The organism is Paraglaciecola hydrolytica, assembly GCF_001565895.1.
In the GTDB taxonomy this organism is placed as follows: Bacteria; Pseudomonadota; Gammaproteobacteria; order Enterobacterales; family Alteromonadaceae; genus Paraglaciecola; species Paraglaciecola hydrolytica.
Map to the genome: position 1 here is coordinate 601,267 of NZ_LSNE01000003.1, position 43,907 is coordinate 645,173.

32 protein-coding genes, 2 tRNA genes and 3 rRNA genes are annotated in these 43,907 nt (G+C 43.6%); 10 read left to right on the top strand and 27 right to left on the bottom strand.

The window, feature by feature from the left end:
- The 12 genes from AX660_RS05190 to malQ form a co-directional block, all read right to left on the bottom strand.
- On the bottom strand, nucleotides 1-721 hold a 721-nt coding region (locus tag AX660_RS05190), incomplete at its 3' end, for an alanine/glycine:cation symporter family protein (RefSeq protein WP_131811771.1).
- Nucleotides 722-910: 189 nt separating this feature from the next.
- The gene (locus tag AX660_RS05195) at nucleotides 911-2,038 is read right to left on the bottom strand and encodes a M14 family metallopeptidase (protein WP_068373507.1); all 1,128 of its coding nucleotides are present in this window, start codon (nucleotides 2,036-2,038) and stop codon (nucleotides 911-913) included.
- A 355-nt stretch (nucleotides 2,039-2,393) separates the two neighbouring features.
- Complete coding sequence (locus tag AX660_RS05200) at nucleotides 2,394-3,368, bottom strand: IS110 family RNA-guided transposase (protein WP_068373511.1); 975 nt, start codon at nucleotides 3,366-3,368, stop codon at nucleotides 2,394-2,396.
- A gap of 531 nt (nucleotides 3,369-3,899) precedes the next feature.
- Nucleotides 3,900-4,361, bottom strand: coding sequence for a hypothetical protein (locus tag AX660_RS05205; protein ID WP_068373514.1), 462 nt, complete (start codon nucleotides 4,359-4,361; stop codon nucleotides 3,900-3,902).
- Nucleotides 4,362-4,454: 93 nt separating this feature from the next.
- Nucleotides 4,455-5,006 carry a hypothetical protein gene (locus AX660_RS05210; RefSeq protein ID WP_068373517.1) on the bottom strand — a complete coding sequence of 184 codons (552 nt, stop codon included), beginning with the start codon at nucleotides 5,004-5,006 and terminating at the stop codon, nucleotides 4,455-4,457.
- 96 nt (nucleotides 5,007-5,102) lie between these two features.
- Nucleotides 5,103-5,510, bottom strand: coding sequence for a hypothetical protein (locus tag AX660_RS05215; RefSeq protein WP_068373519.1), 408 nt, complete (start codon nucleotides 5,508-5,510; stop codon nucleotides 5,103-5,105).
- 78 nt (nucleotides 5,511-5,588) lie between these two features.
- Nucleotides 5,589-6,296 carry a phospholipase D-like domain-containing protein gene (locus AX660_RS05220; RefSeq protein WP_068373522.1) on the bottom strand — a complete coding sequence of 236 codons (708 nt, stop codon included), beginning with the start codon at nucleotides 6,294-6,296 and terminating at the stop codon, nucleotides 5,589-5,591.
- A gap of 550 nt (nucleotides 6,297-6,846) precedes the next feature.
- On the bottom strand, nucleotides 6,847-8,307 hold the full coding sequence (locus AX660_RS05225; RefSeq protein ID WP_068375225.1) for a glyceraldehyde-3-phosphate dehydrogenase: 1,461 nt from the start codon (nucleotides 8,305-8,307) through the stop codon (nucleotides 6,847-6,849).
- Between the two features lie 400 nt (nucleotides 8,308-8,707).
- On the bottom strand, nucleotides 8,708-9,091 hold the full coding sequence (gene msrB / locus AX660_RS05230; RefSeq protein WP_068373525.1) for a peptide-methionine (R)-S-oxide reductase MsrB: 384 nt from the start codon (nucleotides 9,089-9,091) through the stop codon (nucleotides 8,708-8,710).
- A gap of 128 nt (nucleotides 9,092-9,219) precedes the next feature.
- A complete protein-coding gene (glgX, locus tag AX660_RS05235; protein ID WP_068373529.1) occupies nucleotides 9,220-11,301 on the bottom strand; it encodes a glycogen debranching protein GlgX in 2,082 nt (693 codons plus the stop codon).
- Between the two features lie 5 nt (nucleotides 11,302-11,306).
- The gene (gene glgB / locus AX660_RS05240; RefSeq protein ID WP_068373532.1) at nucleotides 11,307-13,499 is read right to left on the bottom strand and encodes a 1,4-alpha-glucan branching protein GlgB; all 2,193 of its coding nucleotides are present in this window, start codon (nucleotides 13,497-13,499) and stop codon (nucleotides 11,307-11,309) included.
- Between the two features lie 70 nt (nucleotides 13,500-13,569).
- On the bottom strand, nucleotides 13,570-15,765 hold the full coding sequence (gene malQ, locus AX660_RS05245; RefSeq protein WP_068373535.1) for a 4-alpha-glucanotransferase: 2,196 nt from the start codon (nucleotides 15,763-15,765) through the stop codon (nucleotides 13,570-13,572).
- A 203-nt stretch (nucleotides 15,766-15,968) separates the two neighbouring features.
- Here malQ and gap point away from each other — a divergent pair, with 203 nt between their 5' ends.
- Nucleotides 15,969-16,964 carry a type I glyceraldehyde-3-phosphate dehydrogenase gene (gap, locus tag AX660_RS05250; RefSeq protein WP_068373538.1) on the top strand — a complete coding sequence of 332 codons (996 nt, stop codon included), beginning with the start codon at nucleotides 15,969-15,971 and terminating at the stop codon, nucleotides 16,962-16,964.
- Nucleotides 16,965-17,056: 92 nt separating this feature from the next.
- Nucleotides 17,057-17,914, top strand: coding sequence for a D-hexose-6-phosphate mutarotase (locus AX660_RS05255; RefSeq protein ID WP_068373542.1), 858 nt, complete (start codon nucleotides 17,057-17,059; stop codon nucleotides 17,912-17,914).
- A 10-nt stretch (nucleotides 17,915-17,924) separates the two neighbouring features.
- On the opposite strand, the gene AX660_RS05260 is transcribed toward AX660_RS05255, so the two are convergent.
- The 4 genes from AX660_RS05260 to AX660_RS05275 all read right to left on the bottom strand — a co-directional run bounded on the left by AX660_RS05260 (nucleotide 17,925) and on the right by AX660_RS05275 (nucleotide 22,889).
- Complete coding sequence (locus tag AX660_RS05260) at nucleotides 17,925-19,376, bottom strand: diguanylate cyclase (RefSeq protein ID WP_162266406.1); 1,452 nt, start codon at nucleotides 19,374-19,376, stop codon at nucleotides 17,925-17,927.
- A 190-nt stretch (nucleotides 19,377-19,566) separates the two neighbouring features.
- On the bottom strand, nucleotides 19,567-20,802 hold the full coding sequence (gene kynU, locus AX660_RS05265; RefSeq protein WP_068375227.1) for a kynureninase: 1,236 nt from the start codon (nucleotides 20,800-20,802) through the stop codon (nucleotides 19,567-19,569).
- A complete protein-coding gene (locus AX660_RS05270; RefSeq protein WP_068373548.1) occupies nucleotides 20,802-21,662 on the bottom strand; it encodes an alpha/beta hydrolase in 861 nt (286 codons plus the stop codon). Before AX660_RS05270 ends, kynU begins: the two co-directional genes overlap by 1 nt.
- A gap of 24 nt (nucleotides 21,663-21,686) precedes the next feature.
- Nucleotides 21,687-22,889 (bottom strand): thiolase family protein, encoded by a 1,203-nt coding sequence (locus tag AX660_RS05275; protein WP_068373551.1) that lies wholly within the window; start codon nucleotides 22,887-22,889, stop codon nucleotides 21,687-21,689.
- Between the two features lie 219 nt (nucleotides 22,890-23,108).
- On the opposite strand from AX660_RS05275, the gene AX660_RS05280 reads away from it, so the two are divergent.
- The 6 genes from AX660_RS05280 to AX660_RS05305 are packed head-to-tail and all read left to right on the top strand — an operon-like array spanning nucleotide 23,109 to nucleotide 30,038.
- Nucleotides 23,109-23,504, top strand: a complete 396-nt coding sequence (locus tag AX660_RS05280; RefSeq protein WP_068373554.1) for a MerR family transcriptional regulator — start codon at nucleotides 23,109-23,111, stop codon at nucleotides 23,502-23,504.
- The gene (locus AX660_RS05285) at nucleotides 23,501-24,670 is read left to right on the top strand and encodes an isovaleryl-CoA dehydrogenase (protein WP_068373557.1); all 1,170 of its coding nucleotides are present in this window, start codon (nucleotides 23,501-23,503) and stop codon (nucleotides 24,668-24,670) included. Before AX660_RS05280 ends, AX660_RS05285 begins: the two co-directional genes overlap by 4 nt.
- 11 nt (nucleotides 24,671-24,681) lie before the next feature.
- Nucleotides 24,682-26,289, top strand: coding sequence for a carboxyl transferase domain-containing protein (locus tag AX660_RS05290; protein WP_068373560.1), 1,608 nt, complete (start codon nucleotides 24,682-24,684; stop codon nucleotides 26,287-26,289).
- A gap of 27 nt (nucleotides 26,290-26,316) precedes the next feature.
- Complete coding sequence (locus tag AX660_RS05295) at nucleotides 26,317-27,114, top strand: enoyl-CoA hydratase/isomerase family protein (RefSeq protein ID WP_068373563.1); 798 nt, start codon at nucleotides 26,317-26,319, stop codon at nucleotides 27,112-27,114.
- Between the two features lie 2 nt (nucleotides 27,115-27,116).
- Complete coding sequence (locus AX660_RS05300) at nucleotides 27,117-29,138, top strand: acetyl/propionyl/methylcrotonyl-CoA carboxylase subunit alpha (RefSeq protein ID WP_068373567.1); 2,022 nt, start codon at nucleotides 27,117-27,119, stop codon at nucleotides 29,136-29,138.
- Entirely contained in the window at nucleotides 29,139-30,038 is a 900-nt protein-coding gene (locus tag AX660_RS05305; protein WP_068373570.1) for a hydroxymethylglutaryl-CoA lyase, read from the top strand.
- Between the two features lie 12 nt (nucleotides 30,039-30,050).
- Here the strand turns inward: AX660_RS05305 and AX660_RS05310 are convergent, their stop codons facing one another.
- From AX660_RS05310 to AX660_RS05320, 3 genes are all read right to left on the bottom strand, one after another.
- Nucleotides 30,051-30,470: a hypothetical protein gene (locus AX660_RS05310; RefSeq protein ID WP_068373573.1), complete on the bottom strand. Its 420-nt coding sequence runs from the start codon at nucleotides 30,468-30,470 to the stop codon at nucleotides 30,051-30,053.
- 137 nt (nucleotides 30,471-30,607) lie between these two features.
- Nucleotides 30,608-31,141 (bottom strand): SRPBCC family protein, encoded by a 534-nt coding sequence (locus AX660_RS05315; RefSeq protein WP_068373577.1) that lies wholly within the window; start codon nucleotides 31,139-31,141, stop codon nucleotides 30,608-30,610.
- 70 nt (nucleotides 31,142-31,211) lie between these two features.
- Nucleotides 31,212-32,153: a helix-turn-helix domain-containing protein gene (locus AX660_RS05320; protein ID WP_068373580.1), complete on the bottom strand. Its 942-nt coding sequence runs from the start codon at nucleotides 32,151-32,153 to the stop codon at nucleotides 31,212-31,214.
- A gap of 226 nt (nucleotides 32,154-32,379) precedes the next feature.
- On the opposite strand from AX660_RS05320, the gene glgC reads away from it, so the two are divergent.
- Nucleotides 32,380-33,642: a glucose-1-phosphate adenylyltransferase gene (glgC, locus tag AX660_RS05325; RefSeq protein ID WP_068373583.1), complete on the top strand. Its 1,263-nt coding sequence runs from the start codon at nucleotides 32,380-32,382 to the stop codon at nucleotides 33,640-33,642.
- A 47-nt stretch (nucleotides 33,643-33,689) separates the two neighbouring features.
- Here the strand turns inward: glgC and AX660_RS05330 are convergent, their stop codons facing one another.
- Both AX660_RS05330 and AX660_RS05335 read right to left on the bottom strand, forming a co-directional pair.
- Nucleotides 33,690-34,490 carry an alpha/beta fold hydrolase gene (locus tag AX660_RS05330; RefSeq protein ID WP_201027416.1) on the bottom strand — a complete coding sequence of 267 codons (801 nt, stop codon included), beginning with the start codon at nucleotides 34,488-34,490 and terminating at the stop codon, nucleotides 33,690-33,692.
- A 29-nt stretch (nucleotides 34,491-34,519) separates the two neighbouring features.
- On the bottom strand, nucleotides 34,520-35,833 hold the full coding sequence (locus AX660_RS05335) for a spinster family MFS transporter (RefSeq protein WP_068373588.1): 1,314 nt from the start codon (nucleotides 35,831-35,833) through the stop codon (nucleotides 34,520-34,522).
- 239 nt (nucleotides 35,834-36,072) lie between these two features.
- On the opposite strand from AX660_RS05335, the gene AX660_RS05340 reads away from it, so the two are divergent.
- Nucleotides 36,073-36,882, top strand: a complete 810-nt coding sequence (locus AX660_RS05340) for an acyl-CoA thioesterase (protein WP_068373591.1) — start codon at nucleotides 36,073-36,075, stop codon at nucleotides 36,880-36,882.
- A 46-nt stretch (nucleotides 36,883-36,928) separates the two neighbouring features.
- On the opposite strand, the gene AX660_RS05345 is transcribed toward AX660_RS05340, so the two are convergent.
- The 6 genes from AX660_RS05345 to AX660_RS05375 all read right to left on the bottom strand — a co-directional run bounded on the left by AX660_RS05345 (nucleotide 36,929) and on the right by AX660_RS05375 (nucleotide 43,688).
- Nucleotides 36,929-37,774: an HDOD domain-containing protein gene (locus tag AX660_RS05345; RefSeq protein ID WP_068373594.1), complete on the bottom strand. Its 846-nt coding sequence runs from the start codon at nucleotides 37,772-37,774 to the stop codon at nucleotides 36,929-36,931.
- Between the two features lie 625 nt (nucleotides 37,775-38,399).
- Nucleotides 38,400-38,515: ribosomal RNA gene (gene rrf / locus AX660_RS05355) — 5S ribosomal RNA — on the bottom strand.
- A 157-nt stretch (nucleotides 38,516-38,672) separates the two neighbouring features.
- Nucleotides 38,673-41,547: ribosomal RNA gene (locus tag AX660_RS05360) — 23S ribosomal RNA — on the bottom strand.
- A gap of 349 nt (nucleotides 41,548-41,896) precedes the next feature.
- A tRNA-Ile gene (locus tag AX660_RS05365) sits at nucleotides 41,897-41,973 on the bottom strand.
- Between the two features lie 4 nt (nucleotides 41,974-41,977).
- Nucleotides 41,978-42,053, bottom strand: a tRNA-Ala gene (locus AX660_RS05370).
- 100 nt (nucleotides 42,054-42,153) lie between these two features.
- A 16S ribosomal RNA gene (locus AX660_RS05375) occupies nucleotides 42,154-43,688 on the bottom strand.
- Together the 16S, 23S and 5S rRNA genes with 2 tRNA genes alongside form the textbook arrangement of a ribosomal RNA operon.
- Nucleotides 43,689-43,907 lie beyond the last annotated feature (219 nt).

The window sequence follows — 43,907 nt, forward strand, 5'->3', positions numbered from 1 at the left end:
CAAAAGCAGGGCCTACGTTTTCTAAATTAGCAGCAATAACCGATACGGCACCCACTAAATAAATCAAAGCCATTAAAGGCACTATTTTAGCGGTAACGGCGGCGATACGAGTGATACCACCCAAAATAACCAGCGCAAGTAAAATGCCTAGTACCGCACCTACGATTAAAGGATCAAAACCAAAAGTCGCTTCGATACTGGTCGCGATACCATTACTTTGTGGCAAGTTGCCCGTACCAAAAGAACTGATCACCGTTGCAATAGCAAAAGCCACGGCTAACCATTTCATGTTCAAACGTTTATCCATGTAATACATGGGGCCACCAGCCATGGTGCCATCAGGGGTTTTATCACGGTATTTATGTGACAGGGTCACTTCAACAAACTTGGTTGTCATACCCAAAAATGCGGTTGCCCACATCCAAAACAACGCCGCAGGACCACCTAAAAAGATAGCAAAGGCCACACCACCGATATTACCCGTACCCACAGTACCCGATAAAGCGGTGGTTAAAGCGCGAAAATGGCTGGTATCACCTGGTGCATCGGCCTTGTCGTACTTGCCCATCACCACTTTCCAAGCATGTTTGAAATATCTAACTTGCGGAAATTTTAAGTAAATCGTGAAAAATAAACCGGTGCCAAGCAGTACATAAGGAAACCACCAAGCGCCCCCCAACATGCCGTCGAGTGAGTTTAAAAAGTTATGAAATGTCTCCACTGTTTTCCCCTTTAATTATTATTGTTTTTACCCTTAATCCTTGAAGCTACACGTTTGTTGGTTCCACTCATTCACCTCATTTGTCTTAGTCACTTAGTAAACTAAGCTCATGGGGTATCTTCATTTGCCACTGTGTGTAGTTCCAATCATAAGGGGTATATTGCTTTTATGTAACACTTAAGAGCGAACTTAACGCAGCATATCAATAACCGAGCGCATAGCAATTAATACATCTTCACCTAATTGTTTACTGCGCACCGGAGACCAACCATAAGCTGCATCAGGTAGCTCGATATTGTCTTTAAACGGCATTTCTAAGGTGAAAGCCATACAATCAAATTGCTGACCAACAGCATGTGTCGCTACTGTGGGATTGGCTGTACCCGGTTTGTCTTTAGGATAACCAAAAGTATCTTGAAACTCCGGCGTAGCCAGTTGCAAACTGGTTTTAAATGTCTCTTCGATGTTTTGCAAACGTGGGGAATAATTTGGATTACCCTCACAACCTGCCACAAAGTTATAAGGCAGCGCTTCATCGCCGTGAGCATCTAAAAATAAGTCAACACCGGTTTCACGCATTTTTTGCATGACATAAAAAACTTCCGGACTGGCTGCAAGGCTGGGTGTTGCCCATTCACGATTCAGGTTTACGCCAGCGGCATTAGTACGTAAATGCCCACGCACCGAACCGTCAGGGTTCATATTAGGTACGACATAAAATACCGCTTTATCTAACAACTGACGGGCTAAACCATCATTATCATCTAACAAACGCTCTAAAAACCCTTCAATAAACCACTCAGCCATGGTCTCACCGGGGTGTTGACGTGCTGTGACCCAGATAACCTTTTTGTCATCGTCAGGCTCACCCACCACCAACAAGGACATATCGCGGCCATCGAGAGTTTCACCTAAAAACACCTGCTGACAACGCACTGAAGTTTGTGCCCAAGCCAATAAATCTAAATGGCGCTCGTAGCTATAAGGTGCAAAATAAGCAAAATAAATATGCTCATGTTCTGGAGTATGCTGGATAACGAGATTGTCACCATCAAACTCGGTATCCACCCTAAACCACTCTTGGCGATCATAAGACGCTACCGCTTGATAATTCTTCCAACCATCAGGATAAGCTGAGTTTTTTAAGTCAGTAATGGTAAGGCTGTGGGAGACAAAAGCAGTGCTTTCGAGTTTAAAATGGAACCATTGATAAAAATCTGATTGGTGATCTTTTTGGATGCGAAGCTGGATATCGTTAGGCGCTAAGGCTTTGATTACAACGATATTACCACTATCAAAATTGCTGCTAATACGCATGGGATTTTCTCTAAAAAATTCGACCGCGGTAATTTACCACAGCTTGTCAAAAAAGGTTATAGCAGCAGGAGTTACAGGGCAAAAACAAAGGTTTTTTGACAATATTTTTATGCGATTGGTCAGAAAATAAACATTGATGTACAACCCGCTAGCTTTTGTAGGAGGGGCTTCAGCCCCGAACATTTTATAAAACGCAAAAAGACTATGCGCTGCGCGCTCTTAAGATTCTAAAACATCGCTGCGCGACAAAGCATGCGCTTCGCTTATTTATCGCTACGCGACCGCAATCCATTGCGTTTTTCTAACGGCATCCCTGCCGTCCGACTCACTTCTTCTCAACAGCCAGAAGAAGTGACTATGATGTCAAGTAGTGATTTTTCAACATTTTCTCGTCCCACATTGTGTTCTCTCTTAACATTGAATTTAAAATAACAATCATCTTCCTCACACAGGCTACTAAGGCTTTTTTCTTTGGTTTGCCTTGCGCTACTAATCGTTGATACATCTGACCAAATACAGGGTTACAGCGCACTGCAGACAGCATGGCGATGAACATTACCGACCGTATTTGATATCGTCCTCCTTTGACACTGCGTTCGCCGTGGTAAGCACCACTTTCTCGGTTGATAGGCGCGACACCGATAAGAGCCGCCGCCTGTTTATTTGTGATGTAGCCAAGCTCAGGCATGTTACTGAGTAAGTTAAAAGCCACCACATTACCGACACCTGGCATTGATTGAAGGATGGCGTTTTTCGCTTGGTACTCAGGCGATAATTCAATGGTTTCCTTCAGTGATTTGTCGACGTTGTCTATTTCAGTTGACAGTATTTTGAGAACCGTTTTAATGCTTTTATGAAGACTCTTAGGGAGGATTTTAAGCCTGTTTTTCTCCATAGTTTGCATGCAGATAAGCTGCCTACGTCTGGCGAGTAAGTCACTCATTAATTGCATTTCATCAGGACGCAGCTCAGTCACCGCAGGTTTTATTGCTTCACTGAAATGCGCAATGAGTTGGGCATCAAGTTTATCGGTTTTGGCTAAACGACCAATCGCCCCAGCGAACTTCTTTACATGAGCGGGGTTCACCACACAAATCGGTAAATTGGCCTTTTTACACGCTAACACAAAGGCACATTCAAGGCGGCCAGTTGCTTCAATCACGATGCGGGTGGGTTTATGTTTTTTAATATCTTTAACCGCTTGTTTAATACCGATGTCATCGTTCGACACAGAAAAACAAACATCTAAAGGACGAATAGAAATATCGAGTTGTGATTTACCTGTATCAACCCCGACATTGATTTCATTTTGATTATTTTTAGTATCCATAATAAGCTTACTCCGCCTTGCAAATACGGGCTCTGAGGCCCAGTTGACTATCCGAGTTTTATGCTTGGAGTCCTATGCAGTGCTCACACTTCTTTGCGGTCTCTCAAATGAGGAACCAGTAAGCAAACGAGCTACTGCATAAGAAGGCTTTGGTTGCCGCCAAAGCTTGGGCCTCACTTTACCTAAACTTGAATAAGGTGAAACGATATTATGGGAAGGGATTATCCATACAAGTAAGCAAGAAGGGCCGCTCTCCAACCAACTTTCTAATCCGCTTTAAGTCCCGGCTTTCAAGTCAAAACGGCGAGATGTAACTTCCTTGTAAGCCTCGCCTTGTCCAAACGTCCTGTTTGGACATTTGACAAGCCGACACTTCAATCGGGAAAGTTGGAGTCGAGAGTAAAACCACATTCTTCGAATTAACGCTTCGCATAAATAGCGGAGCAAGTTGGACGCTTTTTTGCGCCGTGTGTTTTGCAAAAAACCGGCCTGCTTGCGGAGTCAGGTTTAATGCGCTTGTTAGCAATATTTTTAATCCGATGAAAACGTTTTTATATGTTTAATGTTTTTTACTGAGTCATTAAACTCCTGTAGTGACAAGTCAATTTTATACATACCAAGTGTTTTAAGGTTATATCCTGCTTTTAGTTTTTTAGGGCTAGGAAACTCAAACTCCATCTTAAAAGCATCACCTTTTTCTGAGATATAAAAAAACTTTAAATCATCAAAGGAGTAATCAACATTATCAATAATTAAACTGTTTGAAGTTAAATCAAATATAAATAATTTGGGATGTTTAATTACCTTATAGATACGATCAGCTAGCCAAATAAATAGGAACGGTATACCTCCTATAAGAAAAATAGCTTTTCCCCATTGATTATTAGGAATGCTATCTCTAAAAAACCAAAACGGAATACAGATTAGAAGACATATCACAGGTTCAAATAAAGGACGAAAAATATAGTGTTTTTTGAACTGATAACGATTCAACAATGCCTCCTGCAATATTGCTAACGCTTTTGTAAGGGGCGCGTGTAGTTCACGCGTCCCAGCCCAACTCGTTGGGCGAACTTAACAAACTTGTTATGCGAAAAATTCTTTGCATTGGTTAAGAAGGTGCTTATTTAGAGCAAAGCCACTATTTTTAATACTAGCTGTAAAAAATTTGTCGCTACCTGTTGGTTTAATTAGAAATTCAAAAGTCTTTTTAGACAGGATATCTAACATTATATTTTCCACCTCATCACCTTGAATAAAATACACACTTTCCCATGCTGAATCATATCGATTTTTTAGTATTGTTCCATTTATCATAATATCCATGGATAACTTATGGTTTTCCCCAATATCAAGAGGGTGAGCATCTACATCCTGCTCATTAACATGAGTGGAAATTAAGAGAGAGTATTTTTTTTCTTTTAAACTCGAAGCCAGAACCTCTGCAGAAAGGCTTGATATATCATTCGAATAACCAAAAGAAACGAAAAAATAAATTGTCTTGTTCTCAGTTAAATCGGTCTTTCCGTCAGACCAGAAATAACACGAAGCATCGGTTGTACGAAAATCCCACTTGTCAGATGCAACCGACGAATAAGAAGGGAAAAGAGCTAATATAAAAACAAAAAAATTGCGCATAATTACCATAAACTCAATATCGCATAACGCTTTTGTAAGGGGCGCGTGTAGTTCACGCGTTCCAGCCCAACTTGTTGGGCGAACTTAACAAACTTGTTATACATACTCTGCTCTGATTGTAGAGTTGATTACTTTAAGATTCTTACAAAGTTTGAATGAATCATGATTTGACACTTTCAGCCAAAAATCTTTGATGTCCGCACGAGAGAAACACCAAAAATTACTACTTCCCAAAGCACGAAGCTCCTGATTAGGTGTGAAATATAAACTACAACTTAGGTGTTCCATAGCGCTGTCTGCATCACCACTAAGTTGCCTCGTCAAATCGATATTAAAAAACTCTCCATCACCAATATCGTAACAACCAAATTGAAATAAAAGCATATCCTCATCTGGTTTATTAAAATCTTTAAAGGGAACTGTTTCATATAATTCCATTTGCCTATTAAGCAGTTCGAAATTATTTTTTCCTTTCAATTCTTTTATCAAACTGTCTAAAACCATATAGCTCTCACGTATGTATAACGCCCCAATATGCCGACGAAACGAGCGCAGCGAGTTGAGGTCGGAATAATTGGCTTGTTAGATTTCATTTGCTTCAGCCCAAATGTTTTCATAGTCATCCAATTTTGCAGAAATAACATCTGGGGAAAGCGGTAAAAGATATGTTGGTTTAATTGCAGCGTCCTTTAAGGACTGCCCCACAACCCAGCAAACATCATTATCAATGAATATGACTCTATCATGCAGCTTGCTGCTTTTTTTTACCTTAATAATATCGCCGTATTGAGTGTTATATTTTTCAATTACGGGTTTTAGAACCTTTATTTGGTCCTTAACTTTACTCGAAAGTAAGAGCCTAACATTTACATCCGTTTTTCTAGCATCTAAATAATGATCAACAACAGTGTAATCAAGAAAAGGATCAATAATAAATATTGTTTGTTTTGCAGACGATATAACTCTATTCATTTCTTTGAAAAAATCATAAACATCACCGGCACTGAATACTTTATTTTGAGTTTGGGGAGCTTTTAACTCGAGATCTGCGATTGCTCTTTGAATAGTGCCTAATATTTTAGCTATATTACGGGGACGTAATAAATCAATGGACATTGAATCTGCGGCTGATTGAAATGACATAGCATCTACAGCATTCCACCTAGTAATAAGAGCATGTCCCTGCCCAAACCAAACTAGATGTTCCTTTGAAGAGGGATGATAGTCATCCAAGTTAGGAGCCCTTTCAATTAAGGCTCTAAGTTGTGCTAAAAGTACCGAATGCTCCATGACCTTCCTTGAAATCTAACAGTGTATTAGTCGGAATCATGTTAAATACGGATTTAACATGAACTGTATTTTCCACGACTAATAAATAATTTTTCTTATAATTTCATAATCTTGCTCAAAAACCTAATGGTAATTTTTCAGCTCAGAACTTTGTATTTAAACAGAGTCGGGTTATGTGCAAAAATACAGAATTAAATCGAAGAAAGTGGGTTTTTATTCCCCGTATAAACGTTCCCTGATTTGCGCCAGAATTGACTAAGTAAACTGGCAGGGAAAGCCAGTTTAGCTTTGTCTTGTCGGGAACAAGTCAAAGCGGCTTAGTGAATTCAAGCAAATCAGGATTAGAACGTTTAGTGGGCCGGCTTCTTTCTGGTTACTCTTTCTTAGCTGTTTGAAGAAAGAGTAACTCGAGCCTCGGGACGAGGCTTGAAAAAAGCCATGGATGGCGGTGCGCGAAGCGCATGCTTGGTGGCCGTAGGCCATAAACTAAGCGAAGCGAATGCTTGGTGGCCGCAGGCCATAAAGTAAGCGCAGCGCATGCCTTAAAAGCTTACAAACTCACCGATGCCTTTGGCAACGTTGGCGAATTCAACCCCGCCATGTTTTGCAAAACTTTCATCACCTGACAACTGTAACCAAACTCATTGTCGTACCACACGTACAAAGTTGCGCGTTGGCCGGCTACGATAGTCGCTTGTGAGTCAATCACCGCGGGTGCTCTGGTGCCAACTAAGTCGGTCGAAACAATCTCAGTTGAGGCTGTGTAGTTGATTTGATGTTGCAACTCGGAAAACAACGAAATATCACGTAAGTAGTTATTGATACTATCTTTGTCGGTGCTTTGACTCAGATGCAGATTTAAAATAGCCAAAGAGACATTGGGGGTCGGCACACGAATAGAGCTGCCGGTCAGTTTACCTTCTAATTGAGGATAAGCCTTAGCGACTGCGGTGGCTGCGCCGGTTTCGGTGATCACCATGTTTAAGGCCGCACTGCGCCCTCGTCTGTCACCTTTATGAAAGTTATCGATGAGGTTTTGATCATTAGTAAAAGAATGCACGGTTTCAACGTGGCCACTTTCAATACCGTAGTGCTCGTCAATGGCTTTTAATACTGGTGTGATGGCATTAGTGGTACAGCTTGCAGCTGAGATAATCTTATCTTCTGGCTTAATATCCTGATGATTAACCCCATAAACAATATTTTTAAGCTCGCCCTTACCAGGCGCGGTGAGTAGTACTTTTTTCACGCCTTTAGATTGCATGTGCTGGCCTAAACCCTCGGCATCACGCCAAATACCGGTATTATCAATTACTATGGCATCGCTAATCCCATATTGCTGATAGTCCACTTCATTGGGTGAATTAGCGTAAATCACCTGAATATACGAACCATTGGCTTTAATCGCATTTTTTTCGGTATCGACGGTAATACTGCCATTAAACGGGCCATGGACTGAATCACGGCGTAACAAACTGGCACGTTTTTCCAAATCGCCCGCTTTACCACCACGCACCACTATAGCTTTTAATCTGAGTTTGTTATTTTTGCCCTGACGCTCAATTAACAAGCGCGCAAGTATGCGACCTATACGGCCAAAGCCATACAACACCACATCCTGATGAATTTGTTGATCTTGCACCCCGATCACTTCATGTAGTTGTTGTTGCAAATAATCAGCTATCCCTACATCTGCATATTGCGCATCATAGTGATAGGCATAAGCCAGTTTACCCAAGTCAATGTGGGCTGGTGCTAGAGTCATTTGGCTCATTTGCTCCAGTAAAGGCCAACTTTCTCGAAGCCTAAGTTTGTTGCGTTCTTTGAGCCTAACCGAGCGATGCGCTTTGATGATCTCAATGGCACTAGCGCCCAATAATGGCCGTCCGTAGACTGAAACTTCGATGGCATGGTTGCGGTATAACTTACCTAATATGGGTTGCATCTGTTCGGCGTATTCCTGCCTTTCCTGCCAACTGCTTAACAGTTCCTGCTCTAATTGCTGATTCATGCGTAAATTGACTACCTGAGTGATTGAAGACAAACCAATAACTTGGACTTTGGCGCTATTCGCCAACTCCATTTTGAGTATAAAACCAGAGGCTGTACTCAAAATCGGCGCCATTCTAATGAAAGCCGATGTAATAGCCAAATTGACTAAAACTTACAAAAACCTTTAAAAATCAGAATATTACTCAGCTAAATTCGTAAGTTTTCTACAGTTTACAAATTTAATCGCGGGGCAAAGCGCTAAGTAGCAATGTGGAAGGAATAAACCTCGGTGCTTTACATCAAAAAGCACGCCGTCTTGAAATTTACTTTCAATAAAAATAATTAAAATATTTAATGTTTACTTAGAGAAAGAGTAAAGCAGCTTACTTTTTAAGCAGCTTTACTCAAATAAGGGTGGCTTATTTCGATTTGAATTTTACCGAAACCGAATTAACACAGTAACGTTTACCGCTGGGAGTTGGCCCATCATCAAACACGTGGCCCAAGTGGGCATCGCAGTGACGACAAACAATTTCGATGCGTTGCATACCCAAACTATTGTCGGTGTTGTATTCAACATTAGCATCGTCACTCTGCGCACTAAACGACGGCCAACCACAGCCTGAATCAAATTTATGCTCGGCATCAAATAGCTTTTCACCGCAGCAAGTACAAAGATAATCACCGGGGGTTTTGTTATCTAATAACTGTCCAGTAAAGGGACGTTCTGTGCCTTTTTGCCGGCAAACCCGAAATTCTTCGGCCGTTAATTTTTCACGCCATTGTGACTCAGTTAACTTCACTTGCTCACTCCGAATGTTATAACACAGGGCAAAATAACCAGCTTAATTGTGCCCTGTTACATCTTGCATAGACTTAGGTGCTTATCCATAGTGGACGTGACAGTTATATTACTCCGACCTTGCATTAGTCAAGTGATAGCCTTAAACAAACAGATACTTTTAAAAGCTTGCATGTAAACTTGATTCACCACGACCTGAGGTTGCAAAGCCAGTTTTTCGTAACGGGTATCAAGCATAATTTTCCAGCCGATTTCATTACCAAGCTCAGGTAAATTAAATCGAACATCATGATCCGTGGCATTAATCACCAATAACCAATGCTCAACGTCATGCCCAGCCTTAGGATCAGCGATGCCTTTAAACTCAACCGCAAAAGCCTGATTATTGTGATCCTGCCAGTCATCCACTAACTTTCGCTCACCATCAGGGCGATACCAATTTATTTTGTCTACGTTATGCCCCAGTGTGTAGTTATCATCCTTAAGATTAAGCTGGGTTAACAATACACTTTGTTTGCGCAAGTTAATGGTATAGGAGCAAAAATCCAGAAAATCCTGACGGCGTTCATTTAACTGCCATTTTAGCCAATTGATTTCGTTATCCTGACAGTAGGCGTTATTGTTGCCCTTTTGACTGCGGCTTAACTCATCACCACCCAGTACATGGGGAATGCCCTGAGATAACATCAAAGTGGCAAACATATTACGTTTTTGCCGATCTCTAAGGTTTTTAATCTGTACATCGCTAGTGGGGCCTTCAACTCCATAATTGGCCGATAGGTTATGCCCATGGCCATCACGATTTTGCTCAAGATTGGCTTCGTTGTGCCTTTCGGAATAACTCACTAAATCATGTAAGGTAAAACCATCGTGATAAGTGATCATATTCACTGAGGATAAAATCGAACGATATTCTTTAGGAAATAAATCCCTTGAGCCTAACAAACGTGTGGCCAAATCACTGGTATGGCCTTTATCTCCGCGCCAGAATGCCCGTAAGGTATCGCGGTATTTGTCGTTACATTCTTGCCAATTAGAGGGAAACTGCCCTAAACGATAACCACCATGACCAATATCCCAAGGCTCGGCAATTAACTTAGTATTGAGCAATACGGGATCTTGTCGAATGGTTCTGAAAAAGCCAGATAAACTGGAAAACTCATAAGGATCACGACCTAAACTGGCGGCCAAGTCAAAACGGAAACCATCAACGCCCATTTCCGTTACCCAATAACGTAAGGAGTCCATCACCAGTTTGAGCACATAGGGAAAGGCTGTATTCACACTGTTGCCACAACCTGAATTATTCACATACTTACAATAATCCACTGCGCCATATTCGTTGCGTTCAAACAGGTAAAATGAGGCATTGTCGAAACCTTTAAAAGACAAGGTTGGCCCGTCCATTCCCCCTTCGGCCGTGTGGTTAAATACCACATCTAGGATCACTTCCAAGCCCGCTGCATGCAAGGTATCAACCATCGTTTTAAATTCAGCAATGCCATCTTCAAGCACATAACGGGGATCAGGACAGAAGTAATTAATCGGGTTATAACCCCAATAATTAGTTAAACCTTTTTCAGTGATATAGCGCTCTGGCATATAAGCCATCACTGGCATCAATTGGATAGTGCTGATACCCAGTGTTTGTAAATGTTTAATGATAGCCGGATGGCATACTCCTAAAAACTTACCTTTGTGCTCGTCAGGAACATCAGGATGGAGCTGAGTTAGGCCTTTAACATGGGCTTCGTACAAGATAGTTTGAGCCAGTGGAATATTAGGTTTAGCCACTCTGCCACGACAATCAGTGGGTTTTAATACCACACATTTTGACAACATAAACTGGCTGTCACCTTCGTATTGTTTGGCGTTCCAGCTTAAGGGGCGGTTTAACGCTTTAGCATAGGGATCGATCAGCAGCTTTTGTGCATCAAACTGCCAGCCAATTTTTGCATTATTTTCCCCATGAGTACGAAAACCATAAAGCTGGCCCTCGGTAATCCCCTCAACATGCACATGCCATACCTTGCCGGTTTTGGCCGGCAGAGAAATAACCACGATCTGCTCTTCGGTTTCTTTGGTAAATAAACACACTTGCACATCAGTGGCATTAGGACAATGTACTGCAAAATTGCAGCCACTGTCCGTTAACGTTGCGCCAAGTGGATGATGTGCGCCATTGGAAACTTTAAACGCCTTTTCATCCATAGTGACTACCCTTTGTATATAATAAATAAGCTCGCCAACGGCGGTAAGTTCAAACTAATCGAGTAAGGCTGGTTATTCCACGGTTTATCCAATGCCTGCATTTTTTTGAGTACTTTAAAACCACTACCCCAGTACTTTTTGTCGTCAGTATTAAGTACAAGTTGGTAATTTCCTAAGTCTTGTACACCAAGCAAAAAGTTATCACGGGGCACAGGCGTAAAGTTAGTAATGCAGTAAACTTTTTGTTTTTGCTCTGAGGATTTACGCAGCAATGACAAAATACTCTGCTCGGCATTACCGTGATCTATCCACTCAAAACCACTGTGATGGTGATCGAGTTCATGCAGGGCCGGATAACTTGAATAAAGTTTATTCAGATCTTTGTAGAGCTGTTGGATCCCTTGGTGTTTTTCAAACTCCAATAAATGCCAGTTTATCGAACTGTCGTGATTCCACTCATTTGCCTGACCGATTTCATTTCCCATAAAATTGAGTTTTTTACCCGGATGGCCATACATAAAGGCCGCATAGGCACGTAAATTAGCGGCTTGTTGCCACTCATCACCGGGCATTTTGCGTAACAGCGAGCCTTTACCATGCACAACTTCATCATGAGAAATAGGTAAGACAAAACTCTCATCAAAGGCATAAACCATGCTGAAAGTGATTTCGTTATGGTGAAAACGGCGATAACTGGGATCTTTAGCAATATAATGCAGCGAATCATGCATCCAGCCCATATTCCACTTAAAGCCAAAACCCAAGCCACCTTCGTAGACAGGTCGCGATACTTTAGGGAAAGACGTGGACTCTTCGGCTATGGTCATGGCATGAGGGAATTTTTCATAAACCTCGCGGTTCATCCACTGCAGCAAACTGATAGCTTCATAGTTATGGTTGCCACCATCGACGTTGGGGATCCACTCCCCATCGTCGCGGGAATAATCTAAATAAAGCATGGATGCCACAGCGTCTACCCGCAGGCCATCAATATGGTATTTATCAACCCAAAACAAAGCGTTAGCCACTAAAAACTGACGTACCGTTTCTTTACCAAAGTCGTAAATACAGGAGTTCCAATCCGGGTGCCACCCTTTGCGGGGATCTTCGTATTCGTAGACGTGAGTACCATCAAAACGCGCTAGGCCATGGCCGTCTTCTGGAAAATGTGCCGGAACCCAATCGATGATCACGCCAATACCATGTTGATGGCATTGATCGACAAAGTATTTAAAATCATCTGGTGTACCAAAACGACTAGTGGGAGAAAAAAGTCCTACTGGCTGGTAGCCCCAAGAGCCATCAAAGGGAAATTCTGATACCGGCAATAACTCTAAATGGGTGTAGCCCATCTCTTTAACATAGGGAATAAGATCGGTAGTTAGATCACGATAACTTAAATAGGTTTTTCCTGAACTAGCATCAGGTCGTTTCCACGAACCAAGATGCACTTCGTAAATACTCATGGCCTGAGTGTATTTATTTTTACTGGCCTGTTTTAACCACTTGGCATCCTGCCATTGGTAAGCGTCATGATCGTACACCACTGAGGTATGCGAGGGATATTGCTCGGCGTAAAAACCAACCGGGTCAGCCTTGTGAGGTAAACTATTACCTGCTGCATCTTTGATTTGATACTTGTATTTAGCCCCTGCAGCGATGCCCGGCACTACTAATACCCAGTAACCAAAGTCGGTTTTTTGCATGGGTAAACAGCGACCATCCCAGAAATTAAAATCACCAATTAAAGATACCGCGCTGGCATTAGGCGCAAACACTGCAAAACGGGTCGCGGCGATAGGGCTTTTTAAACCAACTTCCAGCGACACCAACTGCGCCCCCAATTGTTTGTAAACATTGTGGGCAGCATGATCAACAAAATGCACAGCAAAGTAGGCTTGCTCTTTAAACTGATAAGGGTCAACTAATTCATAAGTGCTGGTTTTATTACTAACGGTAAAACGATAAACCTTAGGGGGCTGCTTAAGGCTAAAATCAGCACTAAAAAACGCACTGCCCTTTTTATTAACTAGCTCACCAATAAGCTGGCCACTTTGCATGTCGACCACAGACACTTTTAAAGCGCCTGGCAGCCAAGCTGCAATAGAAAAAACCGAGGTATCAGGATTAAAGGTTGGACCAAGATGATTAAAAGGAAAGGTACAAAGCGCGTGTTCTAATTGTTGTTCAAGCTGCATTTTTCCGCCTTAATGGGGGCGGTTCGCCACGCATGTTGATGCCTAGAACGAACCGCTATTTAATTTCACATTATTGAGAGGCGTTTTTTCTTGCCTCTGTTAGACCCAAAGCTAGCTCATTTAGCACCGGATCACTAAAAACATCCTGTAGATTTTGAGTCAGTTTACGTTGCCAGTTAGGATATTCCTTAAAAGTACCTGGAATATTAACGGGTTTATCCATCTGTAACCAATCTTCCAGTTGCAAACTTAATAATTCACTGGAACCACCAGCCATATGCAACTGCATGCCAAAATTAAGGGCTTTGCTCATGGCCACAAAATTAACATCATGACCTACTTCATCACCTACTGAATGATGCCCGTGCAAGGTATCCAATATAGCTTGTTTATTCTCATGACGGCTATCGTATAAGCTTGCTAAAATTTCTGCGGTTGGGTAGAGCCCCAATTCCTTACCTAACTCTAAATCATCACAGTGCCAATAACCGCTTAATGTTGGCATATCGTGAGTGGTTAAGGTTGACATAGATTGAGTTGGATAATGGCTCGGTGAATAAAAGCCACCATCTTTGGCCTGTTCAAAAAAGAACACTCGATAAGAATAAACGCCATTGTCTGCCAACTTGTCACGTATCTCATCTGGTACAGTACCCAAATCTTCGCCAATTACCAAACTTTGATTTTTGTGACTTTCTAAAGCCAAGATAGCGAGTAAATCATCCACTGGATAATAAACATAACCTCCTTGTTTCGCGCTGTCCCCCTTAACCACCCACCACAAACGTAATAAGGCCATGACGTGATCTATCCGTAAGGCACCCGTGGCGCGCATGTTGGCGCTGAACAAGTCGATAATAGGTTGGTATTGCTGGGTATAGAGTTTTTCTGGATCCATCGGGGGTAAACCCCAGTTTTGCCCAAGAGGCCCCAAAATATCGGGTGGCGCACCTACGCTAGCATTGGTGCAGTATAAGTCTTTGTTGCCCCAAATTTCAGCACTGCCTTCACTCACACCTACGGCTAAGTCGCGGTACAAACCGATACACATATTATTTGCCACAGCCACTTCATTAACTGCTGCTAATTGCAACGCGGCCTGCCATTGCAACCACAAAAAGAATTTAACCCGTTTGGCATTTTTCTTGGTAAAGGTTGCCACCGCTGGTTTGTGGAAATCAGATAGCTCGTGTGGAAACACCGGCCAGCCCCAAGCAGGTTTGCCTTGTGCAGCAAGACTTTCTTGTAAGGCATCATATACCGCTAGAGTTTGTAGACTTTCGCCCCCCTCTTCGATAAAGACTTTAAATGCTTTGTTTTGTTTAGTGTTTTTACTTAAATACTGAGTATTTTGATAGTCAAATATGCTGCTTAAAGCCTGCAGTTTCAAAAAAGTGACAGTGGCATAATCAACTAGTTCAGATTGGCGAGCCGCCTGTAATTCTTGTTGGAATCCTGGTGCATTGACAAGTTGTTGAGTTGTTTCTGTCTGATAGCCATGTAAATTAGTTACATCAATATAGATAAAATTTAACCAGCGACGTGACGACGGACCATAAGGACTACAAGCCTCAGGATTAGCTGGGTATAAAGCATGGATAGGATTTAATCCTACAAAATGTGCACCTTGTTTGGCGACTTTCTCAACCAAATAAGCTAAGTCCGAAAAATCACCTACGCCCCAGTTAGTCTCACTGCGCAAACAATAAAGCTGCACACTCAAGCCCCATACTTTATTACCACTGAGTAAAGTTTGGGGTTTGTAACAAGATAAAGGCGCCATAATCACCCGCATACTCGCCAGTTCATCACCGTCAATTTGCAATGCCAGTTGATGATACCCCAAGGGTAAATTCAAAGGTAATTCGAGCAAGTATTCCTGAAACTCAACGCCATCAATATCCGCCACATTGATTAACTGCCCATCGGTAGGCACTAGGCTATGAGAAAGTGACTCACCTTGTTCGATAGTCAGCACACAAGTAAAACTATCATTTACCAGCTCTATTGGCAGGCGCAGCGCCACTTGAAAGGTTTCGCCCTGACGCAATACTTGCACCGGATTGAGCGGAGTCAACCAAACTTTCTTGGCATCATCTTCAACCTGGCTCTGTAATTTATCCAGATCATCCACTTCATAACCCATAACACTCAGTAACTTATTTTTTGTGCTGGGGGCAATAGTCGCAGGTTTGCCCCATGCGTCAGTGTAGTGGGATTCAATTCCGCGATATTCAACTAGATGATCTATTAGCGATGGGGCCATTAACGTATTATTCCTGTAAATTTTACTCAATTTTCAACGATTTATTATCAGCTAAAAAGTGCAATAGTCGAAAATGAATACGTTTGCAGAAGCAAAACTGTAATTAAATAACAATTCTAAGTGAATATTTTGCCTTATCTGGTCAAATAGTCCATAATTTTGTAATTATCTTTCACCGACTAAAAGTGTAGAGGACTTTAAATATGACAATCAAAGTAGGCATTAATGGATTTGGCCGTATCGGCCGTTTTGTATTTCGCGCAGCATGCGAACGCACAGATATAGAAGTAGTTGGCATCAACGATTTATTAGATGCTGAATACATGGCTTATATGTTGAAATATGACTCAACTCATGGTCGTTTTAATGGCAGCGTTTCTGTTGCAAACGGTCAACTTGTCGTCAATGGTAAAACCATTCGTGTCAGCGCAGAGCGCGATCCAGCTAACTTAGCTTGGGATAAAATTGGCGCTGACGTAGTCGTTGAATCAACAGGTTTGTTTTTAGATGACGCCACAGCCCGTAAACACATTGAAGCCGGTGCCAAAAAAGTTGTTCTATCTGCTCCGTCTAAAGATGACACTCCAATGTTTGTTATGGGTGTAAACCACGCTAGTTATGCAGGTCAAGACATCGTTTCTAATGCCTCTTGTACCACTAACTGTTTGGCGCCTTTAGCTAAAGTATTACACGATAACTTTGGCATTGTTGATGGTTTAATGACCACAGTACATGCGATGACAGCAACCCAAAAAACCGTTGATGGTCCTTCTGCAAAAGACTGGCGCGGTGGTCGTGGTGCTTCACAAAATATTATTCCTTCTTCTACTGGCGCCGCTAAAGCAGTAGGTAAAGTAATTCCTGCGCTTAACGGTAAATTAACTGGTATGGCTTTCCGTGTACCAACGGCTGACGTTTCAGTAGTTGATTTAACAGTTAACCTAGCTAAACCAGCCACTTACGCACAAATCTGTGCGGTAATGAAAGCCGCTGCTGAGGGCGAGCTGAAAGGCATTATGGGTTACACCGAAGATGCCGTGGTATCACAAGATTTTATTGGTGATAAACGCACGTCTATCTTTGATGCGACCGCTGGCATTGCCTTAACAGATACGTTTGTGAAAGTGGTTTCTTGGTATGACAATGAAATTGGCTATTCAAACAAAGTTTTAGATTTAGTTGCTCATATCAGCAAATAACACTCAATTCACGGTTAAACCTTAAGTTTAATTGTGTTAAAAAGGCGATTGTTCTGTTTCAGACAATCGCCTTTTGACGTTTAAGGACATCCATGTTGCTTTCATCTTCTTGTTCCATTATCACCCGCGATAATATCCAACTGCTACGTATTGATAATGCTTTTGCAATAGCCGAAATTTCTCTGTTTGGCGGCCAGTTACTGAGTTTTATTCCCAGACAGGATCAACGAGAGCGGATCTGGTTAAGCCAAGCGGCGTCCTTAGATGGCAAACAAGCCATTCGCGGCGGTGTACCGGTTTGCTGGCCTTGGTTTGGTGATCACGCTATTAAACGTCAGCAACCAAACAACAATGACTTTCCAGCTCATGGTTATGTGCGCACTCAACAATGGCAAATTATCAACACGGTTGATAATGCATCTGGCAGCCAAGTGACATTAAAACCTCAATCTAGTTTAGGCGCCGGATTTGCTGGTAAGGCAGAACTAACACTAATTGTGGATGTCGGTAAACACTGTTCGCTGCAATTACTCACAACTAATACAGGTGATGAAAGCTTTACATATCGCTGCGCTTTGCATACCTATTTTGCTGTTAATAATGTCAATGACTGCGCAGTCTCGGGTTTAAGTGGGAAGTACTTAGACAAAACTCGTGGAATGCAAGAATTTAGTACTCCACAGTCCTATCGTTTTAGTGAAGAAACCGACAGGGTGCATTTAAGTCAGCCCGCGCTGGTAAAGATTGAAAATGGCAATGAGCCTATCGAAGTTCACTCTACAGGCCATGACAGCATAGTGGTGTGGAATCCTTGGCAGGCAAAATCCATAGCCATGAAAGATATGCAAGATGAAGGTTATTTAAGTATGTTGTGTGTTGAAACTGCTATCACCCAAGGTCAGGTAGTGGCTGTGGGTGAAACCCATGTATTACAACAGATTATTGTTTAAGGCTTGTTGCTTAAACGCTGTCAAGTTTCTCACTTTCCGTTTTTTCTGTTAATTCCACACAGGAGGCGTGAATACGGTCACGGCCGGTATTTTTGGCAGCATACAAAGCTTTGTCGGTGCGATCAAACCAATCGACAAAGCTTTCAGGTCCAAGATATTCAGCCACGCCAAAACTACAGGTCATGCGGCCAACTTCAGTAAACTCATGTTGGCGGATCTGATTTTTCAAACGTTTGGCTAAATAAATAGCCTCACCTAAGGTCGTTTTTGGACACAGCACAATAAATTCTTCTCCGCCCCAACGAGCCGCGACATCCATATTCCTAATGGTAGAGCAAATTAACGTTGCGAGTTCCACCAACACCGCATCACCTGCCGAATGGCCAAATTGATCATTCACTGCTTTAAAAAAGTCGATATCGATTAATAACAAACAGACTGGCAAGTTTTTGCGCTGACTGACTTGTTTTTCTTGGGCCGCCCTATCCTGCATAAAATGCCGGTTGTACATATTGGTTAAAGGATCCCTTACCGACATAAACTCTAGGCGTTGGTTGTTTTCTAATAACTCTTTTTGTAAGGTCTGAAGCTGCTGGTTTTTTAAGGTCAGTTTTTTATTGTAGCGACTCACAAGCAACTGACGCCACACGCCTAAAATTATGATGCAAAGAAAAACACTAGTGGCTATCCAGAAATAACGATAGTCAACTTCCTCAATCACCCTAACGTTATTCCACTGTTTATAAATATCCGCATGCACCCATTCAGGCAACTCACTTATGGCGACGTTCAATTTATTGAGTAACTCAATATCGTCGTTAGATACAGCCATACTAAGTTGATCTTGAGGCTCAGCTAATCCAGCAATACGCAAATTAGAAAATCCACTTTTTTGGATCAAGGCATTCACTGACAATAACGAGCCCACAAACAAGTCAATGTCTCCATCAGCGAGCAAACGTAAACCTGCCAATTCATTTTCAACCAATTTAAGATTGATATGGGGATAATAGTTATCTATGTATTCAGCTTGACGATATTGCGCAACAGCCCCTACGACTTGTGTACCAATATTTTCATAACCTTGAAAAAACGCTTGTTCAACATTAGACACCAACACATTGGGGCCGACAAAAAACGGCTGGGTAAAACGCAAATACCGTTCTCGCTCAGGGCTACGGTTTAACATACTGGCGACCTGGCATTCGCCACTTTTAAGTTTTTCAAGGCTTTCTGACCAGCTCTTGGTTTTAACTAATTGAAAATCAAGCTCCGCTAATACCCCAATATAAATGATGTAATCAGATGACATGCCAACATGTTGATTGTTGCGAATAGCCTCATAGGGCATCCAATCTGGATCGATGCAGTACGTCACAGTTGGATAAGCGAATTCTTCAGAAGTAGCAGTTGAGGCATTGGCAGCCAAGACGTGTGGCGAAAAAATGACTAACTGACACATAAAGAGTACTAAACAGATAGGAGTATATAGCTTTGTGCTAACAGAAATAGAACGCTTAATGATCATATCTCCTTATAACTTACCTATTAATAATTGCTTACAATTTACCACTATGAGATATCAATTTAGCTTAATTTTCAATCAGTTGATTCATTTTTTTGACTTTAGATTAGTTTTTTACCCCATTAAGTTACGTTACTTTATTTAACTGATTGTATTTTGTTTCATGATAGATCTCGTTATGCACAATATCTTGCAAATGCTCCACCGCATTCCAAATATCAACATAGGAAGTATACAAAGGGGTGAACCCCACTCGTAATACATCCGGCGCTCTAAAATCACAAATAATGTTTCGCGCGATTAAAGCCTGACAAATAGCAAACGCATGGACATGTGTATAAGACACCTGACTACCACGATCTTCGTTACGTAGTGGAGAGATAAGAGTGAGTTTATTTGTTAAGTGAGCTTGTGCAACTAAGCCGATATACAGCTGTGCCAACTTACACGATTTATCTCTCACCACACACATATCAACACCATCAAACACTTCTAGTGCAGCATCTAATACACTCATCGATACAATTGAAGGAGTACCACATAAAAAACGTAACATGCCTTGCCCAGGTTGATATTGTGGTGAAAAATCAAAGGGCTTGGCATGGCCCATCCAACCACTGAGTGGTTGTTTTGCTATGGCTTGATGACGCTCGGCGACATACACAAAAGCTGGCGCGCCTGGCCCACCATTCAAATATTTATAACCACAGCCAACGGCAAAATCCACTTCACACTTATCCAATTCAATAGGTAAAGCCCCTGCGCTATGGGCCAAATCCCAAATGACTAAAATACCTTGCTGGTGCGCCAACTGGGTTATGAGTTGCATATCATGCATATACCCCGTTCTGAAGTTAACTTGAGTTAATAACAATACAGCCACATCTGCAGTCAAAGCTTCAACTATGTTGTCCCCCCCTTGCAGCCGTAACTCACATTGCTGCTGGCCAAGCAGCTCTGCCAAACCCTGTACCATATACAGATCAGTTGGAAAGTTGTCCTGCTGGGACAATACCACCGTGCGACCCTTTTGCATGTTTAAAGCACTACATAACAATTTGAATAAGTTCACCGAGATAGAATCACAACAAATAACTTGTCCGGCAGCGGCTCCAATTAAAGATGCTATTTTTTCGCCTGTCTGCGCAGGCAGATCAATCCAATGGTGAGTGTTCCAGCTCTTAATTAAATCTTGCCCCCACTGCTGCTCGATCACTTCTCTTGTACGATTTTTTGCGCGTATTGGTAAGGCGCCTAAAGAATTGCCATCCAAATAAATACAATCTGCAGGCAGGGAAAATTGTTTTTTTCTGTCAGCCAGCGGGTCGTTTAAATCTAAGGCTTGTACGTCTTGAAATGTGATCATTGAGTGGCTGTATCTAATTGAAATGCTGTTTTTAATTCAAGCAGTAGGGTTTGAAATGCAGGGCTACCTGGATGAACCCAATCAAAATGCCCCGCCCCTTGTTGCATAACAAGCGGTACTTTTAAAGCCGTCGCTTGAGTGACTGGCACTATGTTGTCTGCATCGCCTTGCAACAAAACAGTGTGTTTATGCAGTGGCTGGGTGATGGGATTAGCTTGCAGATATTGTTCAGGTAACTCGCTCACACTTCCCCCCATAAACCCTTTGCTTGCTTGCTGACAATTATTTTGCCCACGAGAGTATTCTGCAAGGTCAGTAATCGCGGCTAAACCAATAACGCCTCGTAGCTCTGCTATTTTACCGCCTGCCAATAAGGCTAAATGTCCACCAGCAGAATGGCCAATTACTACCGTATTTTCAAAATAGAATGACTTAGGCGCATAAGACGTAAGGCGCTGAATGCCTGCTTCCACATCATTTAAACTACCCGGCCAACCACCACCCGCATCACCGGTGCGGCGGTATTCCAGCGACCAAACGGCATAACCCGCTTGTGCCAAAGCCGTGCTTAAAGCATAAGTGTGTTTGATATCATAAGCATTAAGCCAACAACCGCCATGTACTAATACCACCAGCTTTGATTCACGAGCAAAGGGTCCCTTGGCAAACCAGATACTCGCGGTTTGCAAAGGATCAGCGCCATAACTCACAGTGTCGTCAGGCATAGCGTATTCCAAGGCGGTGACAGCAGAATAGGCAACATTACTTTTAACCGCTACATACTCGACAGGCACTGCCGCCAATGGATTAATGCTCTGGCCAACCATAAGTAACATACCTAATATCAAACGTTGCATAACTTACCTAGGCTTCAATTTTGTTTAACACATTTCTACCGCAATCGCTGTCGCTTCGCCACCACCAATACAGATAGCCGCAATGCCTTTGGACAAATTTTGATACTTAAGGGCATGTAACAACGTTACCAAAATACGGGCACCCGATGCGCCAATTGGATGACCTAAGGCACAAGCGCCACCGTTGATATTGACCTTAGCAGGATCCAACTCCAGCTTATTAATGGCTAACATGGTAACCATGGCAAAGGCCTCGTTGATTTCAAAAAGATCCACTTCCTCTTTGTTCCAGCCCGTTTTAGTCAGTAGCTTTTGCATGGCGCCAACCGGAGCCACCGTAAAGTTTTCAGGCTCAATGGCGTGAGAGCTATGTGCAACTAAGCGCGCAAGAGGCTTTAAACCAAGCTCAGTTGCACGCTGCGCAGACATCACTAACAAGGCTGCTGCACCATCTGAAATAGAACTAGAATTAGCGGCCGTTACAGTACCATCTTTGGTAAAGGCTGGTTTTAGACTAGGAATTTTTTCGGGTTTGGCGCTTTTGGGGCCATCATCATCACTTACGAGTATGTCACCCTGGCGGGTACTAACGGTAAGCGTACAGATTTCCGCACTAAAAGCACCGCTTGCTGTCGCTTCATTGGCTTTGCTTAAACTACTTAAAGCAAAGTCATCCATTTGTTTACGATCAATACCTTCTGCATCAGCGGTGGCCTGAGCAAAACAGCCCATAGCTTTACCATCATAGGCATTTTCAAGGCCATCTAACATCATGTGATCTAGTACTTGGCCGTGCCCCATGCGATAACCAGCACGAGCTTTAGGTAAAAGATAAGGTGCATTACTCATGCTTTCCATACCACCAGCAAGTACACTTTGCACTGAGCCAGCGCTGATTAGATCATGGGCCAACATCACTGCTTTCATACCTGAACCGCAAACTTTGTTGATGGTAATCACACCACTACTCAGAGGTAAACCTGCGGCGATGGCAGCTTGGCGTGCTGGAGACTGGCCCAATCCCGCCGGTAGTACACAGCCCATGATGACCTCATCAACAGATTGGTTTACTGCAACCAACTGAGCATCGTCACTCGTTGCACTACTCAGAGTGGCTTTTAATACTTCCGCCCCCAAAGTCGTGGCGGAGAGTGCGGATAAAGACCCCATAAACCCACCCATAGGTGTGCGTTTAGCGGCTACGATGACAACTGAATTATTTGACATAATGTTTCCTCAACTTTCGGGATCGAATCTCGAATACCCATATTTTAATTACTCTAGACCTGCAGTGTATAGGAAATTGCACACTTTATAATGCCCCAGTTTGCACAAGTTAAACCCACAACTTGACCTAAACAGAGGCATACTTTACCTTTACTTTCACTTTACGTAAACGTAAAGTGAATTTACAATTTTATTACTTCTATACATGCTCGAGTAGAAATGACTAAACAAACTTTTAGCATTGGCGAACTGGCCAAAACCCTGGATATCACCCCTCGTTCGATTCGATTTTACGAAGAACAAGGTTTACTCAATCCCGATCGCCAAGGTCAAAATCGTATTTATGGCAAAAAAGATAAAGTACGTTTAAAGCTGATTTTACGCGGAAAACGACTAGGCTTTTCTTTAGCCGAAACAAAAACACTATTCGACTTATATGACAGCCATCAAAACTCACGAGTCCAACTTGAAGCCATGTTGTTAATGACCGAGCAAAAACGTCAGCACATGTTGCAACAGTTAGAAGACATTCAAATGTTAATGAATGAATTAGACGAAGTTGAAAGTCGCTGTAAAGAAGAATTAGCCGCCTTAACTCAAGGAAAATCAGCATGAACTTACCCTACCCTAGCTTAAATTTTGCGCTTGGTGAAGATATCGATATGTTGCGTGAGCACGTTTATCACTTTGCCAAAAATGAAATCGCGCCCCTTGCCGAACAAGCGGATAAAGACAATGCTTTTCCTAATACATTGTGGCCCAAGTTAGGTGAGATGGGTTTGTTAGGGGTGACGGTAGCTGAGCAATACGGTGGCTCGAATATGGGTTATTTAGCCCATGTGGTGGCGATGGAAGAAGTCAGCCGCGCCTCTGCCGGTGTAGGTTTGAGTTACGGTGCCCACTCCAATTTATGCGTAAATCAAATCCATAAAAATGGCACTGAGGCACAAAAACAAAAGTATTTACCTAAGCTTGTCAGTGGCGAACATATTGGCGCCCTAGCCATGAGTGAACCTAACGCGGGTTCTGATGTGGTCAGCATGAAACTTCACGCTGATAAACAGGGGGAGCATTATGTCCTTAACGGCAACAAAATGTGGATCACCAATGGCCCAGATGCCCATACCTTTGTGGTCTATGCCAAAACCGATGTGAGTGCCGGAGCCAAAGGCATGACGGCTTTTATTGTCGAGCGTGGTACTCCGGGTTTTAGTCAGGCGCAAAAACTCGACAAACTCGGCATGCGCTCATCCAACACTTGTGAATTAGTGTTTATTGACTGCAAAGTGCCAGCTGAAAATATTCTTGGCCAAGAAGGTGGCGGCGTTAAAGTATTAATGAGCGGGCTGGATTATGAGCGAGTGGTGTTATCCGGCGGACCATTAGGCATCATGCAAGCCTGTATGGATTTGGTAGTGCCATATATTCACGACCGCAAACAGTTTGGTCAATCGATTGGCGAATTCCAATTGGTGCAGGGTAAAGTTGCGGATATGTATACCCAGATGAACGCCGCTAGAGCTTATGTTTATGCGGTAGCCAGAGCCTGTGACCGTGGTGAAACTGCCCGTAAAGATGCGGCCGGTGCTATCCTCTATTCCGCCGAGTTGGCCACTAAAATGGCTCTGGATGCCATTCAGTTGTTAGGTGGCAATGGTTATATCAACGAGTTTCCAGCTGGACGTTTATTACGCGACGCCAAACTCTATGAAATTGGTGCCGGCACCTCAGAAATTCGCCGCATGTTGATCGGCCGTGAATTATTTAAAGAATCTGCTTAAGGTAAACTCAGATGCCAACATTAATTTCTAAAATAAATGTTAAAAGTCAGGACTTTGCCGACAATGCTGCACATATGCAAAGTCAGGTTGATGATCTTAAAAGTAAGATAGCTGAAATCAAGTTGGGTGGTGGCGAGAAAGCCAATCAACGTCATACCGCACGTGGCAAGCTCCTACCCCGAGAACGGATCAATCAATTACTTGATCCTGGCTCAGCCTTCTTAGAATTATCACAACTCGCCGCCTATGAAGTATACGAAGAAGCTGTTCCGGCGGCAGGCGTGATTGCGGGTATTGGCCGAGTATCCGGCGTTGAGTGCATCATAGTGGCCAATGATGCCACGGTAAAAGGTGGTACTTATTACCCACTAACGGTGAAAAAACACTTACGTGCACAAACCATCGCCGAGCAAAACAACTTGCCTTGTATCTATTTAGTGGACTCGGGCGGTGCTAACTTACCCAGACAAGATGAAGTGTTTCCAGATCGAGAGCACTTTGGTCGCATATTTTTTAATCAAGCCAATTTATCCGCACAAAACATTCCGCAAATCGCGGTAGTCATGGGCTCCTGTACTGCTGGCGGGGCTTATGTGCCTGCCATGGCAGACGAGTCCATTATTGTTAAAAATCAGGCGACGATCTTTTTAGGTGGTCCACCGTTGGTTAAAGCCGCCACCGGCGAAGTGGTCACCGCCGAAGAGCTTGGCGGAGGTGATGTACATTGCCGTACCTCAGGAGTGGTTGATCATCTTGCCAATAATGACCATCACGCCTTACAAATTGCTCGTGATGCCATCGCTCGACTCAATCGCCATAAAAAAATTGATATGGATATTCGTGAGCCGGTTGCGCCAGCCTATGCCAGTGAAGAAATTTACGGTTTGATCCCCAAAGATACCCGCAAATCTTATGATGTCAGAGAAGTGATAGCCCGCGTGGTGGATGCCTCAGAATTTGATGAATTTAAAGCCCTCTATGGCACTACGCTTATCTGCGGATTTGCGCGTATTTTTGGTTATCCCGTTGGCATAGTGGCCAATAATGGCATTTTGTTTTCAGAGTCGGCGCAAAAAGGCGCACACTTTATTGAGCTCTGCGCACAGCGCAAAATCCCCCTAGTGTTTTTACAAAACATCACTGGTTTTATGGTCGGTAAACAATACGAAGCCGGTGGCATCGCTAAACATGGCGCTAAAATGGTGACGGCTGTGGCTTGTGCCAAAGTGCCTAAATTTACGATTTTGATTGGTGGCAGTTTTGGTGCGGGTAATTACGGCATGTGTGGCCGAGCTTACGATCCGCGCTTTTTGTTTATGTGGCCCAATGCGCGAATTTCAGTGATGGGCGGCGAACAAGCCGCTGGTGTACTAGCGCAAGTTAAACGTGAACAAAAAGAACGTGCCAAAGAAGACTGGAGCAAAGAGGCTGAACAAGCGTTTAAACAACCCATTATTGATACCTACGAAACTCAAGGCCACCCGTATTTTGCTTCTGCCAGATTGTGGGATGACGGCGTAATCGACCCAGCCGATACCCGCGAAGTACTTGGTCTATGTATTTCCGCCAGTTTAAACAAACCTATCGAGGATACCCGTTTTGGCATCTTTAGAATGTAAAAAGCAGAATGTAGGGAGCAGAACGTAATGAATAACGATTATAAAGGTCTGTTACTCGCCATTGATGAGCAAGGTATTGCCACAGTGACCCTCAACCGTCCTGACATACATAACGCTTTTGACGCGGCTTTGATTAGCACCTTGACCACAGTATTTAAACGTCTGGATCAAGACGAAACAGTGCGTGGGGTGATATTAGCCGCCAATGGCAAAAGTTTTAGCGCGGGGGCTGATCTTAACTGGATGCAGGCCATGGCTAATTATAGTTTTGACGAAAACCTCGCCGACGCTAAATCACTGGCCGAGATGCTGGCGATTTTAAATAACTTAAGCAAACCCACTATTGCTCGCGTGCAAGGTGCCGCCTTTGGTGGCGCAGTTGGACTGATAGCCTGTTGTGATATGGCAGTTGGTAGCAGGTTAAGTAAGTTTTGTTTGAGCGAAGTCAAAATTGGTTTAGTGCCTGCCACCATTAGTCCCTATGTGATTGATGCCATAGGTGCAAGAGCAGCCCGACGTTACTTTGCTACAGCAGAGGTATTTTCAGCGCGCCGTGCGAGACGTTTAGGTTTATTAAGTGAAGCGGTTACCGAAGAAGAACTCGATAGCACTATCGCTGCCCTTATCGAGCATATTCTGCGTAACTCACCTAAAGCAGTTAGTGCAGCAAAAAAACTGATTTTTAAGGTGCAAAACCGGGTTATTGATGCTGATTTGATCCATCTGACCTGCGAAGAAATTGCCCACATTCGTGTCTCATCAGAAGGGCAAGAAGGCCTGCAAGCCTTTTTACAAAAACGCCCCGCTAACTGGATTAAGGGCTAACTATGATCACTAAATTACTGATTGCCAACCGCGGCGAAATCGCATGCCGAGTGATAAAAACCGCAAAACGCATGGGTATTCGTACTGTTGCGGTTTATTCTGATGCCGACCAAACTGCCTTACATGTCAGACTCGCCGACGAAGCGGTTTATTTGGGTGAATCACCTGCCAAACTCAGTTACTTAAATGCTGCAAAGATCATCACTATCGCCCTTAAAGTCGGTGCTGATGCTATTCATCCGGGTTATGGATTTTTATCTGAAAACGCCAGATTTGCCGGTTTATGTGCGCAAAATAACATTGTCTTTGTAGGGCCACCCATCGGCGCAATTGAAGCCATGGGCTCCAAGTCAGCCGCTAAACATATCATGCAGCAAGCCAATGTCCCTCTGGTACCTGGCTACCATGGCGATGAGCAGTCAGCTGAAATTTTACAAGCAGAGGCGGATAAGATGGGTTATCCGGTCTTGCTCAAAGCGGCAGCGGGCGGTGGTGGTAAAGGTATGCGCCAAGTATGGCAAGCCAGTGAGTTTACTGACGCACTGGATGCCGCCAAACGTGAAGCTATGTCGAGTTTTAACGATGAGCTAATGTTAGTTGAAAAATACCTCACACAGCCACGTCACGTGGAAATTCAGGTGTTTTGTGACAGTCATGGCAATGGGGTGTATTTGTTTGAACGGGATTGTTCAGTCCAACGTCGTCATCAAAAAGTCATTGAAGAAGCCCCTGCCCCAGGCTTAGATGGCAGTTTACGCCAGCAAATGGGCGAAGCAGCACTCACCGCGGCCAAAGCCATAAACTATGTTGGGGCGGGTACGGTAGAATTTTTATTAGATGTAGATGGCAGCTTTTATTTTATGGAGATGAATACCCGCTTGCAGGTCGAACATCCCGTAACGGAGATGATTACTGGGCAGGATTTAGTTGAATGGCAATTAAGAGTGGCTAATGGCGAGCCCTTGCCATTGACCCAACAACAATTGAGCATCAAAGGTCATGCATTTGAAGCGCGTATTTATGCTGAAGATCCTAACAATGAATTTTTACCCTCTACTGGCCGTATTCAACTACTGCAAATGCCGGAAGAATCGGAATATCTAAGAATAGATACCGGCATAGTCGAAGGTGACGACGTCTCGGTTTATTACGACCCTATGTTGGCAAAACTCATTGTATGGGATGAAAACCGCGACAAAGCCTTGAGCAGGATGACCCGCGCACTGAGCGAATTTCATGTTGAAGGGCTCAGTACTAACCTCGAATTTTTATATAATTTAGTAAGCTGCGACGCTTTTAAACAAGCTGACATCGATACAGGTTTTATTGAAAAACACCAGCAGCACTTATTTGTTGATATTCAACCTGAGCTCAGCCGTGTTGTGCCTATGGCCGCCTTGGTATTGATGTTGAAGCAAGATGAACTCGCCCCATCACAACAGAGTGATCCCTTTTCTCCTTGGCAACAAAATAGTGGTTGGCGTGCTAATGAGTTACATCAGCAAACTATTGATATCAACATCAATGGTCAAAACCATCAGGTTAAAGTTAAACGTATCGAACAAGGACGAACAACCCAGTTTGAAGTGCTGTACCAGCAACATAGTTTTATATGTACAGCGAGTTTTGACGGACAACAACTGCTCAGCACGATTAATGGGCACAAAACTCGGATAACAGTGGCAAACAATCACCAAGGATTTTCACTCTTTAGCCCACAAGGCGTAGTGCGTGTAAATGAGATCCGAGCTGACCTTGGCTTAAACGATGAATCAAACCAAGTCGCTAATTTTGCTGCACCGATGAATGGCACTGTGGTGGCAATTTTAGTTGATGCTAATGAAATGGTAGCCGCTGGACAGAGCTTAATCGTGATTGAAGCGATGAAAATGGAACATGCCATTAAAGCCAGTGAAGCTGGAAAAGTCACAGAGTTTTATTATGCAGTAGGTCAACTGGTTGATGGTGGCGCAGAGTTATTGGCATTTAGTCCTCAAACGCCAGCTAAAAAAGAGGCTAACTAAATGCTGCCGTCTCAGGTAAAAATAGTGGAAGTAGGCCCACGTGATGGTCTACAAAATGAGTCACAGATCATCGCTTTAAGTGCCAAGTTACAACTAATTGCTGAACTTGCCAATGCTGGCTTAAAACACATCGAAGCAGGTAGTTTTGTCTCACCAAAATGGGTGCCACAAATGGCCGATAGCCTCACTTTGTTTCAGCAATTAACTAAACAAAGTGGCGTAGTTTATTCTGCGTTAACACCCAATATGCAAGGACTGGAAGCCGCTTTAACTGCAAATGTTGATGAAGTCGCAATCTTTGGTGCGGCCTCAGAAACCTTTTCGCTGCGCAATATCAATTGCTCCATTGCAGAAAGTTTACAACGTTTTGAGCCGGTTATTGAAAAAGCCTCGGCCGCAGGATTAAAAGTCAGAGGCTATGTTTCCTGTGTGCTGGGTTGCCCTTATGAGGGCGAAATTAGCCCAGATAAAGTAGCGCAAGTAACACAACAGATGTTAACTATGGGTTGTTACGAAGTATCTCTCGGCGACACTGTGGGTGTAGGTACTCCTGTAAAAACCGCGCAGTTACTGGAAAAACTGATGAATCACATTTCTGTGGATAAGCTGGCTGTACACTTTCATGATACCTATGGCCAAGCTCTTGCCAATATCCTCATCGCTTTGCAGCATGGTATTAGTGTGATTGATAGTTCGGTGGCTGGCTTGGGCGGCTGCCCTTATGCCAAAGGTGCAGCGGGTAATGTTGCCACCGAAGATGTGATTTACATGCTCAATGGCATGGGTATTGAAACTGGAGTGGATTTAGCCAAACTCGTTAATGCAGGACAACATATCATGGCGCAACTAGGTCGAAGTTCGCAGTCAAAGGTAGCTCAGGCTATGAGTTCCACAAAATAGTAAGGAAGGGTGTTAGCTGTGCACCTTGGTTTGCTGACTGATTTGTTGCACTAACCACCACTTTGCTTGCTCATGTTCATTAAAAAAACGCACAGGTTCTCCGGCATTTTGATAAATCTGAGCTAAGTGAGTTTTGGCAAACTCAGGGGATTGAGATTCAACGACAATAACGGCGGTCGCCACTCGCCCTAACTTTTTTTGACTCTTGATAGTTTTAGATAAGATAGTGGCGGCTTCAGGTACATAAATTGGCTCACCATACAACGTGACTAATACCCCCCATGGCTTACCCAATAATTTTTGAAGAAGCGGAGCGACTGACTTGTCACCTTGAATCACCGACTCTTTGTTCCATGGGCCACGACCTTCAACTACTAATATACTGTCTGTAATATCGAGATTGACTGTCCCGTGGACTGAAAAGCGACTCATCACTTACCCCGTGCATAGTTATTTTCACTATTATCAGCTTAGTATTATAATCACTTTTTACTTAATATTTCATATAATTCAATACATTAATTGCATATGCATGAGTAATTTTTGATGCGCAAAATCTAAAAGCCTATTTACAACGACGCTTCACTTATCATTTTTAAATTATCTAAACCCATTTCAAAATCAGGTCCAAGCATATAATCCATCAAAAAGGCAAAATAATGATTGATAGGATTCATGCCCACATCACCATAATCCATCCACTGTACTTCTGTACCTCCTTCGACTTGCTTAAGCAAAAACTCGCCGGTTGAAGGATTTGGCATTTCGGGAAAGCTTAGGGAATAAATCAATCGGCGATTATCCTCAAGAGCAATAATGGTCATTTCACCATTGCCTTGAGTTGCACTAGTCCAACGCGAAGTCATACCAATCTGCCCGTCATCACCTGAATATTCGATACTCATATTAGGATCACGTTTAAACCACACACCCCAATCCTGCCATTTTTTTAAGTCAGCTAAATGAGGAAATATTTTAGCTGAAGGCGCACTGATAACAATTGAACGTTGTACCTTATAATCTGAGGGTAAAAGAAAACCAATCACTACTAAACCCAATAGGATTGCTGCCACTAATACCAATGCTTTTTTTAAGCTCGCCATGACTCTGTCCTCAAATAGTCAAAATCCACTCTTCGTTAACATCTCATTAACGCACAGCTTATTGATTTACTCAAGTTTGACGACTGAACTGCCGTTGATACTGGCTAGGGGCTATGCCCACATATTTATTAAAATTAAAACGTAAGGTAATCCCACTGTCGAAACCTACTTTTGCCGCCAGTTGTTCAATATTCAGTTGTTCAGTTTCTAACAACTGTTTAGCCAGATTAATCCTCTGTTGGTTCAACCATACTTTAGGGCTGGTGCCTAAAGCCTCTCTAAAACGTCGATCAAAACTACGTCGAGACATATTCGCCTTACGCGCCAATTCATCAACCTCTAACGCCATATGCAGATGGTTTATCGCCCAATCCAAAGTCGCAGCAAAAATCCCCCCTTGTTTAGCTATCGGTGTCTCAATATATTGGGCTTGCCCACCACTACGATGAGGAGATATTACTAAACGCCGAGCAACTTGATTGGCAATAACATGACCGAAATCTTGACGAATGACCTCTAAACCTAAATCCAGTGCCGCTGCACTGCCGGCCGAACAGCTTATATTGCCATCCTGAGTGTAAAGTACATCCTCGACAAAATTAACTTGGCTAAATCGTTGGCGAAACAACTCGGCATAACGCCAATGAGTGGTTGCGAGTTTACCTTGTAAGAGGCCAAGCTGTGCGAGTAAAAACGCGCCAGAACAAAAACTGATGATGCGTTTACCTTGTGCAGAAAAAGCGCTAATTTCACAGGCAAGTCTAGCGTTAACATGTTTAGTTTGTGTGCGCCAACCAGGTATAACCAATAGGTCATAATCGTTCAGACTGTGGACTTGGCGTGCAATAATTTGCAGGGCACCAGTAGCATGTAATGAACCGGACTCAAATGTAACTACCTCGCTCTGGTACCAGTTGTTATATTCTGGTCTAGATAAAGCAAATAATTCTAGTGCGCAAGAAAACTCAAACATCGCCAGTTGATCATAGGCAAGGATTGCCACTTTTAGCATGTGTTACTCCTGCTTGTTAATTACTTATTACAAATTGTAAAACAATTTACATTGATGGTCTGACAACTAACGTTATTTGAATCTGCCGACGAATTATACTGTCAATTAAAATTAATTTAGGCTAGTGTTTCGTTTACCGCGGTCACAAAATAACGTTAAGCAGTTAGAATTTTTTGTAGCTAAAAGAATCAGTTAATTGATGACATTTTAAAATGGAGTTCGTCATATGGTAGAAAAACCGTCTCGTTATATCAGTAACTTAACTCGTGATACTTATGCGCTTATTCTGGCCGGAGGTAGAGGCTCAAGATTATATGAACTCACTAACTGGCGCGCCAAACCCGCCTTATATTTTGGTGGTAAATTCCGCATTATCGATTTCCCTTTATCTAACTGTGTTAATTCCGGGATTCGCCGGATTGGGGTAGTCACCCAGTACAAATCTCACTCTTTGATCCGCCACCTGGTTAGAGGTTGGGGACATTTCAAAAAAGAATTAGGCGAATCAGTAGAGATATTGCCAGCGTCACAACGTTTTTCTGATAACTGGTACGAAGGCACAGCCGACGCAGTGTTTCAGAACATCGACATTATTCGAGATGAAGTACCAAAATACGTTATGGTGCTCTCTGGAGACCATATTTATCGTATGGATTACGGCAGTTTAATTGCCAAACATGCAGAGTCTGGCGCTAAAATGACAGTTAGCTGCATGCCAGTCCCCATTGAAGAAGCTGCCGGACAATTTGGTGTTATGTCGGTGGATGAAAATTATAAGATCATCGGTTTTGAAGAAAAACCAGCTCACCCTACACCGCTGCCTAATGATCCCACTAAGTGTTTAGCCTCTATGGGTAACTATGTATTTGATACCGACTTTTTATTTGAGCAATTAAAAAAGGACGCGGAAAAGTCTGGCTCCGAACGTGATTTTGGCAAAGACATCATTCCTTCGATTATCAAAGACCATCCGGTTTACGCATTCCCTTTTACCAACGATGGTGACTCGCAAGCTTATTGGCGTGACGTTGGAACTTTAGATTCATTCTGGCAAGCAAATATGGAACTTGTTGCCCCAGTTCCAGCATTAAATCTTTACGATAAAAAATGGCCTATTTGGACTTATCAGGAACAATTACCGCCAGCTAAATTTGTGTGGGAAGAGGACAACCGCCGCGGCACAGCGATTAATTCTGTAGTGTCGGGAGGCTGTATTATTTCGGGTGCTACAGTGCGACGTAGTATTTGTTTTTCAAACGTCAGAGTGCATTCTTATAGCGAAGTAGAAGACTCGGTATTATTGCCCGATGTGGAAGTCATGCGTAATTGCCGAATTCGCAAAGCAATTGTTGATCGTGGTTGTGTGGTGCCTGAAGGTACTGTGATTGGGCACAGTAAAGCCGATGATGTTGCACGGGGTTTTAGAGTAACCGATAAAGGCGTCGTACTGGTGACTCGCGAAATGCTCGGTCTACCTGTAGGCTACTAAAAGCCACGCTCCCATCCTAAAAAGGTTGCTTTTAGCAACCTTTTTTATTAATTAATACTCTCCCACTCACCAATTTTTTGTTTGATTAAATTCGCGACATCATTAGGTTTTTCAAGTGGAAACATATGGCCGCAATCCGCTACCATCAAATGTTCAATCTGGGTATTTTTAACAAAGTGATTTAAATTAGATGGCACACAAACTTGGCTATTTTCTGCTGTAATCAGACAACTAGGTACTTGCATACGGCCATAATATTGATGAATATTATCCGGCACATTGCGAAATATTTCGGTTTCAACTGCGGCATCAAAGCTTAATACCTGACGGCCATCCTTAATGGTTGTCGCGGCCTTTACATAATCAGCGATACATTCTGCTTGAAAGTTTTTGAATAAACCTTTTGTGTTAAAATACTCCACCAAATTGCTGTCTAAGGGCCAAGACTGACAGCGCACTGCCGATTTACCGGCAGGTGACACTTTATCAATTAATGGGCTGAATTTGGCCAGTTTAAATAACCAACTCGCGAGACCCGAAGCAATTGGTGGATCTAACATGATCACACCTTTAAACAACTGAGGTGCTTCACAAGCCGCCATGTAAGACACTAATGCGCCCATTGAATGACCTACCGCATAAATAGGCTTTTTTACGAAATGTTGCAGGTACTCTAATAATTCTTCCACCAAGTTCGCCAAATTTTTATTTACCGGAAAACGGGGATTATGACCAAATTGACTCAGTGCAAATATTTCAAATTCAGAAGGTAAAGCACTAAACAACTGCTGGTAGCTTGCAGCCGGGAAACCATTAGCATGGGCAAAATGCACAGCCACTTTTTTCATATCAGACAAACTATCATCCTTTAGATAATTCAGGCGTTTCGAGCTTCTGCCGCATCCCAGTCGCGAGGTATCTGCCGAGCAGTCCAGAAAAACGCCAGTATCGACAGTGCATAAGGCACTGCCAACCATGATAATGACAAACGAAGAGCTTGAATTTGGCCATACTCATCCGTTAATGCTTGGCTTAAAACCCCTATAAAAGTGGGGCCGCCTCCTAAAGCAATGATATTTAACACAAAGAAAAACAAAGCAGTAGACATGGCCCTTACTTTTATCGGTGCAAGTGTTTGAGCCAAGGCAAACGAAGGTCCTAAATAGGTACCACTAGTAACTAATAAAAGGGCTAACAATGCGATTGAAGTATTTAGTGAGCCGACATGCAACGAAATGTAATAAGCCGGAGCGCCTATCAACATAGCAAAACCAGGCACGAGTCCGTAAGCGCCTCGATTGGTTTTACCCCATTTATCTACCAGTACACCACCTAACCAGACTCCACCGGCATAGGCAGTACCATTAATAATACCGATAGTAATCAATAAGGAGGTTACATCCAAACCAGCGTGTGCGCGTACATAAAAATCGATCATCCATGTCGAAACCGCATAATTACCAAAAGAGCCAAAAGATATGGCTAAGCACATGCCCCACCAACTTTTAATACTCAGTAGCGTTTTAATTGACGCCCATGATTTAGCCTGTCCCGCTTGCGACTGCATATTGCCACTGCGCACGGGTTCGCGTACGGTAAATTTCAATAAAATAGCCAGCAACACACCAGGTAAACCAACAGCTATCATCACAATACGCCAGTCGGCACTACCACCTTTAAGAAAAAATGCTGAAGCAAAAAATGCCAGCATGATGCCAAAAGGAATGCCTAGAGAATATATTGACAGAGCACCCGCCCTTTTTTCTTTGGGAAATAAATCAGAAATAATCGAATGTGAAGGAGGGCTGCCGCCAGCCTCACCTATACCAACTCCTATGCGAGCGATGGCAAGTTGAGTGAAGTTAGTGGCCATTCCAGATAAAGCCGTAAAACCACTCCACAAGGTAAGCGAAATACCAATGATGTTGACCCGATTGTAACGATCGGCTAACCATGCAAGAGGAATACCCAACACGGTATATAGCAAGGCAAAATAAATCCCCTTGAGCCAACCCAACTGGGCATCATCCAAACCTAAATCCGCTTTAATAAACGGCGACAAAATACCGATAATTTGTCTATCAATGAAATTGAAGGCATACACCAATGTCAGTATAAACAATACATAATTTCGATAAGCGTTAGACTCGGTTTTTGCAGTGGTTGGTTCTACTACTCTGGGATGTTCCATCGTATTGCCTCTGAGTTATTACCGACACAGATAAGTACCGATTGATGCTTATGGTATGTCTTTAACTTGCTAAAAAACAAGCAACTTTGTTAATTTTTTGTAACTATAACAAGCAGTTATACCTGCTTATAATGCTAGTCAATAGCCGTTAATTAACTCGTCTTGTTCAAACCACCTTACTGGACAGACCTGTCAATTAACTGCTATAACAAGTCAAATTGATTGATAACGACACTCTAATGCACATAGATTTACTTTTTGATATGGTTAAAGAACAGCTTAGTACTGGGCAAAATAGCGCAACCTTGAGTGTGCCTGACACTTGGGCACAAGGACGAACGATCTACGGTGGCATTTCCGCTTCTTTAGTTTATAGCGCCATGCGTCAGTTGCTTACACCTGAAAAACAACTTAGAACACTTAATACCAGTTTTATCGGACCGATTGAGCCCGACGTACCTTTTGTTATTAATATTGAATTATTAAGAGAAGGAAAAAACACCTCACAACTACAAGGACAAATAGTGCAGCATGGCAAAGTGTGCTTAGCGACACTAGCCAGCTTTGGAATAAACAGAACGTCTAAAGTCAACATCGCTAATCAACAAAGCCACGCCATGGCATTGCCAACTAAAGCTAGTTTTATGCCCATGATCCCCAAGATCACGCCACGTTTTATGCGGCATATCGAAATAGCCAAAAATGTAGGAGGCTGGCCATTTACTGGCAGTAAAACAAGTGAGCTTCACGGCTGGATGCGATTAAAAAAATCCCCAAGAACCCTTACAGATGCCCATTTAGTTGCTTTAATTGATGTATGGCCTCCGACAGTATTGCAGACATTACGTTGGCCTGCGCCTGCCAGCACCATGAGCTGGAATTTGGAGTTTATTTATCCCCATCATGATTTTAAAGCAGATGACTGGTTTGCTTATCAAGCCTCAACACGCCATGCCTCAGATGGTTATGCCAATACCGAGGCGGATATTTGGGATGCTAGAGGACGATTAATCGCGATAAGCCGACAAAGTGTTACCGTATTCGATTAGTAGATGATAACGTTAGGGCTGCCTTTGTTTGCCCTAACCAAATAACTCAATACATTGAAAAAGACGACGGACTAAATAAAGCTAAAGCACTGATTAACTGTAAGTTTGTGAAATCTAATGCATTATCAATCTGTTCTAAATCTAAACCTAAAGATTCATAATGTTGGCTCTCAAGCCCCTCTTTGGCGGAATAAAACTCTTTAAAAACATTATTTACTGAAAGCAAGTAACTCAGTTGCAAGATCTGATCTTCACGACTTAAAGCCGTTGCTATATCCACATGAACTCGCTTAATTGGTTGATATATTTCTACTGGTAAGCCCCACAGCGTCATCAATTCAGCCGAAATATCTGCATAACTAAACTTAAGGTTGGCCAACTCCAACGTTAAGGGCTTAGTATCCGCATCAATCTTGGCACAAGCACGTGCAACGTCAGGATTAAGTTTAACCATCACTAACTCACCTAAATTGTGGAGCAACCCGCAAACAAAGAGTCGCTCCGGCTCTTTAATACCCAATTCTTCTGCAAAATATTTAGCAAGCAAGCCACAACTCACCCCTCGTTCCCAAAAGCGTTCTAAATCTATTACATCAGGCTCTATGCTTTTAAACGCATTGGCTACGCCATAAGCCAATACAAGATCATAAACAGACCTCGTACCAATGACTTGGATAGCTTTACTGACAGTAGTGATGGTATTAGGAAATTTATACAATGCACTGTTCGAAATCTTTAATACCTGAGCCATGATGGCAGGATCATAGTTAATAATTTCGGCAATTTCATACATCGAGGCAGTTTCATCATCGATTAACTGCTTAATTTTTACTACCGCTTCAGGTAGAACAAAAATATCATCGGCATTAATGGCATATTCTTTGGCATTCATCAATTATTGTGCTCGGTTTATAAACTCACCAAAGTGTAAACTAAGATTAATAAACACGCATAAAAAAACTTAGAAGAACTAAGAAAAACTAATTGAAACAAGTAAATAGCACTCTGAATAAACAGAAAATCTAATTATTTAATAAAACTCCTGTTTTAATTAACTCCATGTACGCACATTAGATTTATTTTATAACCGATCCCAAACTCACTATCAATATGTGCTCGCGGGATTGGTTGGTGATTCACCATTAAGATGGGATGGTATAATTGGGAGCCTGGCGGTCGACTGCAGGGATGCAGGAGGTAGGGCGAAGCAGGATGCCAGAGCCGAGTGCTACTCTCACATGGGGGTAAGCGAGGTTGTTTTAGGAACGCAGCCCGAGCGCACGACTCGCATGGATGCGAGGCTGGAGGCAGCTACAGGGAAGTATGACACCCAGATGATTTACGAGAATCTGTATTGTATAACACTTTATGGGTATGGTTCCCCTTTGGGATTTGCTCTGCGCGGCAGCGCTTAGAATGAAGTCACCTTAAACAAGTTCAATAAAGGCCTGTTGTTTTGCGACCATTAGAAACGAAAAAAGCCCCTCATAATCATGAAGGGCTTAATCTAATTGGGAGCCTGGCGGTGTGCTACTCTCACATGGGGAGACCCCACACTACCATCGCCGCTAATGCGTTTCACTTCTGAGTTCGGAATGGGATCAGGTGGTACCGCATCGCTATGGCCGCCAGGCATAAACTGGTTACAATTTCGAAAGCTGATGCACTTGCGTGCGGTAATCGAGGCTAAGAAGCACTTAGTCTTACTCTGTCTGTCTTAATACTTGTCTACATACTCGTCAATTTACGCTACACATCTTATGTGCAGCAGAAACTTATTTGGGCGTTGTATGGTTAAGTCTCACGGGCAATTAGTACAGGTTAGCTTAATGCCTTACGACACTTCCACACCCTGCCTATCAACGTCGTAGTCTTCAACAACCCTTTAGGACAATTAAATTGCCAGGGATGACTCATCTTGGGGCTCGCTTCCCGCTTAGATGCTTTCAGCGGTTATCGATTCCGAACGTAGCTACCGGGCAATGCCATTGGCATGACAACCCGAACACCAGCGGTTCGTCCACTCCGGTCCTCTCGTACTAGGAGCAGCTCCCCTCAATCATCCAACGCCCACACCAGATAGGGACCGAACTGTCTCACGACGTTCTAAACCCAGCTCGCGTACCACTTTAAATGGCGAACAGCCATACCCTTGGGACCGACTTCAGCCCCAGGATGTGATGAGCCGACATCGAGGTGCCAAACACCGCCGTCGATATGAACTCTTGGGCGGTATCAGCCTGTTATCCCCGGAGTACCTTTTATCCGTTGAGCGATGGCCCTTCCATTCAGAACCACCGGATCACTATGACCTACTTTCGTACCTGCTCGACGTGTCTGTCTCGCAGTTAAGCTGGCTTATGCCATTGCACTAACCTCCTGATGTCCGACCAGGATTAGCCAACCTTCGTGCTCCTCCGTTACGCTTTGGGAGGAGACCGCCCCAGTCAAACTACCCACCAGACACTGTCCACAATCCCGATAAGGGACCAATGTTAGAACATCAAACCTACAAGGGTGGTATTTCAAGGACGACTCCAACAAGACTGGCGTCTCATCTTCAATGTCTCCCACCTATCCTACACATGTAGGGTCAATGTTCAGTGCCAAGCTATAGTAAAGGTTCACGGGGTCTTTCCGTCTAGGTGCGGGTACACAGCATCTTCACTGCGATTTCAATTTCACTGAGTCTCGGGTGGAGACAGCGTGGCCATGATTACGCCATTCGTGCAGGTCGGAACTTACCCGACAAGGAATTTCGCTACCTTAGGACCGTTATAGTTACGGCCGCCGTTTACCGGGGCTTCGATCAAGAGCTTCGCTTGCGCTAACCCCATCAATTAACCTTCCGGCACCGGGCAGGCGTCACACCGTATACGTCATCTTTCGATTTAGCACAGTGCTGTGTTTTTAATAAACAGTTCCAGCCACCTTTTCACTGCGGCCGCCCATCGCTTAGGACGTAAAGTCCATCACAATAAGCGGCGTACCTTCTCCCGAAGTTACGGTACGATTTTGCCGAGTTCCTTCACCCGAGTTCTCTCAAGCGCCTTAGTATTCTCTACCTGACCACCTGTGTCGGTTTGGGGTACGGTTCATATATTCATAAGTTTAGAGGCTTTTCCTGGAAGCAGAGTATTTGCAACTTCGTCACCGTAGTGACTCGTCTCATGTCTCGGCCTTAGCAACCCGGATTTACCTAAGTCGCCAGCCTACGCATTTTCACCTGGACAACCAACGCCAGGCTTGCATAACTTTCTCCGTCCCCCCATCACTGAATATATAAGTACAGAAATATTAATCTGTTTCCCATCGACTACGCATTTCTGCCTCGCCTTAGGGGCCGACTTACCCTGCCCTGATTAGCATGGGACAGGAAACCTTGGTCTTCCGGCGTGGGGGTTTTTCACCCCCATTATCGTTACTCATGTCAGCATTCGCACTTGTGATATGTCCAGCAAACCTCTCGGTTCACCTTCAGCCACTTACACAACGCTCCCCTACCACTCATCCTAAGATGAATCCGCAGCTTCGGTGCATAGTTTAGCCCCGTTACATCTTCCGCGCAGGCCGACTCGACTAGTGAGCTATTACGCTTTCTTTAAAGGGTGGCTGCTTCTAAGCCAACCTCCTAGCTGTCTTAGCCTTCCCACATCGTTTCCCACTTAACTATGACTTTGGGACCTTAGCTGGCGGTCTGGGTTGTTTCCCTCTTCACGACGGACGTTAGCACCCGCCGTGTGTCTCCCGGATAGTACTCACAGGTATTCGGAGTTTGCAAAGGGTTGGTAAGTCGGGATGACCCCCTAGCCTTAACAGTGCTCTACCCCCTGTGGTATTCGTCCGAGGCGCTACCTAAATAGCTTTCGGGGAGAACCAGCTATCTCCCGGTTTGATTGGCCTTTCACCCCCAGCCACAAGTCATCCGCTAATTTTTCAACATTAGTCGGTTCGGTCCTCCAGTTGATGTTACTCAACCTTCAACCTGCCCATGGCTAGATCACCGGGTTTCGGGTCTATACCTAGCAACTCAACGCGCAGTTAACACTCGCTTTCGCTACGGCTCCCCTATTCGGTTAACCTTGCTACTAAATATAAGTCGCTGACCCATTATACAAAAGGTACGCAGTCACAGAACAAGTCTGCTCCTACTGCTTGTACGTATACGGTTTCAGGTTCTATTTCACTCCCCTCACTGGGGTTCTTTTCGCCTTTCCCTCACGGTACTGGTTCACTATCGGTCAGTTAGGAGTATTTAGCCTTGGAGGATGGTCCCCCCATCTTCAGTCAAGATAACACGTGTCCCGACCTACTTAATATGGCATCTATGGTTCTTCACATACGGGACTATCACCCTGTATCGTCAAGCTTTCCAGCTTGTTCTGCTAACCCATAAACACTCGGCTGTTCCCCGTTCGCTCGCCGCTACTAGGGGAATCTCAATTGATTTCTTTTCCTAAGGGTACTTAGATGTTTCAGTTCCCCTCGTTAGCTTCATTAACCTATGTATTCAGTTAATGATAATCCCTAAGGATTGGGTTCCCCCATTCGGATATCTGTGGATCAAAGCATTTTGTCGGCTCCCCACAGCTTTTCGCAGACTTACACGTCCTTCATCGCCTCTAACTGCCTAGGCATCCACCGTATACGCTTAGTCACTTAACCATACAACCCCAAATAACCTTCTTTTATTTGACGTACACACTCTCAACATAGACCTAAGCCTAAATTGCATTTGTGCTCTGCATGCGTGACAAGTACTAATCTTTGTCAGATAGAGTAAGTTCTTTCGAGCTTCTCTTATTTGTTTCGATTACTTTTTTATCAGCTTTCCAAATTGTTAAAGAACATTTAAGGTTTAAAAAACCTTAATCAATTCGCACTACTTAAATACGTATTGATTAAGGCTACTTAATCTTGTTACCGAGAGTCTTAATCTTTTCTAATCAAGGCATGTAGTGAGGACGTTTAGCCTGCTAAACGACGAACTACATAACGCAGAGTAGAAGAGATTTGGTAGGCTTGGGCAGACTTGAACTGCCGACCTCACCCTTATCAGGGGTGCGCTCTAACCACCTGAGCTACAAGCCTAAATTGGTGGAGCTAAGCAGGATCGAACTGCTGACCTCCTGCGTGCAAGGCAGGCGCTCTCCCAGCTGAGCTATAGCCCCTTCTTATGCCTGCGGCATTTAGAAACGGTCTCTCGGTTCTTTTACTAATAACAAGTCAATCTGTGTGAACACTCAACGAAACAAATGTTCGCCGTAATAGTAAGGAGGTGATCCAACCCCAGGTTCCCCTAGGGTTACCTTGTTACGACTTCACCCCAGTCATGAATCACAAAGTGGTAACCGTCCTCCCGAAGGTTAGACTAGCTACTTCTTTTGCAACCCACTCCCATGGTGTGACGGGCGGTGTGTACAAGGCCCGGGAACGTATTCACCGCAACATTCTGATTTGCGATTACTAGCGATTCCGACTTCACGGAGTCGAGTTGCAGACTCCGATCCGGACTACGACGCGCTTTAAGGGATCCGCTTGACATCGCTGTTTCGCTTCCCTCTGTACGCGCCATTGTAGCACGTGTGTAGCCCTACTCGTAAGGGCCATGATGACTTGACGTCGTCCCCACCTTCCTCCGGTTTGTCACCGGCAGTCTCCTTAGAGTGCCCAACTTAAGGCTGGCAACTAAGGACAAGGGTTGCGCTCGTTGCGGGACTTAACCCAACATCTCACGACACGAGCTGACGACAGCCATGCAGCACCTGTATCTCAATTCCCGAAGGCACCAATGCATCTCTGCAAAGTTTTGAGTATGTCAAGAGTAGGTAAGGTTCTTCGCGTTGCATCGAATTAAACCACATGCTCCACCGCTTGTGCGGGCCCCCGTCAATTCATTTGAGTTTTAACCTTGCGGCCGTACTCCCCAGGCGGTCTACTTATCGCGTTAGCTCCGCTACTCACGAATTAAATTCACAAACAGCTAGTAGACATCGTTTACGGTGTGGACTACCAGGGTATCTAATCCTGTTCGCTACCCACACTTTCGCACATGAGCGTCAGTCTTTGGCCAGGGAGTCGCCTTCGCCACTGATGTTCCTCCAGATATCTACGCATTTCACCGCTACACCTGGAATTCCACTCCCCTCTCCAAGACTCTAGCCTGCCAGTTCTAAATGCAATTCCCAGGTTGAGCCCGGGGCTTTCACATCTAGCTTAACAAACCGCCTGCGTGCGCTTTACGCCCAGTAATTCCGATTAACGCTCGGACCCTCCGTATTACCGCGGCTGCTGGCACGGAGTTAGCCGGTCCTTCTTCTGTTGCTAACGTCACATCTGATGGGTATTAACCACCAAACTTTCCTCACAACTGAAAGTGCTTTACAACCCGAAGGCCTTCTTCACACACGCGGCATGGCTGCATCAGGGTTGCCCCCATTGTGCAATATTCCCCACTGCTGCCTCCCGTAGGAGTCTGGACCGTGTCTCAGTTCCAGTGTGGCTGATCTTCCTCTCAGAACAGCTAGAGATCGTCGCCTTGGTGAGCCTTTACCTCACCAACAAGCTAATCTCGCTTAGGCCACTCTCTGCGCGTGAGCCGAAGCCCACTTTGGTCCGTAGACATCATGCGGTATTAGCTATCGTTTCCAATAGTTATCCCCCACGCAAAGGCATGTTCCTAAGCATTACTCACCCGTCCGCCACTCGTCACCCAAAGAGCAAGCTCTTCTGTGCTACCGTTCGACTTGCATGTGTTAGGCCTGCCGCCAGCGTTCAATCTGAGCCATGATCAAACTCTTCAATTAAATATAACTAAATCATGAATTTTTTTGGTGAACACTCATCTCGTGAATGTCCACACAGATTGTCTTGTTATTAATTGTTAAAGAACATGCCATATAGGCTGCTTCCGTAGAAGCGTGCTTTAGATGATGTCCGAAGACCCTCTTAAGCGGGACGCGCATATTACGCTATCCGGTTTCGTTGTCAACAAAGTTTTTAAAATAAATTTTAAACCCTTTCTC

Coding starts and splice junctions, on each gene's coding strand:
- AX660_RS05270 (WP_068373548.1), bottom strand. CDS start 21,662: ATGCAACGTTTGATATTAGGTATGTTACTTATGGTTGGCCAGAGCATT.
- AX660_RS05335 (WP_068373588.1), bottom strand. CDS start 35,833: ATGGAACATCCCAGAGTAGTAGAACCAACCACTGCAAAAACCGAGTCT.
- AX660_RS05290 (WP_068373560.1), top strand. CDS start 24,682: ATGCCAACATTAATTTCTAAAATAAATGTTAAAAGTCAGGACTTTGCC.
- AX660_RS05295 (WP_068373563.1), top strand. CDS start 26,317: ATGAATAACGATTATAAAGGTCTGTTACTCGCCATTGATGAGCAAGGT.
- AX660_RS05215 (WP_068373519.1), bottom strand. CDS start 5,510: ATGGTTTTAGACAGTTTGATAAAAGAATTGAAAGGAAAAAATAATTTC.
- AX660_RS05220 (WP_068373522.1), bottom strand. CDS start 6,296: ATGGAGCATTCGGTACTTTTAGCACAACTTAGAGCCTTAATTGAAAGG.
- glgB (WP_068373532.1), bottom strand. CDS start 13,499: ATGCAGCTTGAACAACAATTAGAACACGCGCTTTGTACCTTTCCTTTT.
- gap (WP_068373538.1), top strand. CDS start 15,969: ATGACAATCAAAGTAGGCATTAATGGATTTGGCCGTATCGGCCGTTTT.
- AX660_RS05305 (WP_068373570.1), top strand. CDS start 29,139: ATGCTGCCGTCTCAGGTAAAAATAGTGGAAGTAGGCCCACGTGATGGT.
- AX660_RS05285 (WP_068373557.1), top strand. CDS start 23,501: ATGAACTTACCCTACCCTAGCTTAAATTTTGCGCTTGGTGAAGATATC.
- AX660_RS05255 (WP_068373542.1), top strand. CDS start 17,057: ATGTTGCTTTCATCTTCTTGTTCCATTATCACCCGCGATAATATCCAA.
- glgX (WP_068373529.1), bottom strand. CDS start 11,301: ATGGATGAAAAGGCGTTTAAAGTTTCCAATGGCGCACATCATCCACTT.
- AX660_RS05195 (WP_068373507.1), bottom strand. CDS start 2,038: ATGCGTATTAGCAGCAATTTTGATAGTGGTAATATCGTTGTAATCAAA.
- AX660_RS05310 (WP_068373573.1), bottom strand. CDS start 30,470: ATGAGTCGCTTTTCAGTCCACGGGACAGTCAATCTCGATATTACAGAC.
- glgC (WP_068373583.1), top strand. CDS start 32,380: ATGGTAGAAAAACCGTCTCGTTATATCAGTAACTTAACTCGTGATACT.
- AX660_RS05315 (WP_068373577.1), bottom strand. CDS start 31,141: ATGGCGAGCTTAAAAAAAGCATTGGTATTAGTGGCAGCAATCCTATTG.
- AX660_RS05200 (WP_068373511.1), bottom strand. CDS start 3,368: ATGGATACTAAAAATAATCAAAATGAAATCAATGTCGGGGTTGATACA.
- AX660_RS05225 (WP_068375225.1), bottom strand. CDS start 8,307: ATGAATCAGCAATTAGAGCAGGAACTGTTAAGCAGTTGGCAGGAAAGG.
- AX660_RS05320 (WP_068373580.1), bottom strand. CDS start 32,153: ATGCTAAAAGTGGCAATCCTTGCCTATGATCAACTGGCGATGTTTGAG.
- AX660_RS05280 (WP_068373554.1), top strand. CDS start 23,109: ATGACTAAACAAACTTTTAGCATTGGCGAACTGGCCAAAACCCTGGAT.
- AX660_RS05210 (WP_068373517.1), bottom strand. CDS start 5,006: ATGCGCAATTTTTTTGTTTTTATATTAGCTCTTTTCCCTTCTTATTCG.
- AX660_RS05340 (WP_068373591.1), top strand. CDS start 36,073: ATGCACATAGATTTACTTTTTGATATGGTTAAAGAACAGCTTAGTACT.
- malQ (WP_068373535.1), bottom strand. CDS start 15,765: ATGGCCCCATCGCTAATAGATCATCTAGTTGAATATCGCGGAATTGAA.
- AX660_RS05345 (WP_068373594.1), bottom strand. CDS start 37,774: ATGAATGCCAAAGAATATGCCATTAATGCCGATGATATTTTTGTTCTA.
- AX660_RS05260 (WP_162266406.1), bottom strand. CDS start 19,376: ATGTGTCAGTTAGTCATTTTTTCGCCACACGTCTTGGCTGCCAATGCC.
- AX660_RS05330 (WP_201027416.1), bottom strand. CDS start 34,490: ATGAAAAAAGTGGCTGTGCATTTTGCCCATGCTAATGGTTTCCCGGCT.
- AX660_RS05300 (WP_068373567.1), top strand. CDS start 27,117: ATGATCACTAAATTACTGATTGCCAACCGCGGCGAAATCGCATGCCGA.
- AX660_RS05275 (WP_068373551.1), bottom strand. CDS start 22,889: ATGTCAAATAATTCAGTTGTCATCGTAGCCGCTAAACGCACACCTATG.